Annotated in this window: 49 protein-coding genes (2 of these 49 only partly in view); 2 read left to right on the top strand and 47 right to left on the bottom strand. The window is 31.8% G+C overall.

Translation table 11 applies throughout. The features are described 5' to 3' along the window. Window positions 1–344, top strand: the 3' portion of a protein-coding gene (locus ACYQ39_RS06485) for a hypothetical protein (protein WP_459841301.1). 607 nt of this gene lie to the left of the window's left edge; only the last 344 of its 951 coding nucleotides appear in the window; its start codon lies beyond the left edge, outside the window; its stop codon occupies window positions 342–344. Window positions 345–426: 82 nt separating this feature from the next. On the opposite strand, the gene ACYQ39_RS06490 is transcribed toward ACYQ39_RS06485, so the two are convergent. The 11 genes from ACYQ39_RS06490 to ACYQ39_RS06540 form a co-directional block, all read right to left on the bottom strand. Continuing rightward, window positions 427–2,943, bottom strand: a complete 2,517-nt coding sequence (locus ACYQ39_RS06490) for a bifunctional aconitate hydratase 2/2-methylisocitrate dehydratase (protein ID WP_459841303.1) — start codon at window positions 2,941–2,943, stop codon at window positions 427–429. A gap of 102 nt (window positions 2,944–3,045) precedes the next feature. Further along, window positions 3,046–3,507 (bottom strand): chemotaxis protein CheW, encoded by a 462-nt coding sequence (locus ACYQ39_RS06495; protein WP_459841305.1) that lies wholly within the window; start codon window positions 3,505–3,507, stop codon window positions 3,046–3,048. Between the two features lie 157 nt (window positions 3,508–3,664). Next, window positions 3,665–3,817, bottom strand: a complete 153-nt coding sequence (locus ACYQ39_RS06500; protein ID WP_459841307.1) for a hypothetical protein — start codon at window positions 3,815–3,817, stop codon at window positions 3,665–3,667. Between the two features lie 348 nt (window positions 3,818–4,165). Further along, entirely contained in the window at window positions 4,166–5,827 is a 1,662-nt protein-coding gene (gene glgP / locus ACYQ39_RS06505; RefSeq protein WP_459841309.1) for an alpha-glucan family phosphorylase, read from the bottom strand. 221 nt (window positions 5,828–6,048) lie between these two features. Then, entirely contained in the window at window positions 6,049–6,285 is a 237-nt protein-coding gene (locus ACYQ39_RS06510) for a glutathione S-transferase N-terminal domain-containing protein (RefSeq protein ID WP_459841310.1), read from the bottom strand. A gap of 492 nt (window positions 6,286–6,777) precedes the next feature. Then, window positions 6,778–7,563 carry a tyrosine-protein phosphatase gene (locus tag ACYQ39_RS06515; RefSeq protein ID WP_459841312.1) on the bottom strand — a complete coding sequence of 262 codons (786 nt, stop codon included), beginning with the start codon at window positions 7,561–7,563 and terminating at the stop codon, window positions 6,778–6,780. Window positions 7,564–7,576: 13 nt separating this feature from the next. Beyond that, a complete protein-coding gene (locus ACYQ39_RS06520; protein ID WP_459841314.1) occupies window positions 7,577–8,281 on the bottom strand; it encodes a CpsD/CapB family tyrosine-protein kinase in 705 nt (234 codons plus the stop codon). After that, the gene (locus ACYQ39_RS06525) at window positions 8,281–9,735 is read right to left on the bottom strand and encodes a GumC family protein (protein WP_459841316.1); all 1,455 of its coding nucleotides are present in this window, start codon (window positions 9,733–9,735) and stop codon (window positions 8,281–8,283) included. Before ACYQ39_RS06525 ends, ACYQ39_RS06520 begins: the two co-directional genes overlap by 1 nt. A 23-nt stretch (window positions 9,736–9,758) precedes the next feature. Continuing rightward, window positions 9,759–10,643 carry an SLBB domain-containing protein gene (locus tag ACYQ39_RS06530; protein ID WP_459841318.1) on the bottom strand — a complete coding sequence of 295 codons (885 nt, stop codon included), beginning with the start codon at window positions 10,641–10,643 and terminating at the stop codon, window positions 9,759–9,761. Between the two features lie 152 nt (window positions 10,644–10,795). Further along, window positions 10,796–13,300: a CoA-disulfide reductase gene (locus ACYQ39_RS06535; RefSeq protein ID WP_459841319.1), complete on the bottom strand. Its 2,505-nt coding sequence runs from the start codon at window positions 13,298–13,300 to the stop codon at window positions 10,796–10,798. A gap of 179 nt (window positions 13,301–13,479) precedes the next feature. Next, window positions 13,480–13,764 (bottom strand): ArsR/SmtB family transcription factor, encoded by a 285-nt coding sequence (locus tag ACYQ39_RS06540; protein ID WP_459841321.1) that lies wholly within the window; start codon window positions 13,762–13,764, stop codon window positions 13,480–13,482. Window positions 13,765–14,092: 328 nt separating this feature from the next. Here ACYQ39_RS06540 and ACYQ39_RS06545 point away from each other — a divergent pair, with 328 nt between their 5' ends. Further along, the gene (locus ACYQ39_RS06545) at window positions 14,093–14,590 is read left to right on the top strand and encodes a cell wall hydrolase (RefSeq protein ID WP_459841323.1); all 498 of its coding nucleotides are present in this window, start codon (window positions 14,093–14,095) and stop codon (window positions 14,588–14,590) included. Window positions 14,591–14,628: 38 nt separating this feature from the next. Here ACYQ39_RS06545 and ACYQ39_RS06550 read toward each other — a convergent pair whose 3' ends face one another. The 36 genes from ACYQ39_RS06550 to ACYQ39_RS06725 form a co-directional block, all read right to left on the bottom strand. Continuing rightward, the gene (locus tag ACYQ39_RS06550) at window positions 14,629–15,690 is read right to left on the bottom strand and encodes a CsgG/HfaB family protein (protein ID WP_459841325.1); all 1,062 of its coding nucleotides are present in this window, start codon (window positions 15,688–15,690) and stop codon (window positions 14,629–14,631) included. An 18-nt stretch (window positions 15,691–15,708) separates the two neighbouring features. Further along, window positions 15,709–17,076: a carboxypeptidase regulatory-like domain-containing protein gene (locus ACYQ39_RS06555; protein ID WP_459841326.1), complete on the bottom strand. Its 1,368-nt coding sequence runs from the start codon at window positions 17,074–17,076 to the stop codon at window positions 15,709–15,711. A 12-nt stretch (window positions 17,077–17,088) separates the two neighbouring features. After that, a complete protein-coding gene (locus tag ACYQ39_RS06560) occupies window positions 17,089–17,967 on the bottom strand; it encodes an LPP20 family lipoprotein (RefSeq protein ID WP_459841328.1) in 879 nt (292 codons plus the stop codon). 17 nt (window positions 17,968–17,984) lie between these two features. After that, window positions 17,985–19,142, bottom strand: a complete 1,158-nt coding sequence (locus ACYQ39_RS06565; RefSeq protein WP_459841330.1) for a hypothetical protein — start codon at window positions 19,140–19,142, stop codon at window positions 17,985–17,987. Window positions 19,143–19,311: 169 nt separating this feature from the next. Next, window positions 19,312–20,529, bottom strand: a complete 1,218-nt coding sequence (locus ACYQ39_RS06570) for a PorV/PorQ family protein (protein ID WP_459841331.1) — start codon at window positions 20,527–20,529, stop codon at window positions 19,312–19,314. A gap of 48 nt (window positions 20,530–20,577) precedes the next feature. Then, on the bottom strand, window positions 20,578–21,105 hold the full coding sequence (locus tag ACYQ39_RS06575) for a hypothetical protein (protein WP_459841333.1): 528 nt from the start codon (window positions 21,103–21,105) through the stop codon (window positions 20,578–20,580). A gap of 253 nt (window positions 21,106–21,358) precedes the next feature. Continuing rightward, the gene (locus tag ACYQ39_RS06580; RefSeq protein ID WP_459841334.1) at window positions 21,359–22,249 is read right to left on the bottom strand and encodes an Rpn family recombination-promoting nuclease/putative transposase; all 891 of its coding nucleotides are present in this window, start codon (window positions 22,247–22,249) and stop codon (window positions 21,359–21,361) included. Between the two features lie 281 nt (window positions 22,250–22,530). Next, complete coding sequence (locus ACYQ39_RS06585) at window positions 22,531–24,705, bottom strand: SpoIID/LytB domain-containing protein (protein WP_459841336.1); 2,175 nt, start codon at window positions 24,703–24,705, stop codon at window positions 22,531–22,533. A 257-nt stretch (window positions 24,706–24,962) separates the two neighbouring features. Then, the gene (gene galU, locus ACYQ39_RS06590; protein WP_459841338.1) at window positions 24,963–25,877 is read right to left on the bottom strand and encodes a UTP--glucose-1-phosphate uridylyltransferase GalU; all 915 of its coding nucleotides are present in this window, start codon (window positions 25,875–25,877) and stop codon (window positions 24,963–24,965) included. A gap of 247 nt (window positions 25,878–26,124) precedes the next feature. Next, a complete protein-coding gene (locus ACYQ39_RS06595) occupies window positions 26,125–27,051 on the bottom strand; it encodes an SDR family oxidoreductase (protein WP_459841340.1) in 927 nt (308 codons plus the stop codon). A gap of 46 nt (window positions 27,052–27,097) precedes the next feature. Beyond that, a complete protein-coding gene (wecB, locus tag ACYQ39_RS06600; RefSeq protein WP_459841341.1) occupies window positions 27,098–28,267 on the bottom strand; it encodes a non-hydrolyzing UDP-N-acetylglucosamine 2-epimerase in 1,170 nt (389 codons plus the stop codon). Between the two features lie 172 nt (window positions 28,268–28,439). Further along, window positions 28,440–29,012, bottom strand: a complete 573-nt coding sequence (locus ACYQ39_RS06605) for a transposase (protein ID WP_459841343.1) — start codon at window positions 29,010–29,012, stop codon at window positions 28,440–28,442. Window positions 29,013–29,260: 248 nt separating this feature from the next. Next, window positions 29,261–30,610 carry a UDP-glucose dehydrogenase family protein gene (locus tag ACYQ39_RS06610; protein WP_459841345.1) on the bottom strand — a complete coding sequence of 450 codons (1,350 nt, stop codon included), beginning with the start codon at window positions 30,608–30,610 and terminating at the stop codon, window positions 29,261–29,263. A gap of 152 nt (window positions 30,611–30,762) precedes the next feature. Next, window positions 30,763–32,436: an AAA family ATPase gene (locus ACYQ39_RS06615; RefSeq protein WP_459841347.1), complete on the bottom strand. Its 1,674-nt coding sequence runs from the start codon at window positions 32,434–32,436 to the stop codon at window positions 30,763–30,765. A gap of 12 nt (window positions 32,437–32,448) precedes the next feature. Beyond that, entirely contained in the window at window positions 32,449–33,267 is an 819-nt protein-coding gene (locus ACYQ39_RS06620; RefSeq protein ID WP_459841349.1) for a PHP domain-containing protein, read from the bottom strand. A 108-nt stretch (window positions 33,268–33,375) separates the two neighbouring features. Next, window positions 33,376–33,870: a hypothetical protein gene (locus tag ACYQ39_RS06625; RefSeq protein WP_459841351.1), complete on the bottom strand. Its 495-nt coding sequence runs from the start codon at window positions 33,868–33,870 to the stop codon at window positions 33,376–33,378. 301 nt (window positions 33,871–34,171) lie between these two features. Next, window positions 34,172–35,563 (bottom strand): SLC13 family permease, encoded by a 1,392-nt coding sequence (locus tag ACYQ39_RS06630; RefSeq protein ID WP_459841353.1) that lies wholly within the window; start codon window positions 35,561–35,563, stop codon window positions 34,172–34,174. 242 nt (window positions 35,564–35,805) lie between these two features. Further along, the gene (gene cysC, locus ACYQ39_RS06635; RefSeq protein ID WP_459841355.1) at window positions 35,806–36,429 is read right to left on the bottom strand and encodes an adenylyl-sulfate kinase; all 624 of its coding nucleotides are present in this window, start codon (window positions 36,427–36,429) and stop codon (window positions 35,806–35,808) included. A gap of 259 nt (window positions 36,430–36,688) precedes the next feature. Further along, on the bottom strand, window positions 36,689–37,210 hold the full coding sequence (locus ACYQ39_RS06640; RefSeq protein ID WP_459841667.1) for an REP-associated tyrosine transposase: 522 nt from the start codon (window positions 37,208–37,210) through the stop codon (window positions 36,689–36,691). Window positions 37,211–37,671: 461 nt separating this feature from the next. Beyond that, a complete protein-coding gene (locus ACYQ39_RS06645) occupies window positions 37,672–39,486 on the bottom strand; it encodes a GTP-binding protein (RefSeq protein WP_459841357.1) in 1,815 nt (604 codons plus the stop codon). 329 nt (window positions 39,487–39,815) lie between these two features. After that, window positions 39,816–40,670 (bottom strand): Rpn family recombination-promoting nuclease/putative transposase, encoded by an 855-nt coding sequence (locus tag ACYQ39_RS06650; RefSeq protein WP_459841358.1) that lies wholly within the window; start codon window positions 40,668–40,670, stop codon window positions 39,816–39,818. A 129-nt stretch (window positions 40,671–40,799) separates the two neighbouring features. Further along, the gene (locus ACYQ39_RS06655; protein ID WP_459841359.1) at window positions 40,800–41,378 is read right to left on the bottom strand and encodes a transposase; all 579 of its coding nucleotides are present in this window, start codon (window positions 41,376–41,378) and stop codon (window positions 40,800–40,802) included. A gap of 642 nt (window positions 41,379–42,020) precedes the next feature. Then, window positions 42,021–42,902, bottom strand: a complete 882-nt coding sequence (gene cysD / locus ACYQ39_RS06660; RefSeq protein WP_459841361.1) for a sulfate adenylyltransferase subunit CysD — start codon at window positions 42,900–42,902, stop codon at window positions 42,021–42,023. Between the two features lie 412 nt (window positions 42,903–43,314). Then, window positions 43,315–43,794: a PssE/Cps14G family polysaccharide biosynthesis glycosyltransferase gene (gene pssE, locus ACYQ39_RS06665; protein ID WP_459841362.1), complete on the bottom strand. Its 480-nt coding sequence runs from the start codon at window positions 43,792–43,794 to the stop codon at window positions 43,315–43,317. Further along, complete coding sequence (gene pssD / locus ACYQ39_RS06670; protein ID WP_459841669.1) at window positions 43,791–44,267, bottom strand: PssD/Cps14F family polysaccharide biosynthesis glycosyltransferase; 477 nt, start codon at window positions 44,265–44,267, stop codon at window positions 43,791–43,793. Before pssD ends, pssE begins: the two co-directional genes overlap by 4 nt. A gap of 28 nt (window positions 44,268–44,295) precedes the next feature. Further along, on the bottom strand, window positions 44,296–45,402 hold the full coding sequence (locus ACYQ39_RS06675) for a glycosyltransferase family 4 protein (RefSeq protein ID WP_459841363.1): 1,107 nt from the start codon (window positions 45,400–45,402) through the stop codon (window positions 44,296–44,298). 7 nt (window positions 45,403–45,409) lie between these two features. Then, window positions 45,410–46,642 (bottom strand): O-antigen ligase family protein, encoded by a 1,233-nt coding sequence (locus ACYQ39_RS06680; RefSeq protein ID WP_459841364.1) that lies wholly within the window; start codon window positions 46,640–46,642, stop codon window positions 45,410–45,412. Window positions 46,643–46,698: 56 nt separating this feature from the next. Beyond that, window positions 46,699–47,895 (bottom strand): glycosyltransferase family 4 protein, encoded by a 1,197-nt coding sequence (locus ACYQ39_RS06685; RefSeq protein ID WP_459841366.1) that lies wholly within the window; start codon window positions 47,893–47,895, stop codon window positions 46,699–46,701. A gap of 62 nt (window positions 47,896–47,957) precedes the next feature. After that, window positions 47,958–49,391, bottom strand: a complete 1,434-nt coding sequence (locus ACYQ39_RS06690) for an oligosaccharide flippase family protein (RefSeq protein WP_459841367.1) — start codon at window positions 49,389–49,391, stop codon at window positions 47,958–47,960. A gap of 76 nt (window positions 49,392–49,467) precedes the next feature. After that, a complete protein-coding gene (locus ACYQ39_RS06695; protein WP_459841369.1) occupies window positions 49,468–50,406 on the bottom strand; it encodes an NAD-dependent epimerase/dehydratase family protein in 939 nt (312 codons plus the stop codon). A gap of 958 nt (window positions 50,407–51,364) precedes the next feature. Then, the gene (locus ACYQ39_RS06700; RefSeq protein ID WP_459841370.1) at window positions 51,365–52,414 is read right to left on the bottom strand and encodes a TDP-N-acetylfucosamine:lipid II N-acetylfucosaminyltransferase family protein; all 1,050 of its coding nucleotides are present in this window, start codon (window positions 52,412–52,414) and stop codon (window positions 51,365–51,367) included. Further along, window positions 52,407–53,537: a dTDP-glucose 4,6-dehydratase gene (rfbB, locus tag ACYQ39_RS06705; RefSeq protein ID WP_459841371.1), complete on the bottom strand. Its 1,131-nt coding sequence runs from the start codon at window positions 53,535–53,537 to the stop codon at window positions 52,407–52,409. The genes ACYQ39_RS06700 and rfbB overlap by 8 nt, the downstream gene beginning before the upstream one ends. 10 nt (window positions 53,538–53,547) lie before the next feature. Further along, entirely contained in the window at window positions 53,548–54,411 is an 864-nt protein-coding gene (gene rfbA, locus ACYQ39_RS06710; RefSeq protein ID WP_459841373.1) for a glucose-1-phosphate thymidylyltransferase RfbA, read from the bottom strand. A 136-nt stretch (window positions 54,412–54,547) separates the two neighbouring features. Beyond that, window positions 54,548–55,915, bottom strand: a complete 1,368-nt coding sequence (locus ACYQ39_RS06715) for a glycosyltransferase family 4 protein (RefSeq protein WP_459841374.1) — start codon at window positions 55,913–55,915, stop codon at window positions 54,548–54,550. A 178-nt stretch (window positions 55,916–56,093) separates the two neighbouring features. Next, entirely contained in the window at window positions 56,094–56,945 is an 852-nt protein-coding gene (locus ACYQ39_RS06720) for a YveK family protein (RefSeq protein ID WP_459841375.1), read from the bottom strand. Window positions 56,946–57,055: 110 nt separating this feature from the next. Beyond that, window positions 57,056–57,671, bottom strand: the end of a protein-coding gene (locus ACYQ39_RS06725; protein ID WP_459841377.1) for a patatin-like phospholipase family protein. It continues 1,208 nt past the right edge of the window; only the last 616 of its 1,824 coding nucleotides appear in the window; its start codon lies beyond the right edge, outside the window; it ends in the stop codon at window positions 57,056–57,058.

Consider the following 57,671-nt stretch of genomic DNA (forward strand, 5'->3'; position numbering starts at 1 on the left):
AAGCTAATAAGTTGATTACTGAATCCCATTGTGAATTACTTAATAAATTACAACAACTACTAAATGAAATCAATCATAAACGAACTGTACAGAGAATATTTAAATGGTTGATAGGTTATAGCCCTTATTATTTAATTATAGCTGAACCAGAAGTTATTATTGCCGACTTTACAGAACTAAAACTACCTACAGAAGTCCATGTTAGTTGCCAAGATCAACAATTACTAGCCAACTTCGATAATAACTGCCACTTAGTAGCCCAAGTAACTACTACAGAAGAGGAACCTAAATTGAATATTAACTTTCAAAATCTACCTAACCAACTAAACCTACTCTCCTTTTAGTTTATCTATTCCTATATAAGTCTATAAGCCCATAAGCCTATAAAAAATTCCCTCCTGCCCTAAGCAAGAGGGAACTAACAACTTAATTATATAATTTAAAGTAATCTTCAACAGTTGGGAACCTACCTAAAATAGCACCCATAGCTGCTACATGAGCACTTCCTAAATAAGTTCTAGAATCTGCTGGTCCAATTCGTGACTGATAGTTACGAGTAGTAGTAGTTAACGCCGTAGCTCCTGAACCAATTCGGCGTTTATTACCCATACATAAACCACAGCCAGGCATAATTACTGTAGCACCTGCTCTAGTCAACTTCTCTAAGCTACCATCTTGGGCCAACTGATTATAAATATCCAAAGAAGCAGGGCTAACTACAAAGTTAACATCTAAATCAACTTTATGGCCATCTACAATATCAGCTGCTGCTTGGATACTACCTAAGTTTCCTCCTACACAACTACCAATAAAGACCTCATCTAATTCAACTCCTGCTACTTCAGACAGCTCTGCCACATTATCAGGGTGATGTGGTTTAGCTACTAGAGGCTCTCCTACTTCATCTAGAGGGATCTCAATAGTAGCAGCATATTGAGCATCCTCATCAGCCTCTGGTAGAACTGGATCAGCTAAGAAGTCTTCTACAGCCTTAATAGTCCTCTTAACTGATGGACAAGTATCTGCATCTGATCTTGACTTTAAATAATCTAGATTTTCTTCTAATGCCTCTAAAGTTACCTCATCAGCTGGTACAATTCCGGCTGAGGCACTTCGTTCAGCTACTGCATTAGTTAGAATATACCGCTCTTCATGGCTTAAGAAGTCAACACCTTCCATCTCAATAATTCGCCCATTAAAGACATCCTTACCTACTGTCTTTTCAGCATAAACAACTAAAGTAGACACTAAATCACGGGCTGTAACTCCTTCTTGAGGTTCTCCAGTAAAGACAACTCTAACTGATTCATCCATTGTTAGATCTTGCTTACCATACTTCATAACTCCTGCTATAATATCAGAAGCCGCTGGGAAAGAGATACCAGTTGGTGTTCTAGTATGTGAGTCACCACCAACTATAACATCTGTTGGTAAAACAAAACGGTTACCAATAGTGTGAATAATTCCTTCACCAGGCTTTAAGCAGACTCCACCACGTTCTGTAACAAAATCACGCATAAACTGATGTCTATTTCTATCTTCACTAGATGGACACTCTCCTGTATGGCATAGTGACTGAACAACAAAGTCAGCACCAAAGTCTCCACCAGCCATAGACTGATACTCATCTAAAGTCATTGGCCCTGTTGTATCTTGAGAGTAAGCACCTCTAATCTCAACTGTTGCTGTCTCTCCAGGTAAAATAGTATCTTTACCATCAATTCGATTCATACCTACTATTTTTTGGGCCAAAGTCTGCGGTGGTCGTTCTTCCTCTTCTTCTGCCTCAGCAGGTAACTTAGACTGGTCAAAGTCAATCTCCTGCTCTTGGCAATAATTAGCAGCCCACTGCTGTAGTTCATTCCCAGCATCAAAGTAGGTCATACCGCCAGCTGCTACCTTATCTAAGTTGTACTGAATTGGTAGCGTAATATCTATCTCATCTTCACCGTTAACGATTAACTTCTCATTGACTACATCTACTTCTAAACTATCACCTTCAGCAATACTATCTGTATCACACTTAACTGGTAAGATACCAGAAGCAACTAAAGAGTTCTCGAAGATTGGAGCAATACTTTTAGCAATTACTACTCCACCTTCCTTCTTTTCAGGTTCACCATCAACTGGCTTACCTAAGACCTGTAACATAGTATAAGTAGCTGACTTACGAGAAGAACCTTCACCTAAAGCTTTGCCAGCTACAAAAAAGATATCATCATTCTCTTCTTTTAATTCTACTAGTCGCTCCATAAAGTCCTCTTCATCTTCTCGACCATCCATAATAAATTGAGCATGTAGTGGTTGATCAGTTCGACTATCAGCATTCTTAGAAGGACTTAAGTGACCAGTAGTAATATTGTCACCTACCCTAATTGATAAGCCTTGATACTTATCTTCTAACTGCCAGTCCTGAGCAAACTCACGGTTGGCCCAGCTTTTAATAACTTCTATAAGTTCTTCTTGCTCTTGAGATAATTCAACTAATTTATTAAATTCATCTTGATTAACTAGTACTGTATCCTTTAAAATGTCAACTATCTCTTCTACAAAATAACCTTTAGCTGCTAAACCAATTAATTCTTTACTAGCAGCTCCTCCTTGCATCTTATCCAATAGATCTAAAGCCTCTTTATCTGTTAAATAATTACTTTCTAAATCACTAGCTACAAATTTAGCTAAACCTTCGGCTTTAGCATAAGAAGATGGGAAAGTACCCCTTCTTATCTCCTGAGCCAAAAGTCTAAGCAATAACTGATCTACCCTCTCTTCACTAAAGATAGTAAAAGTTTCATTATCAAGTCCAGTTAGTGTTAACCCATTGATTATAACCTCTACTTGTTCTTTAGATAATGGACGTGGTGGTAAATCATAAGCATTCTGTCGTTCTAAAGCTGTTTTCTTATAGTCTTTTAACATATCCAATAATTCTGTCTGCTGCATTCTCTACTCCTCCTAATCATCTTTTGTCAGTAATTATACATTAATTATTATAAATTTACAAACTTAAAGAAAAAATCTTCCCCAAGGGAAGATTTATTTAAACTAAATATTCTCTTGGGCTATTTCTTCTAATTGAGCTTGTTGAGTATCAGAGAATAAAGCTTCAAAATCTAATAGAATAATTAGTTCTTCATCCAATTTGGCTACTCCTGATAAATATTCTGTCTTAATACCGGCCATATTACCTTGTGGGCTCTTAATCTGATCAGTATTAATCTGTACTACATCAGATGCATCATCAACAACCAATCCTGCATTAACACCATTAATATTCACTACTAAGACTCTACCTTCTGTTTCAGCAACTTCACCTATACCAAGTCGCTCTCCTAAGTTAACAATTACAATTACTTCACCTCTTAATTCAATAATACCTTTAATAAAATCAGCACTTCTAGGTAAACTTGTTACTTGCTGAGGCTTGATAATCTCCTGTACTTCTGTAATCTTAATTCCAAATTTTTCAGTCCCAACTTCAAAAACAATAAACTGATCTGTATCCATTATATCATCCCCCTACTAATTACCTTCAATAAGTTTATTATCTAGCTAAACATTTACTAATACTTACTTAAATTATTAGTTATAATTAATCTAAATACCTGCTAATTACTCCAAAAAAACAAAAAGAGCCAGCCTATTGGCTAGCTCTTGTTTTAAATTAAAATGTAAATAGACTGATAATTAATTTATGAATAGGATTAGAAAACTTCTTTCTAGTCTGCTGATTTAAATCACTGCTACAATTACCACAGTAATGGTCTACTGTATAATTTTTAGTTCCACAATCCTGACATGTAGTCTTACTACGCATCGCTACCCCTCCTTATATACTTATAAAAATTATAGTGATATGATGACTTCTATCTCTTATGTCAGTTACTATACCAAATTTTATATACTTATGCAAACCATTTCAGTGAGTAATTGTTAAAAATCACCTTATTACCTTATTTTAATTATAATATTATAAAGCTAAACTTAATATATTATGCCACTTCCAGTAACATATTCGTAAGCCGTGTGCTGTAAGCTATGAGCCAATTCAAAACCATTACATTCAAAATCTAATCCTTATTTTAAGATATATGTGCTGTTTTGTGTTTTTGACTTTGATTTAGCCCACGACTCACAACTCATAGCTCACAGCTTTATATCAATATTACTCTGCTGGGTCATACATTAATTCATAATACTCATCTAACATTCTCTTAGCAGAAAACTTCTCATAAGTATCTTCATGGCTTTCTTTCATCATCTCAACCCACTTATCTTGCTTATCATAATAAGTAGGAACTACTTCATCTAATAAGACATCATATAGATTCTGTAGGTCATATTCATCTAGCTTTTCAACTCGTTCCTCATGAGTTCCAGTAAAGTCGTTAGCAGTCTTAGGCTCAGTACCAATAGCCCATCCATTTTCACCATGACGACAGGCTTCTGGCCACCAACCATCAAGAATACTTACATTTAAAACTCCATTCATTGCAGCTTTCATACCAGAAGTTCCACTAGCTTCTTTAGGACGACGTGGGTTATTCAACCAGACATCACAACCACGAGTTAACATCTTACCAGTAGTCATATTATAATCTTCAATGAAGACAACACTATCTGGATACTTTTCGCTCATCTCTACTAAACGAGTAACAATCTCTTTTCCAGTATCATCTAATGGATGTGCCTTACCAGAGAAAATAATCTGAACCTTACCCTCTTTAAGATATTTATCAATTACCTCTGGCTTACTAAAGATTAAATTACTACGCTTATACGGAGCAGCTCTACGAGCAAATCCAATTAGTAACTTATTATCATCTAATTCAGCACCTGTTTCCTCTTTAACATAATCAACCAATTCTCCTTTTACTTCTTGATGTGTCTGCCAAACTTCATTTTCAGACCCATCTGCAAAAGCATCTACCATTCTATCATCTACCCAAGTACCATGGTGGACACCATTAGTAATTCCCTCAATCTGTGGTGAAGCCTTATCTACATGTTTCCACATTTCCCGAGCTGTCTCCTTATGTAGTTGTGCTACACCATTAGCATTACGGGCCAACTTCAGGCCAGCAACAGTCATGTTAAATGGAGCTCCACCTAACTGTACCATCTGTTCTGTTGTTAGATTCTGATAAGCACCCATGTACTGTAATCGATGGTGAGGATGTTCTTCATTACCTTGCTTAATTGGTGTATGAGTAGTAAAGACAATCTCTTCTTGAGTGTCTTCTAAAGCTTCTTCAAAGGCCATCTCTTTCTCTTCCATCTTCTCTCCAATTAATTCTGTTCCAGCAAAGACGGCATGTCCTTCATTGAAGTGGTAAACATCTGTTTCAATGCCTAATTCCTCTAGAGCTCGCACCCCACCAATTCCTAACACCATCTCTTGAGCAATTCTCTCTTCGCCAAACCATCCATATAACTGGCCTGTAATCCATCTATCAGCACCATTATTCTCAGGTACATCAGTATCAAGTAGATATAGATCAACACTACCAAAGTCACTTACTTTCCATACCTTACAGTAAACATCACGCTGTCTAATCTCAACCTTAACCTTGACTCCTGTATCTTCTAGAAAGTCATACTCATAAATTGGATAAGAATTATATGGTCTGCCATCTTCACCAATCTGCTGCTTGTGATAACCTTGTTTCCAGAGGATACCAACACCAACTATTGGATGATCTTGATCCTTAGCCGTCTTTAAATGATCGCCAGCTAAAATACCTAATCCACCAGAATAAATATTAAAATCTGTCTCTAGTCCATACTCCATGCAGAAATAACTTACTTTTGATTTCTTATCAGCCATTCTACCCCTCCTTTAGTTTGTTCAAACGATTGCACAGTTGAAAAAAAATATTATCTACTCTTTATCATGAGCAAAACACCTTAAAAATATTTCACTTATTAGCATTTTCATTATATATATTATCATATTTTTAGAAAAATTAAAGGGACAATATTAATTATTATACAATTTAATCCAATTAAAAATGAAGGTTAAGGAGATCTCCTTAACCTTCATTTTTTCTAATTACCATAATTCTCTTCTAAATAATCAACTATCTCACTTGAATCATGCACTACTGTACCATCACTATCTTGAATAACTGGTACTTTAATCTGACCAGATAGCTCTTTGATAGTTGTTCTCTTATCTTTATCCTTAGGAACCTCTACCTTTTCATAATCTAGATTTAACCCATCTAACTTACGCCTTACCTTAGCACAAAATGGGCAAGTTTCAAATTGATATAATTTAATCATTTTATCCCCTCCATATTATATTTAAACTCTTGCTATATGACAAACTATCAATCGAATCAAAACAATGATAGTTATTATTATTTTTTACTTTAATATCTATTATTCCTGCCTATAGGTCAAATTTTTGCATTTAAACATCTATGATGATATATATTCTATAAATTATCATTTATTATTAATTCTTTTTAAGTAAAAAAATAATATTAAATTTAATGATATTAATGTTAATACTATTATCCAGAGTGGACTGATCTTTATAATAAATTTTAAAACTTTATTTATCCCTTGTAATAAAAAATCAATTCCTATACTACTGCCTAAAATTAAGCTACCTATCCAAATAATAATCAAATTAGAGAATAACTGTATCTTATATTTCTTACTTAAAACTAATAATAATCCATAAAAAAGAAAAATTCCTATACAAGCTATAAAGATCATAAACCTAATATAATCTAGCCCCATATTACTCCTCCTCAACCTTTTAAATAATTAACCTAAGTCAAATAATTTAAATTTGCTTAATAAACCTTTATTTTCTTTATAATACTGGGGTTGAATAATATTTATTTTCTGATTATTAATTACTAACTGGGCGTTTTTAATAAAATATTTTTTAGCTTGATCTCCTACTAATTTTTCTAAATAAACTAAAGAGTCCTCTAAGCAGACTCCTCTTTTTTTCACAGAATGAAGATCAGATCCAATTAATTGTACCATATTATGATTTACTAAAATTTCAGCTGTCTTCTTAACTTGAAGTCCAAACATCCCTAGTAAACTTCCAGCATTTAACTGAGCTAAAACTCCTTTATTGAGCCATTTATATAGCAGATTAGGATTCTTTCTAATCTCTTTATAACGTTCTGGATGAGCAATAATAGGAGTATAACCTAATGCTTGTAAATCATAAAAAACACTATCAGTATAATCAGGAACTTTAAACATAGGTAGTTCTAATAGAATATACCGACTATTATTAAGCCCCTTTATTCTTTCTTGTTGCACATATTTAGCTAAATCAGAAGTAATATAGACCTCATTTCCTGGCAATATATCTAGATTTATTTCTTGTTTTTCTAAAAAATCTTGTAAACAATTAATTTTTCTCTTGATCTCTTGAAAGGACAAATTATCTTTATTAGGCACATAATGTGGTGTAGCTATTATCTTTTTGACTCCTTGCCTAACTGATTTCTTAGCTATCTTTAATACTTCTGCTTTATTCTTTAATCCATCATCAACACCAGGTAAAATATGAGTATGTACATCAATCATCTAACCACCTACTTTAAACTTTTTCGTCAATACCATAATATTTATAATTATAACTTGATCCCTTATCAACAGGATCTTTATTTAATATAGTTCCAATAATATTGGCATTAGCTTTTTCTAATTTTTCTTTACTTTCTACTAACATTTCTCTTTCAGTTTCATAAGAAGCAACAACTAATAAAATACCATCAATCCTTCTAGCTACAATAGTAGCATCAGTCACAGCAATTACAGGAGGTGTATCTACTATTACAAAATCAGCTTTCTCTTCGGCTGCATTAATTACTTCTTCCATTTTATAAGAACTTAATAATTCAGCTGGATTAGGCGGAACAAAACCAGTACTAATTAAACTTAATCCATCAATCTGAGTCTCTTGTAATCCTTCTATAAAAGAGAGTTCACCTGTTAAAATATTACTTAAACCCTCATAGTTAGGCAACCCATAAAACTTATGCTGACTTGGTTTTCTTAAATCAGCATCAATGATAATTACTTTTTGGTTATTATGAGCAATAGAAATAGCTAAATTAGCTACTGTTAATGATTTACCTTCACTAGGAACACTACTAGTAATAGCTATCTTGTTTAGTGGTTCATCAGGGCTTAAATAACTAATATTAGTTCGTAACTCACGATAAGACTCAGAAGCAGGTAACTTAGGATTATACTCTACTATTAATTTTTCCTTTTCTTCTCCTACATTAATTCTAGTCATTAATTATCCCCTCTTCTATATTCTTGATCAATAGTTTTTATATCTGGAATTACTCCTAACACAGGTAAATCAGTAAGTTGTTCTACTTCTTCTTTATTCTTAATAGTTGTATCTAAATATTCTACTATAAATATTATACCTAACCCAATAAAAACTGATAATATAGTAGCAAGTGCTACATTTAATTTGACCTTTGGCTTAATAGGATCTTCTTTTATCACAGCAGGATCAATTACTACAATATTAGAAGTTTTCATTGCTTTTTGAATCTCAATTTCTTCCTTTCTTTCTCTTAACATAGTATAGACACTTTCTGTTACCATTTTTTCACGTTTTAAACGAGACAACTTAAGTTCTTTCTCTGGTAAAGCAGTCAACTTGCTCTTAACTTGATCTATCTGCTGTTGATATGTATTTAATTGAGTGGTTACAGATATTATTCTAGTATGCAAAGTAACTAATTTTTGCTTTAATTCATTATACATAGGATTTATTGTTTTAGTTTTAGAACTGACTACTTCTTTTACTACTTCTTGTAATCTATTCTTAAGTTGTTTTATTTTGGTTTTAATTTGATTTATTTTAGGATGACTATTTCTATATGACTCTTTAAGACCAGCTAACTTTACTTCTAAATCAGCCAATTGAGAACGATATTGCTTAACTAAAGGATTACTAGTAATCGTTCTAGTAGAAACTATCTCTTTATCTTGACTAGCTAATTGCTTTTTTACTTCCTTTAAGCTAGCTTTACTTTGCTTTAATTCTACTGAGGCTTTAGCTTGAGCAGATTGTAATTTAGTCAACTCATCTAAAATCATCTCCCCCTGTTTTTGAGGAAGGACTACATTTTTATTCTCTTTATACTGTAGTAGTTTATCTTCTATATTTTTCAATCTATTTTCTACTTGTTTTAATTGGCTAGATATAAATTTATTAGCTCCACTTAATTCTACCTGGTTTATCTTTTGATTTTCTATTTTAAATTTTTCGAGCACTGTGTTAGCAATCTTTTTAGCCACTACAGGATCAGAATAATTAACAGTGATAGTAATTAAGTTATCTTCTGTCTCCCTATTTACATTAATTTTATTTCTTAGTGTCTTAAGCTCTATTGATTCTTCAGTATCTTGATTCTTTAAATTAAGATCATTAATTACTTTCTGTAAAATACGACGGCTTTTTAAAATTCGAGAGTAAGTTGCTACTTTATTAGTTTGACTATTCAAACCTGCAATTGACAACTCGCTACTAAATAAACTACTCATCTCCTGATCCTTTTTAACCATTACTAAAGCAGACGTCTGATAAATTTTAGTTAATTGAGAGGTAATAAATAAACTACCTAGTATAGCTATCATTACTAAAATAATCAAAAGCCATTTATAACGCAAAATAATTTTAAAATATTCTTTTAAATCAATTTCTATAAATTCTTCTTCTAAGTTCTCCATCTCTCTCCTCCTTACCAGCTAAGTTATAATAGATCTTTAATCTCATTTAAACCTCCTACAAAGAAGAATACATTTTTCCAAAAAGATAACTTCTTAAAGTTATATTTGCTCTCTAAAATATATATCGTATCTCCATCCTTTAATACAGGATTCTGTTCTTGATTGTTAAATAATCTTTCTAAATCTAAGATTTTCTTCTTTCCCTGTGACATATATTTAATCTTATTAGACGCTTTAGTAGTTACATCTCCGGCTTGAGCTAATACATCCCTTAATCTAGTTCCTTGTTCCACCTTATAACTTCCAGGTTGTCTAACTTCTCCTACTACACTAACCTTGACCAAATCTTCAGATATATATAGCGTATCTCCTGCTTGTAATTTATAATTTTCTTCTTGACTTTCTCCTGCCAAAAGAGACTTTAAATTAATAGATAATGACTTGTCTCCTCGAGTTAATTGAATATTATTTAAATTAGCTGTTTTAGTAGTCCCACCTGCCACTGAAATCAAATCTAGCACTCTCTTATCGGAAGTCAATTGATAAGCTCCTGGTTTATTTACTTCACCTAAAACCATAACTTTAACAACTTCATACTTTTTTAATACTATATTCACTTTAGACTGCTTAGTTTTTATGTATTTTTGTAATTTATGTGTAAGCCTTTCAGTTAATCTGTCAATAGTTAACCCCTTAGCTTTAGTCTGGCCTACTAAAGGAAAACTAATTTGACCATCTGGGCCAACTGTTACTTCTTGTTGTAAATCCTGATGTCCCCAAACAGAAATATAAAGTTGATCTCCAATAGCTAACTTATAATTGGCTTCTGCTGCTACTGGAAAAATTATAAAAAAAGTCAGTATTAAAATAATACTCGATACTAAATAGTTGATCTGATTCTTTTCCATCATGCACCACCTTCATTTAAATATATTATTTCATTTACAATTTTATAATAAAATTACAATTTATTCAAGTTAATAGAATAGTTATTTTTCCTATCAAAAAAATAAAAAATCCTCTTGGCAGGCTGCCAAGAGGATTAATAATAAAGTTAAGATTAAATAAATAAGCTCATATTAGATTGGTTAGCAGAGTTTAAGAAAGTAGCTACACCACCGACTTCCACTCCATCAATTAATTCTTCTTTTTGGATGCCCATAACATCCATAGACATCTGGCAAGCAACCAACCTAACACCATTGTCTTGCGCTTGTTTCATTAACTCCTCTAAAGAGTCAACTCCCTTATTTTCCATTACCTTCCGAATCATCTTAGATCCCATACCAAACATATTCATATTTGATAATGGTAACTCTTTACTGCCTTGTGGCATCATCTTACCAAACATCTGATCCATTAGTCCTTTTTCTACATCGACATCTCGATTCTTCCGTAGGACATTTAGCCCCCAGAAAGTAAAGAACAGAGTTACATCTTTACCCATTGATGCAGCACCATTGGCAATGATAAAGGATGCTATTGCCTTATCTAAATTACCTTCAAAGACAACCATTGTGGCACCATTTTTAGCTGGAGCTGTCTGATTTGTATTAGCAAGTGGCTGACCAGCTTGACCTTTCTGAATTACAGCTGTAAATTTACTTCCTTGATCACCTGTATCTAGTAATGTATTACCAGTACTCTGACACCATGCTTTAATATCAGATGTAAAACCAGGATCAGTTGCTACTACCTCTAAAACATCACCGTCTTCAAGTTCATTTATCTTCTGTGAAACCTGCATAATTGGCCCTGGACACTGCAAACCACAGGCATCAAGCTTTACTCTTTCTCCTTCAGCCTTAGTTGCCATATTAATCTCCTCCTCTACTTCATGGCCTTCTTCTGGATTAGAAACACTAGCTAATTTATCTCTTTCAGGTGTTGTTGAATTATCTACTGTATGATTTTTATCTTTCTGAACTGCATCATATAACTTGTATCCACCAGCTAAGTTCCTAACCTCTTTAAATCCATTCTGCATTAAGATTCTAGCTCCAATATAACCTCGTAGACCAACTGCACAATAGACAACAATCTCTTTATCCTGATCTAATTCATCTAATCTATCTCGTAAGCTATTTAATGGGATATTAACTGCTCCCTCTATCTTACCTAACTGAACTTCTACTTCTTCTCTGACATCTAACAGAATAGTATCATCATCTAAAGCATCAATTTCATGCCACTGAATAACATCCATTTGATCATTTAAAATATTACCAGCAGTAAAACCAGCCATATTAACTGGATCTTTGGCTGAACCAAATGGTGGAGCATAAGCTAAATCAATATCTTGTAGATCAAAGACTGTCTTCTCAAATCTAATTGCTGTTGCTAAGACATCAATTCGCTTATCTACACCATCATAACCTATAGCTTGAGCACCTAATAATCTTCCTTCTTCTGGCATAAAGATAATCTTTAATGTCATTGGTACCGCACCAGGATAATAACCTGCATGATTCTTCTTATTGATATAAGATACCTGATAATCAATTCCAGCCTCTTGTAGTTGTTTTTCGTTATTACCTGTAGCACCTACTTCTAAATCAAAGACCTTAGCAATAGCAGTTCCCTGGCTACCTTTAAATTTCTCTTTCTTACCAGCTAAGTTATTAGCAACAATCCGACCTTGTTTATTAGCTGGACCAGCTAATGGAATATGGGCTGGCTGACCTGTTATAGCATCAGTAACTTCAATAGCATCACCAATAGCATAGATATTTTCATCAGAAGTCTGTAGATAATCATTGACCTTGATTGCTCCTGTCTTACCAATCTCTAAATCAGCCTCTTGGGCCAATTCAATATTAGGACTGACTCCAGCAGACATAATAACTAAATCTGTTGTTAGTTTACTACCATCTTGTAACTCAACTTCTTTTCTATCATCTTTATCAGCAAAACCAGCTACTCCATTTTCTAGATGAAGGTCGATTCCTTTCATACGTAAGTGATTATGAACTTGAGCAGCCATCTCTCGATCAATTGGCCCTAGCACCTGAGGAGCCATCTCTACAATAGAAACCTCTAAACCACGTTCATGTAAGTTCTCAGCCATTTCTACACCAATATACCCTGCTCCAACTACTACTGCATGCCTTGGATTCTCACTATCAACATATCCTTTAATCCGATCAGTATCAGGAATATTCCGTAATGTAAAGATATTGTCACCATCAATTCCTGGTACTGGTGGTCGAATAGGATCTGCACCTGGCGATAATACGACATAATCGTAGCTTTCACGATATGTCTTACCTATTTCTAAATCTTCAACCTCTAATTCTTGACTATCACGATCAATCTCAACTACTTCATTATTAACACGAACATCAATATTAAACCTTTCTTCCATTGCTTCAGGAGTCTGAACCAGTAATTTCTCTCGTTCCTCAATCACCTCTCCAATGTGATATGGCAGACCACAATTAGCAAAAGAAATATGCTCTCCCTTTTCAAAAATGACTATTTCAGATTCTTCATCCATCCGACGTAATCTAGCTGCAGTACTAGCTCCACCAGCTACACCACCGATAATTAAAATTCTATTACTCATTAAAATACCTCCTTGATTATTGAGTTTAAGTTTGAATAGTTTATAATATTTATATATCAAAATTTTAGAATATTTAAGGCTAAGATCGAGGTTGAGATTAAGAAAAATTATGATAAATTTCTAACATTAGTTCTTTCAGTTTCCTTAACCTTAACCTTGATCTCAATCTAATAATGATTTTAAAATAAAGTACTAACAATCTGTTTCGCATCTTCATTAATCACATAATAATTTACCTCCACACCATTCCGTTGGCCCTCTAAAATATTTAAGTTTCTTAACTTAGCTAAGTGCTGGGATAAAGTAGACTGAGGAATTTCAATACATTGTTGCATCTTGGACACATTACAACCCTCTTCTTCCATTAGACCTTTTACAATACATAACCTAACAGGATGCGAAAGTGCTTTTAGAATCTCTGCTTTATCTTTTAACTCTTTCATCTCTTTTGTGATATCTTCCACTTGATTACCCTCCATTATCATTGTATTTATATATTACGATATTATTGGGCAAATGTCAAGCATAAGTATTAGTATTATTCCGGCTTACTGAAAAATTATTGATATAAAGTGGCACTTTCGTGCCACAGCTATCTATCGTCTGCTGTGTGTAGATGGTCTTTACTCACTAAGAGTTTATATGAGTCCTACAGACTCTCCGTGAAAATCTGCTGATAGCACATAGCATACTACTCATGACTCATAACTAATAACCTGTAACTAAAAATACGAATATAATTTCATTTAAAAGAACAAGCTAATAACAAATAGCTATAAAGAGGGGATTAAAATGAAAAAGAAGGTAGTCTTTATATTAGTTTTAGCTCTAATTGGTACCAGTACATTTATCTACTATAAACAATCTAATGATAAAATAGAAACTAATAATACAATAGAAGAGGCTGAAGCTTATGCCCCAGACTTCTGGAGCTTATCTCCTAAAGTAAGGTTAATGATTCGAACTGTATCTGCTGAGGCTAGAGGTGAACCCTTTCTAGGCCAAGTAGCAGTTGGTGCTGTAATTATGAATCGTGTTCATAATCCTAAATTTCCTAACACCATACCAGGAGTTATCTATCAGCCTTGGGCCTTTACTGCTGTAGCCTATGGTCATGTCTGGACTCATACCCCTAATCCAAAAACCATCCGTGCAACTCTAGCTGCTATTCGTGGTTGGGATCCTACTTATGGCTGTAACTACTACTATAATCCCGCTGGAGTAACTAGTCATTGGATCTATTCTAGACGAGTAGTCCGTAGAATTGGTAAACATATCTTTGCTAACTAAAAAAAGGGCCAACCCTAGGGTAGGGTTGGCCTCTTTTTTTATAATTCATATTTATTATAAATTTGTCTAGCAAAACTATCAACAGTATTGGTTAAAGCTTCATCCATCAACTCATTATCAGAAGGAACAACAACTGAATCTCCTTCATAATAAGAATCTTCATACTTTACCTTCTTCTTAACTCGTTTACTTAACACTACTGATCCATCAGATACTTTCAATAGCTTAAAGAAGATCTGAGTATAGGCTACCTTCTGTACAGTGTATCTTCTCTTCTCCTCATCTGAATAATAAACATCTACCCATTCACTATCTTTATTTTCTGATACATCACCACTAATCACTTCACCTACTACTAAATAGTCAACTCCCATAATATTTCCAATATCCTTAGCTGTTGAAGAATCAATTAGACCACTAGCTCCTAACTTCTGTTCTTCTAACACTTCATTTAACTGCTCTCGCTCAATAACTTCAATAAATTTCGGATTCTTATCTAGTAATTGTGCTGTAAATAAACTAGTAGCTCGTTGACCTAGATTACCATAGCCATAAGAACTGTCTTCAAACTCTACAACTGCTATTCTTTTTAACTTTAGCTCTCGTAAGTGGCGATAAGCCTGATTATACTTTTGTTGAGTATCTAAATAACTTCCATATCTTTTGACTTTCTCAAACTCATGATAAGCTAACTCCCAATTTCCTTCTTCTAGGTATTGATTACCTAATTGATAATGTTTCTTTTGATACTTACTTCTAGCTTTATGAAGTAGACGTTCTACTTCTATAGTATCTTTGACGTCCTGTGCTTGACTTAAATTATTAATGGCCTCATCATAATCTTCTTGCTCTAAGTACATTTTACCACGTTTTAAATGCCCTTGATACTCTTCTTCTTTATGTTTACGAACTAAATTAACAATTCCCATGATTCCCAAAACTATTATACCACCAATACCTACCTTCTTAAGTGTCTCATTATCAGAACCAAAGTCAAACTTAGCTCCAGCCTGTGCTTGAGCATAATCAGCTCCTATAAAAGTAACAGATATAAATACTAATAATACTACTGCAATAAATTGATTATAATCTCTTAACATGATCTTATTCCTCCTCTTTTATTCTTTCCAAATTACTTCTAAATAGTTAATTCCTGGTTTAGTTAAAATGCTTCTAATTTCACCCTCATCAGCTTGTAACTTCATTCTACCATTAATCAGATATAAGATTAATTCTTCTTTAGATTCTATAGTATCATAATCAGTTAATCTAGCTTGTGATTTAAATTTAGCTTTTAATCCACTACCATTAGGATTGATCTGATATAACTTAGATTGATTAGCACTAAAACTGGTAAATAAGAGTTGATTACCACCTTGCGTCCAGCTAGGAGAACTATCAGTTCCTAGGTTTGTATTTAAAACTAATTTTTGATCACCATTTTGTTTCATTATATGTAACTTTCTCTCTCCTGTAGTTTCTGAAATATAAGCAATTTCACCTCTAGCAGCTGAATAAGCAGCTTGCCCATCATAATAACTATTATCTGTTAGTCGACGTAAATAACTATCTGCTAGATCCATAACATATAGTTCATAATCACCATCTCTATTAGAAGTAAATAAAATATTATCTTGGCCAATCCAAATTGGACTCTCTTTATCACTAGTAGTATACGTCAGTTGCTTTAAATTAGAGCCATCAGATTTCATAGCATAAATATTTGTATTACCTTCTCGATTAGATAAGAATAATAACTCTTTTCTTCTAGCAGACCAATCAATTGCCCAATTATCTGCCTGATGATTAGTTAATTGAGTTATTTGATTACCATAAATATCAGTCAAATAAATATCCTTAGAACCACTATGATTACTAACAAAAAATAGTTTATTTTCTCTTCTATTCTCTAACTTAATTTTAAGTGACTTTGTTCCTTGGCTAAAACTAATTGGTTGGGCATAAGTTCTATAACCAGGGGCACTTACTTTGACCATTCTATTCTTCATTGCAGTATTACTGATAGCATGTATTTTTTTAACTTTAAAGTAGCCATTAGCATTTGTCTCTACTACTCTATTACCTACTTCAACCTTAATTCCAGCTAAAGATCTACCAGTAAATTGATCTATTACTCTTCCTGTTAAATTCATATACTTCCGATGTAGTTTAATGTCAACTGATTTATCACCTGGTTGTAGCCTAATAGGCTGTTGATAAGACTTGTAACCTGGACTAGTCACTTTTAACATTCTATCTTGTTTAGATAGATTATCAACTACAGGTAATTTCTTAATCATAAAGTAACCTTGAGCATTAGTTGTTACTGTCTTAGTCCCAGCATTAACCTCTACATTAGCTAGGGGCTGACTATTAACATTATCTATAACTCTACCTCTTAGATTCATATACTGCGGATCATTACACCCTACTATACTTATAGTTAACACCATTAGAATAATACTAAAGAATATTCGGTTTTTCACTTAGCTCCCTCCTTAATTTAAAACAATAATCAGCTTAGAATTTTTAAAGATATTATTGATCTTACCTATCTGTTTAACTTTTCTAGCATCAGCTTTAGAAAGTACTAAATCAGTCTTATATCTACCTTTAATCCCTAGGGCATTAATAATTAAGGGCTTATCTCCTACTCTAGGATTCACTTTAGCATCTGCTAAACTTCTAGTATAGCCTACAATACCATTCTTAACTACACTACTACGTCTTACTTTAGACCTACCATAGATCAACTGATCTTGGTTATTATATATCTTAGGTGCCATAGCAGCTTTTACATTCAAGTTAAGAGTATTAATAATAATACCAGTATAACTACTTCCTTGCTCTATATTCACTTGAGTATCATTAACTTGAGACTGGTTCATCGTCGCTTGAGATTGATTATTACCACCTTTTTGCTCTTCTAATTCAGGAAAAATAGCTTTTATAACTCCATTTTTTCCATAAAATTTAAGTTCCATAACTACCATATAGGCATTATCAGGTAACTTCTTTTCCTTAACAATATAAGCTCCTTGAATAGCTCCTTTAACACGCTTAATAATTGTATCAGATTGAATTTGATTATTCTCTACTGTCTGTTGGGCATCAATCTTTACTTTTTTAATCCGTTCTAAAAGATGCCTTTGGGCTATAGTAATGGCTGCTTCTCGAGCCATAATCTTAGCATGACCATCATTCTTGATATAACTAGGAGCTACACCATATCCTTTAGCCTTAATAACTGATTTCTGCCAATCAGTCTTAGAATCTTGGGGACTATTAAATAAGCTATCTTCAGCCTCTAGTGGCAGGTTTAAACTAACTAAAGATAGTAATACTACCAATGAATAGATTCCAATCTTTCTCTCCACTAACATCCCTCCTTAAGTTATTTAACTTTTAAGATCAACTTAGCATTAGACATATTCTGTATTTCAAATTTAAAGTTAACCTTTTCTTGTAACTCTAACGCAATATTTAAAACTTCAGTAGTTGGCTCTAAATCAAGATCAAAGGTAACTAAATTCGAGCTATACTCTCTAAAATAAGAGTTTTTAACTCCTGTAATAGTAGATAATTTATTTTTTAGTCGACTCAATTGTTGCAGTGAATCAACTCCTAAGACCTTTAATTGAATAGTCTGCTCTTGATTAATTAAGCTTTGACTAACTTTTTCAATCAACCTTTCTCCAGCACTATTAGCAGCTTCAGTTAATGCTTTCTGGGCCGCATCTTCTCGATTTACTCCTGCTCCTTTACCTTCACCTATTACTGTTGCTATTACCTGAGCAGTTTCTGTATTGATTGCCTTAGCATCAAATTGAGCCTGATAAGCTTTTAAATCACCTGCTATATCACCACTAACTACATCATCTAAGTCGACATGGTTGGCCTGAGCAGATCCAATAATCACTACATCAGCCTTCAACTCTGAACCTATCTTAGCTGCTAATTGATAGTTACCACCTAAAATTGTACGACGCTGATCTCGACTAGTTACTTTCTTAATCTGATAACGATCTATAACTTGATAACCTGATTCTATAAATTTACTCATCAATGCAGTCTCTGTCACTTGTGAAGATAAATTAATATAATAATTATCATCTTCTTGAGAAACTAAAATCATTAAACGTGGATTGCCATGGCGCTTAATATTTAACTTTAAAACCTCTAAATCATTAGTTAAATCTTCGCTACTTACTGTAGCTCTTAATTTGATTTTATAGCTATTTTCAGCTATGGATTTATCCAATATCTGATACTTCTTAACATAACCTTGACTACTCTTTAAAATCTCATCTTCAATTAACTGAGCATTAGCAGTCTTGGTCTGAGAACTAATGAAAGTACCTACCACCTGCTCTACAGCACGACGTAGACCATCATTAATAGCCTGTTCTCTAGCTTTGACTAAGTTATCATTACTAATATAAGCCATACCTGTTACAGAAACTTCTTTATCTGGCGCAGCAGTTGCTATCTGCGGGCCAACTATCAATCCTACAAGTAATAAACAAATGATACTTGCTACTTTATATTTCATTATTCTGCCTCCAATAACTCTTTTATTATAGTTTCTCCATAATAAATAAAATCCCTTGTTAGTTTTTACTAGATTACAATTATTTAGTTGATTATCATCTACTGATTATAATATGAAAAAACAGACTTAAATAACAAAAAAGACAGGAAACTTACTTCCTGCCTTAAGATCAAAACTCTATTTTAGTAGTAATTCCAACTTTTAAATCTTTAGTTTGATTGAATAAGCCAGTTACATCAGAGACTCCTAAATCTGTCTTCCAAGGGCCAAAATACAGTCCTAATCCTGCTGACCAATCAAGATCATCCTCTAAAGTAGAATAATTGACTCCAGTCCGTACAGGCAGGAAACTAAGCCACATCAACTCAGTAGCAATAGCTACCTTATGATCTGTATAATTTATATCCTCTGTAGTATAGTATTTAGTTAGCGAGTAATTAGCTAACAAGTTAACATTCTCACTATACTTCATCTTTCCACCGAAACGGTAAGTAGTAGGTAACTGCCAAGTTAATTTTTGATTTAGACTTCCTTCTTCAATTTCGTTAAGATCTTCTGTAGTACTGTCATATTGATACTTACTATATTCTGTACTCTCTTCAGTAGCAGTTAAGGAACCTATATTCATAATACTAAAACCGAAACTATATCTATCATTTAATCTACTATAGACTCCTAAATCAAAGGCTGAACCAGTAGCTAAACTCTGATTAGGATCATTATACTTAGCCATTAGATAAGCCTGTTTTGTAGTTGTCTCTTCTCCATCTGTACTATCTCCAACTGCTGTAACTTTGAATACAGAACCAGCCAGCTGATGATAAGTAAAACCTACATAAAGATTTTCCACATCCCAGTCTCGACTAACCTCTTTAGGCGCTTCAACTGAAAAATTAATTCTTCCATCAGCATATACCCCACCAGCTCCTGAAGTAGTATCTAAATTATAAGTATGACTAATTTGATTTCCTTTTAATAATAATTTAGCTACATTAGGTGATAAACTGACTAAGCCTTTAGTATTAACATCTAAACTACTAGCTACTGGTCCAATTATCAACTTACTACCTAATTTCCCAGTAGGACTGACTAAGAATCCATTATCTTTTATCTTATTCAATAATTTATCATTCTCTTTTGGCGTTATGTAGTCATTACTTAATAAGTTATTCCATAGACCAGCATCTACCCCTAACTCAAATGTAAAGATACTAGAATCAACATTAACTGCTCCAGGATTACTATATAAGGCATCTGTTCCAGTTACCGTTGCAAAATCAGAACCTAAACCTAAATTCTTAGCTGATGAACTAGCAAAAGTAGTAGCTGTCAAAGTCAAGAGCAGCAGAATTACTAAATTTAAATACTTCCAGCTTTCATTAAACATTAATCCTTCACCTCATTAATAATTAGAGTAACTAAAGCAGTATAAGATTTAATGTAGATTACCTTCTCTATGGACTACATCATAAGCAAATAAAGCATAACCAATATCAGCTACCTTCATCTTCTCCTCTTGAGCCATTCTTCTTACTATCTCAATAATCTTAATATAATCTTCAGGATTAAAACGTTCCTTTTCTTTAGCAAAATAGCCTAATCGATATAGAGTTGCCCAGACTCGAGTATCAATCACACAATGGTTTTTATCATCTAAGCTGGTCAGAATAGCTGATGCAGTAGGAGTTGCTACTCCTTTTAGACTATTAAGTAAGGCCAGCTGGCAGAACTCATCATCTAATTGGTAAGCCACTTTAGTTACCTTTTTTACACGTTGTTTAGGATTTTTCTTTACATGATAAGAACTACGAGTAGAATTAAGATGGGCCAACTGATAAAGCTCTTCTCTAGTTAAATAACCTTTATCATGATACTTGTTACCTATCTGTTGTAGTTTTTCTGGATATAGACCTGATGTCTTAGGATATTCCTCTAAATACTTATTAAAATCTATTAATTTCATTATTTACCTCCTATGTTGGTCAGTTTACAGTTAAAACCATAAAATCAACCCCTATAAACTATTGAGTTTAAGTAAACAACTAAAATTATTGCGGTTATGGGCTACTCGATCTCAACCTTAATCTTTGATTTTTATCTCAATAACACTTAATAAGTTAATTTTAAACACTAGAACTATCAATAATTATATCCCACTATAGCTAATTTGTCTATCTTAATCAAAAAATTAGAAAAGGACGAATAAACTTCGTCCCTTAATCAATTAATTCTTCAACCTCTATTCTCTGTAAACCAGTTAATTGGACTACTTTTTCTAACTTCATTCCTTCAGCTAACAGTTCTTTAGCTATTTCTTTCTTACCTTCTTTTCTTCCTTCTCTCCTACCTTCCCGTCTACCTTCTTCTCTACCTTCCTCTCTGCCTTCCTCTCTGCCCTTACGTTCAGCAGTTTTAATAATTGATTCTTCATCTCTAAGTTGTTTTAATTTAGCTTCATAAAGCTCTCTCTCTTCTTCATTTAGATACATAGTATCTAAGACCTTAATTGCTCGCTCTACACTCTTATCTTGACTGAGCTCTTGAGGTATATTCTCTTTACTATAAAGATGGGCCTTCTTTAGAAATTCTACCCATCTATCCAAAACTGTCTGTAAATTAGATAAATCTTTATTATATTTTTCTAATTCAATAAAATGAATCTCTAGTAGATCATTTAATTGCTCTTTAGTATCCTTATTATAAATTTTAAAGACATTATGATAACTATCTTCTTCTAAGCAATTAAAATTAAGGACATTAATAACAACTGTCCGTTCTAACTCACTATAGGATTTACCCTCTTCTAGTTGATCAGTATAGACTTTACCCCAATAATAAAGAGCACGCTTAGCATAGAAATCTTGGTCAGCAATCTGCATTTCAATATTATACCACTGACCTTGTTCATCAACTGCTTTAACATCAAGAATTGATAGTTTATCCTCTCTAAATCTTTTAGAATTATAAGGATTCTTCAAAGTTATATCTTCTACTTTATCCTCTGGATCTAAAACAGCATTAATAAAAGAAATTAGAATATCTTTATTCTCTTCACTACCAAAAAGTTTCTTAAAAGCAAAGTCTACTCGTGGATTTAATCGACACATATTTAGTCCCCCTCTATTGGTCAGTGTACAGTTTACAATTAAAAACGTAAAATCAACCTCTATAAACTATTGAGTTTAAGTAAACAACTAAAATTATTGCGGTTATGGGCTGCTCAATCTCAACCTTAATCTTTATTTTCTATCTCAATAACACCTAATAAGTTACTTTTTAATAAGACGAACTATTAATAATTATATCCTATTAGTATTAATTTGTCTATCTTGACCAAAAAATATAAAAATCGGAGGTACTTAATATATTAAGTACCTCCGATTTAATCTTAATACCAATCTTCTATTTTAACTCCTGTATAGAAATGCTGTAAAATATTCTGGTATTGCTTACCACTATCAGCCATACCAGCTACAGCTACCTGATCCATACCAACACTATGGCCCCAGCCACTACCATAGAATAGAAAACTGACTAACTTTCCATTCTGATACTGAGGCTGAATCCAGAACCGATTACTTCTTAAACCACCAAATTTCCAACGTAATCCACTTGTTATCTTCTTCTCTTGATCTGCACCTGTTACTAAGACTGCCTGCACACTACCTGCCTCTCCACGTGAGGTAGGTAGAATCTGCTTAATATCTGTAATCCCTAATTTATCTTCTAAATAATCGACTGAAAGATTCCGTTGCCAACGATAATGGCTTAACTTAGTATATTCTTGAGCAGCTGAATAAGATGCTGGAACTTCCTTCAACCATTCTTTTAACTCTACTGGAGACAGAGGAAATTTACTCTCTTCAACCTCTGTAGAAACTCCTCGTAGATAAGGCACCTTACCACTCCAGATATCTTCACTGTCTTCAGTATGTCCACCAGAATTGGCACTATAGACAGCATTAATTGGATCGCCATTATAAGTCATAACTTCTCCAGCAGTTGCCTGAACTGCCTGATTAGAAGACTTATGCTCACGTCCTAAACCACGATAAGCTGCACAATGAACAGTAGAACAGAGATCAAAACCTTGGCTACCATGTTTCCCTAGATTAGCTAAAGTATAACTACGTGCTGCTACTGCTTGTACCTTTAGTGCTTCGGCTGGCCAAGAAGCTGACATCTCAGAAGGAATAACTGCCTGTAGATACTCTTCTAGACGAACTAGATTAACTGCTGTAATGCCTTCACCTCTTGGTTTTAGCTCTAATAGACCACGATACTGTCTATCTTCTCTCCCTCCCCAATAATATCCTGTTCCATACTCAACATTATGAACCAAAATTGATGCATAAGCTTCAGGTACTATCTTGACTGCTGTAGTAAAATCAATTATTTTATCTTCAAATTCTAATTGATACTTACCATCATTAAATACTGCTTTAACAATTTCACCTTTCTGACCACGAGCTATTATCTCTTCATTCTGTTTTACTAAGAAGTCACTTCCTACTCTAAAGAATAACTGTGGTTTTTCAACTATAATTCCAACTCGGATAGTTGGCCCAGGGTCAGATAAAGGTTTAATAAATTTAAAATCTACTTTCTGAGGTAAATCTTCTCTGGTTAATGGTTCTTTATCTGGCTTATTACCTGGAGTAGTTTTAGATTCAAAGTACTCTGGGTAATCTTGTTTCAATTGATCTAATTTATCCTGTGCTAACTGATTATTACTATTTTCATTGAGAGCTGTCTTAAAGTAGTTAATTGCTTGCTGAATCTTATCTAACTTGAGATAGGATAAAGCTAACTTATAGCTGACTCCTTTCAAACTTCCGTCAGTTTGTAAAGCCTGCTGATAAAACTGTTTAGCTGTACTATAATCCTGCTTAGCAAATTCAACTTCTCCTAACTGATAATAGGCCAAAGCAGAAGTTTCTAGCTTAACTGCTTGTTGAAAATACTTTTTAGCCAAATCATACCTTTTCATTTCTTTATAGATTAATCCTAGATAATAATTGGTTTCTCTTAATTTATAATCTATCTGAGACTGCTTAATTACTTTCATTAATTGCTCTTTAGCAGTTTCTAATTGACCTAGATTATAATAAGCAACTCCTAAGCCTAATCTAACTTCTGGACTAGCATCTAACTGTAATAGCTTTTGATATTCTTCAACTACCTGTTGATAATTACCTAGTTCTTCATAAATGGTAGCTAGATTACTGAGAGCTTGTTTAGAGTTAGTGCTTTCTGCTAGTTGCTGATACTTAGCAATACTAGCCTGATAATCTCCTTGGTAATATAATTCTCTAGCCTGAACCAATAACTTGTCTGCATCTACTGCTTTCTTGTTTTGCTTTGCTTTCTCTAGAGGATCTTGTCTCTTGTTCTTTTGCTTATCCTCTTTATTCTCCTCTACCTTATCTTCTTTTACATCATCCTCTACAACTGGACTGTCTTGACTATTCTGATTAAAATAAAAACTACCAGCTACTGAACTGATTGCCACTACCACAAGAACTACTAGTACTAATGTTATCTTATTTCCTATTTGGTTCATAATTATCCCAACCCTTATTCAAGTCTAGTATTAACTTTATTATAGCGTAGTCTGGTCTAGTAGACAATTATTAATTATTGGCAATTAGATATAAAATAGTTTTTAACATTTTTATACAAAATTTTGATAAAGATTTAATTCAAAAGCTACCAAAAGTTTGATTTTGGGGTTTCAACTGTAAACTGTACACTTATATAATGTGTCATTGACACCTTATATCAATAAAGAAACGCCGGATTTCTCCGACGTTTAAGTTACTATTTCTCTTGGGCTGCTGCTATCTTTTCTAGAGCCTCTGGATCTTGGCTTAATAGATCAGCTAAATAATTACTAAATTCTTCTCTTGTATCCTCTCTAGATAGAGCAAATTCAACTGTAGCTTCTAAAAATCCTAACTTATTACCTATATCATATCTTTTGCCTGCAAAGACGCGAGCAAAGATATTATCTTGTGATAGTAGACTTTCTAAAGCATCAGTCAACTGAATCTCATTTCCTTTACCTGGAGGAGTATTTTCTAAGATATCAAAGATACGTGGTGATAGAATATATCGTCCTAGAATAGCTATATTAGATGGTGCCTCCTCTAAAGCAGGTTTTTCTACCATATTAGCTACCTTATATAGATCATCAGCTACTTGCTGTGAATAATCGACGATACCATACTTATGGACTACTTCATCAGCTACTTCTTGAACACCAATGATACTAGACTCTTCTTCTTCATAAGCCTCAATTAGCTGTTTTGTAACAGGCTTTTTAGCTTTAACAATATCATCACCTAATAGAACAGCAAATGGTTCATCACCAATAAAGGTCTTGGCCCGTAAGATAGCATGGCCTAAACCTTTCGGTTCTTTTTGGCGCACATAATGAACATTGATTAAGCTAGAGATATCTTGAACTGTCTCTAACATATCATCTTTTCCTTTTCTCTCTAGAGCCATCTCTAACTCTAAATTTTTATCAAAATGATCTTCAATTGCCCGCTTATGGCGTCCTGTAATAATGATCAACTCTTCAATCCCTGACTCGACTGCTTCTTCTACAATGTATTGGATTGTTGGTTTATCGACAATTGGTAACATCTCTTTAGGTTGAGCTTTAGTTGCTGGTAAGAACCTAGTTCCTAATCCTGCGGCTGGAATCACTGCTTTTTTAACCTTAGACATGATTTCAATCCTCCTATTTTTATGATTAATAAAGTAATATAGTCATGTGCTATAGAGCTATGAGCTAAATCAAAATCATTACATTCAAAATCTAAACCTAACAAGACTTCTGCTTTAAAAGATTTAAATCAAATTCATTGTTTTGATATTGACTAGGCTCACGACTCACAATTCATCAATGGTGACACTCAATATTGTAACATGGCATAACATATTTTACAATTAACAGACTTCTTTTTACAGAATATTATTTGTAATACTTAAATGTCTCCTTTAATCCATCCTGTAATGTATACTCTGGTTCCCAATCTAATACTTCTTTGGCCTTATCATTAACTAAATAGCTATGTTTAATATCTCCTTCTCTAGCCTCTTGATAGACTGGGTCTAAATTGGTATCTGCTACTTGATTCATAGTTTCTACTAACTGATTAACTGAAGTCTGTCTATTACAACTGATATTAATAATTTCTTCACTACCTGCTTCTAAGGCAGCTAAGTTGGCCCGAGCAATGTCGGCTACATAAATAAAATCTCGTGTTTGCTTTCCATCGCCAAAAATAATTGGTTTCTCACTATTAAGTAATTTATCAACAAAGATAGAAATAACGCCGCCTTCTCCTTTAGGATCTTGGCGTATTCCATAAGCATTAGCATAGCGTAAGATAGTATAATCTAAATCATATAACTGACTAAAGACCTTTAAGTAATGTTCAGGAGTATGTTTAGAGATACCATAATAGGAGATTGGATCGACTGGATGTTTTTCATCTATTCCTAGATATTCTGGTTGACCATAAACTGCTGCTGAAGAAGCATAAACAACCTTTTGAATATCATACTGTTGGCAGTACTCTAATAAATTAACTGTTCCTGTTATATTAATATCACTATCAAAAGCTGGTTCCTTAAGAGAACGTTGAATATCTATTTGAGCTGCCTGATGTATTACATAATCAATATTATACTGTTCGAATACTTCTGTTAAATCATCTCTAATATCTAACTTATGAAATTCAGCTTTTTTATTTAAATTCTCCTTCTTTCCTGTAGATAGATTATCTAGAACAATAACTTTGTCGCCTCTATCTATTAACTGGTCTACAATATGAGAGCCAATGAAACCTGCTCCCCCAGTAACTAGTACTTTCCTTGCTACTGACAATCCTATCATCCCTCTCTATTTAATTTATAGTTCTTCTACTTAATTAATTAAATATTTAACTTAAAATTCCTTTCTTAACCATGAATTCTTGAGGTAAGCTAGCCCGATAATCGAAAGAATACAAAATGGATTCTAAGATTCTTCTACTGGCCTGTCCATCACCATAAGGATTGTTAGTATTAACTATTGTTTGATACTCTTCTTGGTCAGTGACCAACTTGATAAGTGCCTTTCTGATATTTCTTCTTTCAGTGCCTACTAGTTTAATAGTTCCTGCTTTTAATGCCTCTCTACGTTCAGTAGTCTCTCTCAACACTAGAACAGGCTTATCTAAACTAGGTGCTTCTTCTTGTAGACCACCCGAATCAGTAACTACTAAATAACATCTCGCTATTAAATTAATGAATTCTTTGTAAGCTAGAGGATCAATTAAATGTATTCTAGGTTGATTATCTAAGATAGTGTATACCTTATCTTTTACTTTAGGATTGGGATGAACAGGCCAGACTATTTCTACCTCTGAAGATAGAGAGACAATATCTTCGACTGCTCTACAGATATTCTCTAGTGGTTGACCCAAGTTTTCTCTCCGATGTGCTGTTAACAAAATAACTTTATGATTATTTAAATCTATCTGTTGTAAACTAGGATTTTGAAAAGAATAATTAGGCTCTATCATCATCTCTAAAGCATCAATTACTGTATTACCAGTCACAAAAATATTTGAGTCTGAAATTCCTTCAGCTGATAAATTAGAATAATTAGTTTCAGTAGGAGCAAAGTGGAGATCAGCTAAAACACCTGTTAGTCGACGGTTGACCTCTTCAGGGTAAGGAGAGTACTTATTACCACTACGTAGACCTGCTTCTATATGACCTAGCTGTAGTTGGTGATAAAAGGAAGTTAGAGCACTAACAAAGGTAGTAGAAGTATCACCATGGACTAGAACTAGATCTGGCTCTTCTTGATTAAATACTCGATCTAAAGGCTCTAGAATATTAGCAGTTATCTGGGCCAATGACTGGCCTGGTTTCATAATTTCTAGGTCATAATCTGGCGTGATAGAAAATAGCTCTAAGACCTGGTCTAGCATGGAGCGATGTTGACCAGTAACTGTAACTACTGATTTGATTCTATTATCTTCTGCTAAGGTCTTGATGACTGGTGCCATCTTGATTGCTTCTGGCCGGGTACCAAATACAGACATAATTTTGAGTTGCTTCATTTGTTATCCTCCAGATTAATTTTTTCGTAACAATAGGGTGAACACAAGTTATCACTCCTATTGTTATAAAGGTAATATAAGGTAAGGAAGAACCTTGTGTTCTTCCTTACCTTATATCTGTTTCTTTACAATCTGTCTACATCTCTATTATACGGAGGTAGCTATGATTTTATTATCTGGTTTGTGAATTGTTGGCCCATTTACGAGGATTATTTGATATGTATTGACGAACATTATTTAATTCTTGTTGATTACGAATGATACGATCATAATAATTACGTTGCCATAATTTTTTATCAAATCGTTTCCAATTATTATTATAAACACCATCAATATATTTATTGGTTGAAATTGATTTAAAGGCCTGAATCATACGTCCAATTGATCCACCTTTTGTACCACGAGGATAATTTTTGTCATGACCTTTGTCTTGTTTATCAGGTTTAGAGTCAATACGAGTCTCAGGATGAACACAAGGTTCATCCTTATTGTCATTTATTATAATTACTCCATGCATATGATCAGGCATTATTATATATTTATCTAAAACAATATTAGAGAATCGATTCGATAATTCATTCCATTGTCGATCAACCATTTTACCTGCAGAATTCAATTTCATCTTCTGATTAATAATCTTACCGAACATACATTTACGATTATTTGTGCAAATAGTTATAAAATAGGCACCTGGTTGAGAATAATCATAGTCCTGTAATCTAATCGATTGGCGATTTCTTTCCAAGTTAATCCCCTTAGATTACTATTTACCAATCTAATAGAAATATGTATGGGGCGAATCCTGAACCTGTTATGGGGCGAACACAAGGTTCGCCCCATACAGGTAACACGAGCACAGGCGCATAGGTAAGAATAAGTACAGGGGAACACGAGGTTCGCCTGTACTCTGTTGGTATATAGATTCGCCTGTAACTCCTCACTGGACCATATTCTGTTTGGTGTATATTCGCTTATACCCTTTATACCCTATATCTATTCTGTTGTTGCTGCAACCTCTTTTGTAGTAGCCAATTCTTTATTATTCACTGCTGGGCGACCAACACTATAATAGGCAAATCCTCTCTCTTTCATCTCATCTACATCATAACAGTTGCGACCATCAATAAAGATCGAATTATTTAATAATTCTTCTACTTGATCAAGATCAAGATCTTGGAATTCATCCCATTCAGTTACTAAAATAAGAGCATCTGTATCTTCTATAGCATCATAAACCTCTTCACAATACTGAATATCAGCACCAAAGATACCTTCTGCTTCTTCCATAGCAATTGGGTCATAAGCTTTAACTTCTGCACCAGCTTCTAATAACTGCTTGACTACTGTTCTAGATGGTGCTTCTCGCATATCATCAGTATTCGGCTTAAAAGCCAGTCCTAATACTGAAACTGTTTTACCATCTAACTCAGGCAACTCTCTCTTTAACTTATTAACTAACGTTTGTTTCTGTAATTTATTAGTCTCTACAACTGAATTAACTACTTTAAAGTCATAGCCATGTTCTTCTGCTGTCTTGACAATAGCTTTTGTATCCTTCGGGAAACAAGCTCCACCAAAGCCAACTCCAGCTCGTAAGAACTTGTCACTGATTCTGTGATCAAGTCCAATTCCTTTGGCTACTTCTGCTACGTCACCACCTGTTCGTTCACAGATATTAGCAATTTCATTAATAAAGCTGATCTTAGTAGCTAAGAAAGCATTAGCAGCATACTTGATCATCTCTGCACTATAACGATCAGTATGTAAGATAGGTGCATCAAATGACTGATGCAACTCATCTAAAATATCAGCAGCTTTATCACTTTCAGTTCCTATTACTATCCGATCGGGGTGCATAGTATCATCAACTGCAGAACCTTCACGTAAGAACTCTGGACAAGAGACCACATCAAATCCATAATCAGCCTCTTTTTGCTCTGCAATCAATTCTTCTACCCAATCACCTGTTCCTACTGGAACAGTACTCTTATCAATTACAATCTTATAGCCATTAATATGTTGGGCTATCTCTTGGGCTACAGCCTTGACTGCTGATAGATCTGCCCCTCCATCCTCTTGAGAAGGAGTACCTACAGCAATAAAGATAATATCACTTTCTTTAATTCCTTCTTCTAAAGAAGTAGTAAACTTGAGATTACCGTTATCATAATTGCGGTCAACAATCTCTTTTAATCCTGGTTCATAAATAGGCATAACCCCATTCTTCAATCCTTCTATCTTTTCTTCATCTATATCTACACAGATCACTTCATTTCCTAGCTCAGCAAAACAGGCTCCTGATACTAATCCTACATACCCAGTTCCTACGACTGTTAATTTCATCCAATATTCCTCCCATAATTGTTAATTTATAATTGACAATTAAAATCTGCAAAAAAATAAACAATTATTATCTTGTGAAATATATAACACTAAATTTAGTATAGGATAAATTTGAAATTATTTCAATTGATATATCCTTACAATTCTCTACTTTACTTATTTCTAACCATTACATCCTTTCCTGAAAAAGCTATACCTAACTCTAAAACATCATCTATTCCTTGCCCTACTAGCTCTTGTTGATACTCTTTTTCTTCAATCTGATTTAAGGCTGATTCAACTGCTTCTTCTAGAGTTTCATTGGTATACTGATTAACCTTTTTAAACTCTATGACTATGCCTAATTTAGTAATATCTTCTGGGATAAGCATTACATCATAGCGACCATAGCCACTTTCTCGATTAGATTTAACTTGATAATTATCTCTTAAGTTTAAGAGTAGTCCTAACACAAAGGCATGATATACCTTTTCTGGAGCATCTCCACCTACATCAAAATTACTCATGCTATTTAGAACAAATTCTTTAAAAATACCAGTAAAGGTTGCCACATCTCCAGTAGTTAATGACTCTAACATTAATTTAAGTTTCTGGCTAGTAATATTTTCTTCAAACCACTCGATAATTATCTTTTCATAGATATACTTAACTTCTTGGTTGGGGATTGCTAAATCACAATAAAGTCTAGCATCTTCTCGCTTACTACTATTGGCCCGTAAATAACCACTTAATAATAAAAAACTCCATAAAGAACTACTATTTTTATAAATATCTCCAAAGACAATATTTTCATCTATCTTTCTAGTAACTGACTCTCCTTTAATCAGTAATTCTAGGTCGCTTTTTAATTGGCTATCACTATTTATAATTAAATCTTTGATGATTTGGTTACCACTAGTATTGACCCAATAGGGCTTAAGTTGACCATTATAGTAGATACAATTAATTATTGACCAAGGATTATATAATGTTTGATCTCCAAAATAATATCCATTATACCAGTCTTTAATATCTGTTAATTTATATTCTAAATTATAATCTATAAAGATCTTCTCTACTTCTTCTTCCAACAGACCAAAATAACTATCATAGTTAACATTGAGTAAACTACTGACTAATAAATTATTCAATCCAGAAAAGATACTTTCTTTGGCCACTCTTAAGATCCCTGTTAGAACACCTTTAGCTAAACTACTATTATCTTTTAATCCAGTTTCTAAAAATCCTCTCATAAAATTAATTACTTCTTCATAATATCCTTCTGCATACCCACTTTGGATTGGTTGGTCATATTCATCAATTAGAACAATAGTCTTAGTACCATAATATCTTTCTAAATAAATACTTAATTTTCCTAAAGATTTTTGGTAATGAACTCTACTAGCCGTTAAATCAATTATTTGCTGATAGATTTTCTTCTCTTTAGCAGTTAATATATCATCTTCTAATAAATAATTATGGCGTTCATATTCTTCGGAAATAATATCCTTTAAATCTTCAAAACAATTAGCCCAAGTTAAGTCTTTAACACCTTTAAAGGTCAAAAAAATCACTGGATATTGACCTTGTTTATTTAAATATTCTTCAGCTTGCTTATTTATCTTTAAATCTGCAAAGAGATGTCTATTATCTTCAGCAGAGTTTTCAAAAAAATAGCGTAACATTGAAATGTTAAGGGTTTTACCAAATCTTCTAGGACGAGGCAAAAGAATTACTTTAGCTCCATCATCTATAATATCTTTAATCAAAAAGCTCTTATCTACATAATAATAGTCATCTTCAATTATTTCTTTAAAATCACTGATACCTATTGGTAGTTTCTTCATGATCCCCCACCTTTAAGAGATTTCTTTAAGTCCTTCTAATAATTCATAAGAGACATCTACTGTTCCTAACAGAAATTTATCTTCATTTGCTGGGCCATGGCAGTCAGAACCACCTGTTACCAATAGACCATGGTCTGTGGCTAGCTGAAGATAATAATCGGTCTCTTCATCAGTATGTTGGGAATAATAAGCTTCAACTCCGGCAAAGTCCTCCTGGTCTAATAGTTCTATTACTAGCTCTTGATTATCTATGACTCCTGGATGGGCCAAGACTGGGATCCCTGTAGCTTGTCTAATCAACTCAACTGCATCACTAGGCTCTAACTGATACTTAGGAACATAAGCAGGACCACCATCCTCTAAGTAATCATCAAAGGCTGTCTGCATCTCTTCAACATATCCTTCTGCCACCATTAATCGAGCAATATGAGGACGTCCAATTCCTTTCTCTCCAGCTATTTCTTTTAATTTCTCGAATTCAAGCTCTACATCTAAGTCAGCTAATTTATCTAGAATCTGTTGGGCTCTGACTTCTCTAGCTCGCTGCAGTTTATCTAATACATCTGTTAACTCTGGTGCATCTAGATCAATATAGTAACCTAAGATATCTACTCTCTCTCCTTGATAATAAGTTGTTAACTCAATACCTGGTACTACTTCTATATCTAGTTCCTCTGCTAGATCTAAAGCTGGTTTAACACCATCTACACTGTCATGGTCTGTGATAGCAACTGCAGTTAAATCTCTCTCTTGGGCTTCTTTGACTAACTCCTGTGGCGTAAATGATCCATCAGAAGCTGTAGTATGTGTATGTAAATCTATTTGTGACATTTAAGTATCTCCCTTCAAATTTATATAATTTATAATTGAGTTTGTGTCTAAGTTTAAGTCAACCATTAAAATCATTGGTCTTATAATTTGCTCAAGCTTAATCTATTCCTACTCCTCTATCTTCTCTTCTTGATCTAACTCTCCATCATAGTATAACTCATAAGGAATATCAATTTCTTGCAAAATCTGATCTAAAGGATAAACTAGTACCTCTTCTGAAATAAATTGATCATTAGTATAATTAATAATTAGATGATCAACTTCTTCAGCTCTTAATTGTTGCTTGATATCAGATAGCTCATCTTTAGCAAGTAATTCTACATTGACTTTTGATTTAGTTTCTTCACCTTGTTGAGCAATAGAGTCTAAATTCTTGTTGGCCCGATCTTGATACTGTTCAACAATTGTTGACTCTACATCATTGGTTACTTTCTTTCCTAAAAAGCCAATATCAGAGATTAAATTAGATAGGGAATCAGGTAGCTCTTCTTCTATAAATCCTGCTACATATAATTCATCTTCAGGCTCTACTAACTTAAAGGTACGATTAATTACCTGGTCTAAATTTTCAAAACTAAATAATACAAGCATTACTTTCTTCATATATCTCCCCCTCCTCTCCTTACTTATTATAAATTGTCAATGGGTAATTTACAATTTACAATTAAATAAATCTTAAATTCAAAGGCGATTTCGGAAAGGCTTATCAGCCTTCTTCCGAGTGACTTTTGTAAGAAAACAAAAGTCGCCTTGTTTTTCTTATTAAAATCAAAACCCCCTTAAAAAACAATTTCAAAAAATAAATATTATCTATTAGTGATCTAGTATATTAAGTCTAATGAGTTAATGTGTCTAAAAAGAAATTATTTCCTTGCAGTTCATAACTCACAGTTCACAACTATAATTATGCCACAATCTCTAAACCAATTAGTGGCCAATAAAATTTAGCTACTAAAATATAACTGACCCAAGCTACTAACATTAGAATAACCCCTAATCTAACTGCTTCGTCGACACGATAGTAACCAGAAGAGAAAGCAATTGCATTAGGAGGAGAGCCCATTGGCAGACTAAAGGCTAATCCACCTGGTAAAGCAACAGATAGAGTAATAATTACAGGATTTATATTATAGATATCACCAATACTATAGGCTAAAGGTAGAATAATAGCTACTGCAGCTACATTACTGACTCCTTCTGTAATCATCATCGTGAAGATAGCCAAAAAGATTAAGAAGGTAAATGGTGATAATTCTAAATTAGAAAATACAGCTTTTGATAACCAGTTGGTAGCTCCTGTTTCAACTAAAGAGGTAGCTACTACTATTGCTCCACCATACATTAAAATAACTCCCCAGTTAATATATTGTTCAATATCTTCCCATTCTACTACATTGATAACAAAAGTCAGCACTCCACCTAGAATAGAGATTACAGCAATATCTATCCATTGAGATAAGAATAACCAACTGAAGACGACTAAAGATAAAACTACACTTAACTTCTTCTCTTTAACAGTTAGTTCTCCTGCTTCGGCCATTTTCTTTCTTAATTTATCTCGAGCTGGTTTAATACTGTCTAGATCTATTTCTAATACTTTAGTTAAGAAAATTGAAACAACAACTAAGATTAAAGTAGGAATCGGCCAAGAATACTTGATCCATTCAAAAAAGCCAATTGTAATTCCATAATTCTTCTCTAATAATCCTACAGCTAATAAGTTTCTAGCTCCACCTAAGAAAGTAGTAATTCCTCCGGCAATTGCACCCCAAGCCATAGACAGGAAGAGATACTTAGCATAACTACTCTGTAAAGGTTCTAACTCCAAGCTGGTAGCAATCTCTACAATAATAGGAAATAATAAAGCAGCTACTGCATGCTCAGGCATAATACAGGATAGAAAAGCAGAAGATAATAAAATACCTAACAATAATTTTCTAGGACTCTGACCAAAGGTACGCATAATCTTAAAAGCTATTCGAGATCCTAAACCAGTCTGATAGATTCCAGCTGCCAAAATTAGAGCTCCTAAAATAAAAAAGATTGCCTTATTACCAAATAAAGCAAAGGTATGCTCTAACTCTAAGATATTTAATAAAGGCATTAGGGCTATACCTAATAAACCTGTAACTGATAAGGGAATAGCTTGACTGACCCATAGACTTAAACAGAGAATAAAGACAGCAAATGAATTCTTTCCAGCAATACTCAAACCTTCAGGGGAAGGCGATAATAAGATAACAGTAAATAGAGTAATTCCAAGAGTAACAATTATTCGTTTTATATTTTCGAACATATTCTGACCCCTCTACTTTCTTTTATAGTTTTATTTTAGCGTACTGTTTCTTATTATATCATTTTTTCAAGCTCTTGTAAACGAGGTAAACCAATAGGAATGGTAGGTTTATCAGAAACTATAAACAGAAAAGGTGAACAAAAGGTTCACCTTTTCTGCAAAATCACCTGTCCTAGAAAATAGTAAGGGATGAACACAAGGTTCATCCCTTACTATTTATAACTATAGATCTCACATAACTATTATAGTTTCTGGTCAATTGCTGATAATACCTTATCAACTGATTCCTCTAGAGATAGATCTCTGGTATCGACTACTACTTCTGGATTAACTGGCTCTTCATAAGGAGCAGAAATACCAGTGAAGTTATCTATTTCACCTTTTTTAGCCTGTTCATATAAACCTTTTGGATCACGTTGGGCACAAGTTTCTACATCAGCTTTAACATAAACTTCAATAAAGTTATCTGCTCCTGCCTTCTCTCTAGCAAAATCTCTAGAATCTTGATAAGGAGAGATAAAGGAAGCTAATGTAATTAAGCCGGCATCTTGAAATAAGGCAGCTGTCTCAGCAATACGACGGATGTTTTCATTACGATCTTCAGGGGTAAAACCTAAATCTGAGTTTAGACCATGACGTATATTATCACCATCTAGTCTATAGACAGCCTTTTGCTGGGCTACTAGTTGTTTTTCTACTTCGACGGCAATTGTTGATTTACCTGAACCTGATAGTCCTGTAAACCAGATGACAAGACCAGGTTGGTCTAGCACGTTGCATCTATCTTGGTGAGTTACTTCGCCTTCGTGCCAGACGATGTTGTCTGAGGTTGCATTTGAAGATGACACTTTTTCACCTCCTAACATAATGAATTGACAATGGACAATTAAAATTCAAGAACAAGAAAATAAATCAAAGCAGAGCTTTTGACACAATAGCGTTCCCAAGCAGGAGCTTGGGAACGAGATAAATAAAAAAACCAGGAGCTTGGGAACGAGATAAATAAAAAAACCGAGAGCTTGGGAACGAGAACAACGAGAACAAGAAAAATAAGAGTTTCTTTTAAAACTAGTTACTAAGCTCCTGCTTAGTAACTCTAATATTTTACAAAGCTCTGCTTGAAGGTTATATCTCTAATTTATCAATATCTATATGTTGACAATCATTAGCACTAGAGTAACTCCAGTTCGCTGGTTCATTTACAAGACCTTTTCGCACTGGATTATAATAAATATATTGTATTTTCTGTTTTAACATTTTCTCAGTTACTATAGCTTGTGGATGAAACCCCTCTTGCCATACTTGATGAGCACTTTTTCGTTTATAATCTTGCTTATAAAATTTCAATTGATTTAAAAGCCATTGTTTATTATCTTCTTGAACTTCTCTAATTATATTTCTTGCTGTGTAACTTTTAAAATCTTTTATTACTTGAGAAAGATTGTTAGCTGATACTATGCAATGAATATGATTAGGCATAATTACATAAGCAAATAGTTTTAACTCTTTATTTTTTATGCAATATTTTAAAGAGTTAATAATAATATCAAAGTATTTCTGATCTGTAAAAATAGGAATCCAGTTTACAATAGTTGAAGTTATAAAATAAAGGTTATGATTTTCTAATATGTTATATCGAGATCTAATTTTCTTGTTCCCTCCTCAGTAAGTTTTGGTTATTATTCCCGAAACTTATTTACATAATAACCAAAATTGAGAAACAAGAAAACAAATCAAAGCAGAAGTTAAACTAGTTCCTAAGCTTTTGCTTAGGAACTCAAATATTTAAAAAATTCCATAAACAAAGCAGAGCTTTTAGTATAATAGCGTTCCCAAGCAGGAGCTTGGGAACGAGGAACAAGAAAACAGGAGCTTGGGAATGAGAAATCTAAACAAACAAGAACTCGAAAACAAAGGATACACACTGCAACTAACTTCAAAACTAGTTACTAAGCTCCTGCTTAGTAACTCTAACATCTTAGAAAAACTAAATTCCCGACCTAATACTTTGCTTTTTTATTAACATAATGAATTGATAATACATTCCTTCAGGTTTTGACAAGCAAAACCCTTCGTGAGAAAAAGTTGGCTATGCACCGACTTTTTCTCTACCACGGCCTAAAGATAATACCTCTATCTTGTAATAGACCTTCTATTTCTCTAGCAGCCTCTTGCTCAGATTCAAAGTCTGCAATCTGTAGGTCATAGTCAATATCTGTCGTTACATTATCACCTAACCAGACTGTTTCTATCTGATCTGGAGCAACTGTTGTCTTAATTAATTCTAGATCTTCTTGACTTAATTCTACAGCAGTTACAAGTAGGATAGCTCCAGCATCAAGCATAATATGAGAGACTTCAGATAGTCTACGTAAGTGTTCTTCTTTATGATTATTCTGACCTTTAATATCAGCATCTACTCCATAAAGCAGATTACCAATACCTAAGAAGTAAGACATTTGACCTTCATTAAATAACTTCTTCTCTAATTCTTTGGCTGTTGGTTTCTTACCTACATTTTCTTCTCCTGTAAGTAAGACTAGAGTAGGCTGTTGACTATACTTCTTGGCTCTCTCTTCACGCGTGATCTTACTCTTTTCCCACTTGTAATTTCTAAGCATTACTTTTTCTCGAACCCAGCTCTGTTTATCTTCTATTGCTTCTTCAACTAAGCCACCCCCAGCAATCTCATAGTCATCTACAACTACAAAACGACTTGTCTTTTCAAATTCAGTAGCTAAATCAAAGGCAATAGCTTCATTTAACTTGAAGACACACTGGGCTACATCATGGCGCTCTACTTGATCTTTCTCTTGACTCTGGCTTAAGTTAGAGGCATCTATAACTCGTTCTATTCTTTCTAGTCTAGCACTTACTTTAGTAGTACCTAATTTAAGCTTATATTCTTTATTCTTGCTCAGTGGTTCTTTACCTAGCCAGAATAGATTAGCTTTGATTCTTGAAGTTACTTCTGGCTCTGTCTCGTCTGCTATAGTAGCTAATTCACCACGTTTAATAAAGATCTGTTCATCTAAAGTAAATCCTGTAGCATAACCAGGCCCAATAGTATCGGTCTCAGCCCGATTAAATCCTTCAATGGATTTAACAGTGCTTCGCTTGCCTGAAGGATAGAAGACGACTTCATCTCCCACACTTACCTGTCCTGCTTCAATAGTTCCAGAAACAATTCGTCGGTCATCTCCACCACGTGTAAATTTATAGACATCTTGGACAGGCATTCTAAATGGCTTATTCTTAGATAGCTTTTTATTCTCAAAACTATCTAAAACATCTAGTACAGTCTGACCTTGATACCAAGGAGTCTCATCAGATAAAGTAGCTATGTTATCTCCTTCTAGACCACTGACAGGAACAAAGCATTCTGCTTCCATATCTATCTCTTCTAAAAATTCAGTATAATCATTAACTATGTTATTAAATGTGTCTTGGTCATAGTCTACTAGATCCATCTTATTGACTAAGACAGATACTTGATCAATTCCTAGCATAGATAACATATAACAGTGACGTTTAGAGTTTTCTTGGATTCCTTCATCAGCATCAATTACTAATAATGCTGCTTCTGCTCTAGCTGCTCCTGTTACCATATTCTTTAGAAATTCAATATGGCCTGGTGCATCTAGGATAATATACTTTCGTAAGTCAGTTTCAAAGAAGACTCGAGCCGAATCAATAGTAATCCCTTGGTCTTGTTCATCTTTTAGAGCATCTAATAGAAAAGCATATTCAAATGGTTTAGAGTTACGGCGACAAGTTTCTTTAACTTCTTCTAGTTTTCCTTGTGGTAGTGAGTCTGTATCAGCTAGTAAACGGCCGATGATAGTACTTTTCCCGTGGTCAACATGGCCGGCGATTACTAGATTCATGTTTTGATCTATGTTTTCATTTATGTTGTTAGTCATAATTTCGCTCCCTTCAGCTACGTTATTAGTTTACAGTTTACGGTTGATAATTGATAGTTAAAATCAAACCCAAAATCATTAAAATTAATTAATAATAGGTAATTAAATTCGAAAAATCTAAAACGTCTAAAATGCTAGACATGGCAGTGCCATGTCTCTACAAATCTATAAAAACAATAACCATGGATTTGGTAGTACCAAATCTCTACATATAATAACCATTAAATAAATAATAATCATTGATTTGGCGGTGCCAACCCTCTAATAATTACACAACATTAATCGTGGACTTGGCAATGCCAAGTCCCTACATTTACATAAATGGCAGGTTAGATCATTTTGTTAGCTTTTTGGACTATTCTTTTATCTATTTCTAATAAATCAATTATTTCTTTCTGGCTATATCCTTTTTTCAACAGTTTAATAGCTGAATTTACCTGTTCTTGCTCTCTTCCTTTTTCTAATCCTCTCTCTTCAGCTGTTCTAATCTCTTCCTTTTTATCCATGATTCTCTTTCTTTCTGCCTGATAAATTTCTTGTTCTTGTTCATCAAAATACATTTTCTCTAATCTTTCTATAGCTTTTTGGATTCCTTCTTCTTGCCTTAATTCTTCTGGCAGATTTCCTTTATCATACTCATAAGCTTTGTTTAAGAAGTTTATCCATCTATCTAATACTGTCTTTAAATCTGCTACATCTTTTTTAAATTTACTCATTTCTATAAAATGCAATTCTTGATAATCAAGTTCTGGATAAGATTGATTAGTGACAGCATCTTTCAAAACTACTTGTCTATGATATCTATCATCTGTAAAATAATCAAAATCCAATAAATGAATTCCAATTGTCTTTCTCAATTCTCGATAATCTTCTGCTTTTTTTATCTGATCAGTATATACTTTACCCCAGTAATACAAAGATCTTTTCCCATAAGCCCCTTGTTCAGCTAGTTGCATTTCTATATCATACCACTTGCCTGCTTCATCAACTGCTTTAATATCTAAAATACTCATTTTACCTTGCAGATAGTCTGCTAAGTTATAAGGATTTTTAATTTCTAAATCCTTAATTTTAGGTTCTCTATTTAATACTGCATTGATGAATGATAGTAAGATGTCTTTATTTTCTTGGCTACCAAATAATTTTCTAAAGACTAAATCTATTTTGGGATTATATCTACACAATTTGATTCACCCCCATTTTGGGTTATACATATTGGTTAATATTATAATATCAACATGGTAGACATGGCATACCCTAATGATAGACATGGCAGTGCCATGTCTCTACATTGTCTCAACAACATAACGACATTATAGGTTGACAGGGCTGTTATTGTCTAATTCCCATTTTAATGGGTTTTGTCTAATATAGGTACCAATTCTATTTAATTCATCTTCACTGCGAATTATTCTATCGTAATAATTTCTTTGCCAGATAGAATTACCAGGGGTATTTCTGATTTGGTTTGTTTTCTTTGTTACGGCTGATTTATAGGAACCTATGATTGTTGATAAGGTTCCTGATTTTCGATTACCAAATTTTCTGGTTTTGGTTGTTTTCGTTGTTGTTGTAGGGACATGGCATGCCATGTCCCTACAATCATTGTTTTTTATATTTCTACAATTGTTATTTTTAATGATGATTATGCCGTGAATATGGTTGGGCATGATTATATGTTGGTCTAATTTAACGTTATCAAAATGTTGAGGTATTTCTGACCAGTAATCATCTGCTATCTGACCATATTTATTTAATTTTATTTTGTTGTCATTAATTTTGCCAAATATACAATTGCGATTTGAACTACAGATGGTGACAAAATAATGTCCTGATTTTGAATAATCGTAATTTTTTAATCGCATTGATTTGCCATTATATTTTTGTTTCAATTCAATCCCCTTATGTTATCTTTCCAAACAATTCTGTTGATAAACGTGAGGATTGTAATTTATATGACGTTGGCCTGTTAAAAATGGCAGACATGCCTATAATGGTAGACAGGGCAGCCATATCGATGAGACAGGGCATGCCCTGTCTCTACATGTATGTGGTCTGGGTATGTTGGCCCGTAATATAAATATTGTTGTGGATTTGGCAATGCCAGATTTCTATGTGCATTGGCCTTAACATGAACATCGTAGACTTGGCAATGCCAAGTCTCTACATGAATTAACAATTGCAGAAATTAATCATAAACAATTTGATTAATCCATATCAATGGATACATTTGTTGGCCCGTAACACATCATATATGGTAGACATAACAATGTCATTATTGTAGACATGGCAGTGCCATGTCTCTACATTTAATTTGTTTTAAAAATAAATTTGATTAACCTACATGTATCCGTCTTTACGTAATTTAGGAGACAGGGCGTTTCTATGAGACAGGGCGTGCCCTGTCTCTACATTATATTTTATTCTTCCTAGAAAAACGCCTAGGGTAATCTATATATAGCTGTCTTTTCGTAATTCATGGCATGCCATGATTCTACATTTTGGGTTTCTTTTGAAAAGAAACCTAGATTAACCTACATGTATCCGTCTTTACGTAGTTCTTCTAATCCTGCGCCTTCGTCTGAATCTTGGGCTCGGCCGTCTCGTTCGGCTATATCAGAGAATTTACCGCTTTTTAATTCTTGAACTACTTCGTCTACATTACTAGCAGTAGATTGAACAGGATCAGTACAAGTATAGCATCCTAGAGAACGATATCTCTCTCCTTCACCTCTATCATAATAAAGATCTACTATTGGAATCTGTTCTCGTTTGATATACTCCCAGATATCGAGTTCAGTCCAGTCTAGTAATGGGTGAATCCGGACGTGAGTACCAGGAGCAAAGTCTGTCTTATACTGGCTCCAAAACTCAGGTGGTTGGTCTCCAATATCCCAATCATTATTTGTATCTCGAGGAGAGAAGTAACGTTCCTTAGAACGGGAACCTTCCTCATCTGCTCTAACTCCTACAATAACACCTGTATATGGCTTTTGATTGTCATCTGCTTCATACTCGCCTGTTTCATGATTCATCCTGTATCGTTTCCAAGTTCCATTTAGTGTCTTCTTTAGTGCCTCTGCTTTCATGTTCTTACAACACTGTGTATGATCTACATTGCCATCAGGAAGAGTCTGTTTTTCTTCTAAAGCTCTTTCGTTTTGGCCATAGATCATATCTAATTTCCACTCTCGCGCTAACTTATCACGATGTTCAATCATCTCTGGAATTTGATAGCCTGTATCGATATGTACTAAAGGAAGTGGCACATGTCCAAAGAAAGCCTTCCGAGCTAACCATAAAAGAACTGTACTATCCTTTCCAATTGACCATAACATACTTAAGTTATTGAATTCGCTATATGCTTCTCTAATGATATGAATACTCTTATTCTCTAATTTGTCTAAATGATCCACGACTTGATCAACCTCCTTGAGTGATAATTTATAGTTATAGTATAATATTACACTTGATTGATATAAAGTGGCACTTTCTGCCACAACTACCAGTTATCCGTAATCTGTAGATGATCTTTATCACGAAGAGTTTTTATGAAACTCGTAGGGTCAGCTATATCACTATTATTTCAATATAAAATTAGATATTCACAAATAACAATTCAGACCTAGGTAGCATCAAACCCGTTAATCCCTACTAAATCACTATGTTTAATTGACTTTCCCTGAGTTAAGTAACATTATAACAATTATATGCTAGTTTGCAAGGAAGAAATCAACTTAAATGAAATTTTAATAATAAAAAAGGATGAACCTAAAGTTCATCCCAAAATCAAAAAATCACATTAAATGAATCTAAACTTATCATAGATTAATTTTTCCCTATAAAGTTTTCAATAGTTTCTATTATCTTTTCTTTACCACTTTTATATTTATTAGGAGTAAACCTCCTAGCCTTTTCTATTATATTTCCCAAATTTTCATCTTCTTCCCATTCCAAAATATATCCAGCATCTTTAAACTTGTTTATAATTTCTTTTTGATGATTATCATTATGTTCATTATATTTTTTTAACCTTGCCACAGCAATGATCTTTTTTTCTTTCTCTACCCCATGAATAATTGAACCCGTTCCACCATGCGTAATTATAAGATCAGCCTCTTCATACATTGTATTCATTTCTTCATATGTGTAAAAGGATTTAGTCTCAATAAAATCACTTTCAAAGTTTGTATTTCCGATTTGTGCTATAAGTTTATCTTCAATAATTCCAAATTCTTTTAGTTTTTCCACTTCATTTAGAAGACGTTCAAAAGATAATTCATGTGTCCCTAATACTATAAATATCAATATATTCCCCCTCCTGGATAAATAGCTTCAGGATAATGCTTCTTCATTTCTTCCCACTGAACAATAAATAAATCAGCAATTGGATATACTATTCGTCCTGATAAAGTTGGACTTTTTATCTTTGCAAAACTTTCTATGAAAATAACCTTTTTACCAAATAATTTAGCAATATAACACATTGGAACCCCTGTATGCGCTCCTGTAGTGATAACATAATCTGGCTTTTCAAGTGCAAATATTATAAAAGACTTTATTAAGTTATATATAAATTTAAAAAAATATCTGATTGGATAATTTCTACCACCATGAATCAAAAAAGATACTGGATACTTTTCTCTTAAGTTCAGTGTGAAATCTAATTTCTCTGTAACAATATGGAAATCATACTTTTTAAACATTTCCTCTAATTTTAGTAATTGAGTCAAATGACCTCCACAAGATGAAATTAATAATAATTTTTTGTTCTTCACAATTAATTCCTCCAGGTTTATGAAGTTTATATTATTTTTTTATTATTTCTTCATTTATTCTTTTAAATAAATCTAAAGAAATAACTTCAGAATCATAATTTTGAGCTGTCTCTAAAGCCTTTTCTCTCATTACCTCTTTTTCTTCTTTATTATAAAAATATATTATTTTATCATATAAATCATTCTTATTTCCCATTTCAAAAAATAATCCATTTTTTTCATCTTTAATATAGCTTTTTAATCCACCAATATTTGAACCAATAACTGGCACCCTACAAGCCATTGCTTCTAATCCAACTAAGCCTAGGCTTTCTTTTAATTTTGTAGGGAATACAAAAATATCCATTACCGAGTATAAGGGTGGTAATTGATTTTGCGGTTTAGACCCTAAATAAATTATATTATCTTCCAACTTTAATTTCTTTATAGTTTTTAAAAACTCATTTTTGTCTGGCCCATCTCCAATTACTAATCCTTTAAACTTAATATCATTATTATTTTCTTTAAACAGCTTTAAAGCCTCTAAATAAATATCCCATCCTTTACCATCATATAACCTTGATACATAGCCTATCACATACTCATTATCTAAATTTAAATTTTCTTTATCTTTTAGCTCATTAACTGATTTAAATAAATCAAAGTTTATTCCTGAAGAAGGAGAAATAAAAATTTTATCTTCCACTATTGGAAATTTATTAACTACCACTTCCTTAAAATACTGAGATGGAACCACAAACATATCAGCTTTTTTAGCTAAAATCTTAGTAAACCATCTTAATATTTTAGAAAAAAAACTATCTATCATAATATCACTACCATGAGCATTCATTATTAACGGTTTATCAACAAAAAATTTCAAAAATAATAATGGAATAGATGCATGAGTTACATAATGAAGGTAAATTACATCATAATCTTTTTTAGAACCTTTTTTTAATATATTATAATAAAATTTTATATAAATAAATATCTTTTCTAATTTATTAGAAGTTTTATTTTTAATTACTGCTTTTTTACTAACTAAAGCACCTCTACTTTCAATATTATCCACGAAGTTCTTAACAAAAATTCCATAGCTTGGATTTTTCTTAGATGGATACATATTAGAAACTAAAAAAATATTAATCTTTTCCATTCTAATACTAATCTCCTTCTCTGATTATATCTTTTTTATAATAAACTAAAGCATTGGACATACCAATAAAAGTACCAGCCATACCTGAACTTAAAATATGTCCTGCAAAAAATGAAACAGGTATTAATAAAAAATTTATTGTAAAAATAGCTGGAGCATAATAATATTCTTTAAATTTTAACTTCTTAAAAGAATTAAACAAAAAATATAACCACAAGAATAATACAAGACTTGCTCCAATTATACCATAATTAAATAAATTATTAAAAAAGTCCATTTCAACAGTAGTTGAAGTACCTGTCCCAAATATCTTTTGTAAAAAGCTATATTCATTTATAAAAATATACATCTTCCTTTCCACAAAAGTATTTCTATTAGATAAAATAGTAGTTAATAGACTACCATTATAATTCATATATAAATACTCCCATCTATTTAATAAACCTATACTCTTTATAAAGAAGTAGATATATCTAGATATAATAATAAATCCGAAACTACCTATAACAAGGAATTTTAATTTCAACTTAGTGAGTTTAAAAAGCTTGTTTCTCTCACATACTATAGGTATCATAAATATTGATATTACAGCTCCAATAATAGATACTTTTGTAGCTATTTCTATAGATATAGCAATTGTAAATACTGAACATATTACATACAATAGCTTGTTTCCATTATCCCAAATAAGAAAAATCAATAATCCAGTAAAAATAATAAAAAGACCTGATACTTCATTACCTGCAAAGAAAAAACCTCTTGTTCCAATCCCCTCAGAGGAGTATTGTTCATATCCATATCCCATCATCCCTAAAAGTATATTTACAATAAACACTAAATAGTTAAATGTAAAAACTCTAATAACCTTTTTTTTATATTTTCTTTTATTTAAACTAAGTATCTTTTTAAAATAAAAAAAGGTTAAAGGAATCATAGCAAGCTTACTAAACCAAATGATACTATTAAATAGCTGATTTATAGAATTATGTACATAAAAATTAATTGATATTACTGTTACATAATATAAAAAGAATAAATACATAACTATATAATACTTTTTAGATAAAAACATAAGCCTCAAAAACATAAAGGAAAGTAAAATGATTTTATAAAATTGAGAAACACTAAGAAGTAAATTATAGTCACTTCTTAATATTATACCATTTATAGAGTCTACTACTAAATATATGAACATTAAATGAAATAATATCTTATCTAAATCTAACCTTCCTTGACTCAAACATAACCCTCCTTTCTAAGTTCAAAATAATAATATATTAAATTAACTTTATAAAATTAAATAAATTCTTTTAATATATTTTTAACAAATTTTTTCCAAGAAAAATCTTTAGCTCTCTTCTTACAATTATCTTTCATCGCCAAATATTCTTCTTTTCTTTCTAAAAAAGAAATTGCAAGATCTAACTTTTGTTCTAATTTATCTTGAGTTGGTTCATCTACTACAAACCCTTCTTGACCATCTGTAACAATTTCATCAAAAGCTACTTGAACTGTATCATTATTGTTTTTAAACCCTATTACAGGTGTACCACATGATAATGATTCTGTTATAACTTGTCCAAAAGGTTCATAAAATGAAGGTACTATAGTAAAATCAGCAATACTATAAAAATCCTCTTGATTTAGTCTCTTACCTAAGAACATAACTTCTGATTTAAGACCTTTCTTTTTGACTAGTTCTTTACAGTATTCATAATCATCTCCATCGCCAACAATAATAAGAACTGTATCTGTTTCTTTTATCTTATCATAAGCATTAATGAGTAATCTTACATTTTTTACTTTTGAAACTCTACCTAAATATAACAACTTCTTTTTATTAAATGGGATATCATATTCTTCACAGATAGCCTTTTTATCGTTCTTTTCTTGAAATTTATCTTTTTTTATTCCTGGTCTATTTATTTTAATTGATGATTTTACTTTATAATTCTCTTCAACTTGCCTTTTCATTGTTTGGCTAAATACATTTATTTTTTCAATATTTTCAAACACAATCTTTTCAAAAATATATCTTTGATAATATTTTGTTAAAGCACCTAATAGGAATATATTTTCCTTAATAGTGAACTCAATACTTGGTTTAACCATTTGTAAAATAGCCAAAGCAGGTGGTACAAATATATTATTTTTAGATATTTTAGAAATTATACTTGATAAAGCCAAGGTTACATTTCTAGATATTACAATATCTATTTTTTTCCTTTTGAAAATATTTCTTTTAACTAAATAAGTAGTAAAAAAATGTTTTAATGGATAAAAAGGATTATATCTATTATGAGAACAATCATACCTTATAACTATTATATTCTTACCATACCTTTCAACTTCTTTCTGTTCTTCAAACAATCGTTTTGTAAATATATATACTGTATGACCCTTTTTTTCTAATTCCCTTGAGATACTATCTAAAGATGTTTCTATTCCACCTATTTTAGGTAAAAAACCTGGATTTTCTATTAGTATCCTCATGTATAAAACCTCACTTTATCTGATGTTTTCTTAACTATTAAATACCTTATCATATATAATACTTATTTTTGCATAGTACAATTAAATTCATCTAATAAATTAATTTTAATAAAATTATAATTTAAACCTAATACTATACTTAATATGATTAACCCTATAAATAAATTGATAATATTCCACTGATAAAAACTTGCATAAGTTGCATATGATATCAACAATAACAACATTAAATAAAACTTCTTTAATTCATAATTCACTTTATAATATTTTAATGATATAATTGTTCTCATTGTAAAAAATACAACATATGATAAACCAGTAGATATTGCTGCTCCTTTAGCTCCAATTCGTGGAACTAAAATAGAATTCCCCAATACGTTAACTATACAAGATACTCCTGCTATCAAAATATTCCACTTAGGTTTCTTAGCAAAACTAATTCCTATTACTGTCGTTTCAGAAATAGTGTACATCATTGGCATTAACACTAAAAAAGGCATGATCATAGCAGATTGTCTATATTGTGAACCTAAAATATATATTACTAAATCTTTAGTCATTATCAATCCTAATGCTACTATAAACATTCCTATAGATACAAACTTATACATTCGCTTAAAGAATGATTTATCATTTGGATTATTTTCATACCTTTCCAAACGAACAGGAACCCAAAAATTTGAAAATGATGTTTTAATCACATTTAATAATGCTACTATTTTAAAAGCTGCTGTATATAATCCTAATTCAGAAAATGTTGCCCAATGCTTTATGGCAATTCTGTCAAAAGATTGGAATAACCAAGTAATCAAAGTAGTTATTACTAATGGGTAGCTATATTCTAATATATCTCTTAAATTATTATTTAATTTTTTATCATTTAAATCTCTAAAATCCCAAAACTTGCGACCAATCCAAATTGCACCAAACAAAGTAATAGCAATTGCTATTACTTGAGCATAAGGTATAACTTGATATTTTTTACCTATCATATAAGTAAATAATATAATCCCAAATAATTTAATTAGTTTCAACAAAAACTGCAACATAGAATACCAAAAACCTTTTTGCTCCATCCGAATTACTAATAAAGCAAATCTATTTAACATTTGCAATAAAATAGCAACTATTAAAAGATAAATAATATTTTGACTTACTTCGTCAAACAAAAGCAATGAAATTTCATCTTTGAATCCTAGCATAATAATAAAAGTTATAACAAATAAACCAAATGGAACTTTTAATGATTTAAACAATAATTTCTTCCTATTTTGAGGATCTTCTTCATAAAAAAATCTCACAAAAGTTTGGTCTGTTCCAAACACTACAAAAATCATCACGACATTTAATGCCAACCTAAACATGGATGCTTTCCCAAATAATTTTGGAGAAAGAAACCTTGTTACAATTGGAGTACTTATTACTCCTACTATTATTCCTAGCCAATTTCCTATCGAAAAAGATAGAAACTTTTTTATTAAACTATTCTGTCTCATTATCATCCCTCATAGAATTATTTTTTAATTGTAAAAATTAATTTCTTTCTGTTAAATTAATAATATACTTTATTTTTTACCAAACTGATTCTTTTATATGTGTTTTTAAATTTTTAATATAATCCCTAAATTTAGCATTTGGGCTAAATTTAACTTCATTATATAATTTAGTGGAATCAAGAATCATATCTCCTGTTTCAACTCTACTTAATTTTTGTTTCCATTCTACTTCTTCAACTTCTCCACCAAATATTTTTGAAATTATATTAGCAATATCTTTTATTGAAAATACTTCTTTACCACCTAAGTTAAATACTGAATTAATTAATTTTTCTTTATGCACTGCTTTATATATGATTTGACTTAAATCTTTCACATGAATAAAATCTCTTCTTTGTTCCCCTTTACCATAAATTTTAATTACGTCATTTTCTAAAATTTGCTTTATAAAAATATTTATTAAACCATGATTTTCTAATTCTAAATTTCTTTCATAATAACCATACGGTATTGAAATTCTAAATATTAAATAAGGTATACCAAAAAGATTATTATAAGCTTTAAGATAATTTTCAACAGCTAATTTATGAATACCATAAATAGTATTTGGGTTCTTAGGACTATTTTCTTCAACCGTTATATTCTTATTTTGACCATAAATCAATCTAGAACTTGGAAATATTACCATAGGTTTTTTTGAAAAATCTTTTATAATATCTAGTATATTCAACATACCTTTGCAATTAATTTCGAGATTATCTTCATAATTATAAAAGCTATCCAATGAACCTGCATGCCCTACAAAGTTGTATATTAAATCCACATCTAGTAATACCTGCTTTAATTTATTTTTATTTAAAATATTCAACTTAGTAAATTCAAAATCAATATTATTAACAAAATCGCTTTCTTGTATATCACTTATAATAACATTATGATATCCCTGTCTTAAATAGTGTAGTGCTAAATTTCTCCCCAAAAAACCATTAACCCCTAGTATCAGTATTTTCTTCATATAATAAAAACACTCCCTTGCCAGCATATTTAATTTAATAAACTTTTATAGATTAAAATATATAATAACAAATAAGTATTAGAGGTAGGGGGTAGAAAATTATATAAAATCTATATACGCCCATCCCATATTAATTTTTTACAAAAATATTAAAATAAACTAAATAATTTTTTAACATTTACAAACTATCATATTAATAATATTTTATCTTTTGTCCAAAAATTTTAATATCTTTAAAATATAATTTCCATTATTAATAAATTTTGCTATAGATATACATTATAATATAGATAAATAACTCTAAAATGAAATTTATTATCATGTGTAAAAATTACGCTTCCATACTCGTTTTTAACATCATTGGTTAATTTGAAATACAAAATTGAAATTGCTTAACTTTAGCTATCAAATCATAAATATTAGAATATGCTAAAGTATTTGCTGAAAAACTTTCATCCGTTCCACATATTTTCTTGTATATTTAGTTTTAGTGAATAAAACGGTTTGAAAAGTAAAAATAATTGACTTTTATGTTTTTAACAAATTGTTTTACATCTACTGATCTGTATCACGAACATTATCCAATATTATAAAGTGATTTTTAATACCTCTTTTATCATTATAAGATAATATTATTAGGGAATTCATACAATTTATTAATAGATCTTGTAATAGTAAAGTCACATTTTCCTAGAGTAGCCATAATAACTTTTGTATTTAGTCTATTAAAACGCATAATAATAGCTAAAAACAGATTACAAGTATCTTTACTGTCAGCTTTCTTCTGTAATTTTTTACATTGTGACTATGAAGTGTTTTGATTTCTAAACATTTTTGCCATAATATTCCCCTTTTAACTTTAATTATACTATTTTAAAGGAGAAATATATACCGTTAAAATTTTACTTTAAACTTGAAGACCTATATCTCCATTTAATGTTCTTAAATAATCTACATATTATAATATTTTATTCCAGTCATTTTTACATTGATCAAAAGTAAAACTTTGTTTTATAATTTTTTTATTTTTATTTTTATTTTCTATTGATAATTTTTCTAAATTTATATGGTCAAAATCATAAAAAATAAAGTTATGTTGCATAAGATAATTCCAAGTTGTTGAATTATCTTTTTTATTGATATATATTTTTTTTCCGAAATATAATAAAGATAAAATATTTCCAGTTGCCTGCTGTCTATCATGATTAAAAATAGCAATATCAACATTAGACAGAAATTTATAGTATTCTTCTTCAGGTAAGAATCTATCCATTGTTACAAATTTATCTTCAAATATTTTTTCTCCAACTCTCTTAACTTTTCTTATATAATCTTCTGTTCCCCCATAAGATAAAGGACAAACAATTTTTATATTTTCATTTCTGAATTTCTCTAAATTTTGTAATGCTTCAATATGTCTATTTCTTGGATCAGCTGAATTTCCAAGTTGTATAACAGTTTCCATTGAATTTTCAGATGGTAATTTTATATTTTTTAAATAATCATTAACAGCAAAATAAGGATAATATAAACATTCTTGATATTCACCTTTGACTTTATACCACTTTTTAGCAAATTCAAAATCTCCTCTGGCATATGCAATTATACTATCAAATCTTTTTATAACCTTACTTCTGATCCACTCATAAATATTAGATTTCCAATTATTATCCCTATATTTATAATAATATAAATCTCCACCCCATATTATCCAACTGCACTTTTTTAACAACCAAGGTTGTACAAATAATAATCTTACTATATTTTTATTAAATAAACCATGAAGAAATATTCTTGAGGATTTATTCATTAATTTTATTAATTTAAAAACTTCTTTTTTACTACTGATTTTCCAAATATTATTTCTATCTAATATTGGAATCTTATTTTCACTTACACCAGAGATAAAAATAAAATAATGTTCTTTCATATTAAAATTATTCTCTATGAACTTTATATATGAAGTATTAAATTTGTCATTAGACATTATATGTAAATATTTAATCATTCCGTACCACCTTCTTATAATAATTCTGACAATTATCAGAAGTTACTTCTTGAATCCAAGATTGATTATTTAAATACCATTTAATAGTCTTTACTATACCTTTATCAAACATAATCTCTGGTTTCCATCCTATTTCCTCTTTTATCTTACATGGTTTAATAGCATAACGCCTATCATGTCCTAATCGATCTTTTACAAACTTAATCAAATCATAATTTATATTTTCTATGTTTGTTTTTAATATATGATTATACTCCTCTTTTACAATTGTTTCTTTGCCAATTTTAGTTAATTCTTCTCTCATTAAATCAATTATTTCTTTCACTATTTTAATATTTTCTTTTTCATTATGGCCACCTATATTATATACTTCTCCTAATTTTCCTTTATTTAAAACCATATTTATAGCTCGACAATGATCCTCTACATAAAGCCAATCTCTTACATTTTTTCCATCCCCATATATAGGTAAACTTTCACCTCTTAAAATATTCCCTATCATAAGAGGTATTAATTTTTCAGGAAATTGATAAGGACCATAATTATTAGAACACCTAGTTATATTAACTGGCATTTTATAAGTATCATGATATGCCTTTACTAACATATCAGAACTCGCTTTTGAAGCAGAATACGGACTTCTTGGATTAAGAGGTGTTTCTTCAGTAAAATATCCTTCTTCATTTAAACTTCCATATACTTCATCAGTAGACACTTGAAGATACTTTACTCCTTTTTTATATTTAGGATATCCATCTTCTTTAATCTCTATTGTCCAGTGTTTTTTAGCTATATCTAAAAGAGTCTGAGTTCCTAACACATTTGTTTCCAAAAAAACCTGAGGTTTTTCTATACTCCTATCAACATGAGATTCTGCTGCAAAATTCACCACATAATTTATATTAAATCTTGTAAATATATTTTCTACTAACTCTTTGTTGCAGATATCACCTTTTATAAACTCAATTCTATCTAATTCTTCTTTTAATGTTCCTAAATTTGCTGCATAAGTTAATTTATCTAAAACTACTAGCTTTATATCTTGCTTATATTTCTCTAACATATATTTAACAAAATTAGCCCCTATAAATCCTGCTCCCCCTGTTACTAAATAAGTTTTCATTTTAATTCACCTACTTTACTAAGTTCTTTATGTATTTACCATAATTTGTTTTTAATAATGGTTTAGCTAATTCTAAAACTTTTTCCTCACTTATCCAACCATTCTTATAAGCAATCTCTTCTAAACAAGCTATATATAAACCTTGTCTTTTTTGAACTGCTTCAACGAAATTAGCAGCATTTAATAAACCATCATGTGTTCCTGTATCTAACCATGCTAAACCTCGACCTAGTAATTGTACCTTCAAATTATTTTCTTTCATATATAATCTATTTAAATCCGTTATTTCTAATTCTCCTCTATTTGAAGGTTCTAATTTTTTAGCCTTTTCTACAACTGTGTTATCATAAAAATATAATCCAGGTACTGCATAATGAGATTTAGGATTATTAGGTTTTTCTTCTAGAGATATAACATTATAATCCTCATCAAAATCAACCACACCAAAACTAGCAGGATCTTTAACATAATATCCAAAAATTTTAGCTCCTTTTTCTAACTGAGCACATTCTTTCAAAACTGGAGTAAACCCTTGACCAAAGAACACATTGTCGCCTAGAATAAGAGAAACATTATTATCTCCTATAAAATCTTCACCTACAATAAACGCTTCAGCTAATCCATTTGGCTCTTCCTGCACTTGATATTCTAAATTAATTCCAAAATCACTCCCATTACCTAAAAGTTTCTGAAACAAAGGCAGATCCCTTTTAGTTGATATAATTAAAATATCCTTTATTCCTGCTAGCATTAAAACAGATAAAGGATAATATATCATTGGTTTATCATAGATTGGAGTAATTTGCTTTGAAATTGATTTCGTTATTGGATAAAGTCTAGTACCCCTACCACCTGCTAAGATTATTCCCTTCATATTATTTACACTCCTTGATAATCATTATTTTAATAATTTATAAGTAATCATTTATCTCTTTAGCAGATAATAAACTTATGAATTTCTAATTTTTAAGACACTCTCTATCATAAGTTTTTGGACTTACAATATACAATTAAAGATTACTATTTAAATTATCATGAATAGTTAATAAATTACTTTTCTCCTCCTGAAAGATATAATTTAAATTATCATCATTATGCTGATAATTATCAATTACATGATCTATAATTTCAACCAACCAATAGACTCTATCTCGCAAACTTCTATAAGTCTCCTCTTCTTTAACTACTGTTACTTCACTACTAGTTGTATCATAGACAAAACTAGGCACTTTCTCCATCAGTTCTTCTAACTGTCCTATCTCTTGGTGAAAACCAGCCAGTTCTAATTCATCTTCTACAACCTCTTCTAACTCAACTAGATTATGTCTGATTTCTCCCAACACTTCTATTGGTTCTGCTTTTGCTGTAGATCCTAGTCTGATGATTCCAAACTCCTTTAACCAAAAGAATAGAACTGTTAAGATTAAAGAGCTTAATAACAGTACTAATAAACTATTATAATTAACTAGTAAAATAGCAGTCATCCCAAAAATCAAAGCTACTAAATAAATGGTCAATACAGTCTGTTTTTGATTTAAACCAAATCTTAAAAATCTATGGTGTAGATGTTCTTTATCTGCCTGAAAAGGATGCTTATCAATTAGCATTCTCCGGATGAAAGCAAAACTAGTATCAAAGATAGGCACTCCTAAAACAAGTATAGGAGCAAAAATAGTGATAGCTGTTGCACTCTTGACCATTCCTGTAAGGGAAATTACTGCTAGAGCATAACCTAAAAACATACTCCCACTATCTCCCATAAAGATTTCAGCTGGATTAAAGTTATACTTTAGAAAGCCTAATGTACTACCTGCTAAAATAAGGGCCAACCCCAAACTAACTAAATTCCCCTTAGCTAAACAGATAACAGCAATTGATAGAGCAGAAATAGTAGCTACTCCACCTGCTAAACCATCTAACCCATCTATTAAGTTAACGGCATTAATCAGACCAACAACCCAGAGTATAGTAATTGGAATGGCTAAATATCCAGTTAAGATTAAACCTGAGAGCGGATGACTGATATAATCAATCTGTAAGTTATGAAGTAAAATAGGTAGAGTTGCTAACACTTGACCTGTTAACTTTTTCTCTGCATCTAACCCTCTAATGTCATCTATAATTCCGACAGTTACAATAATAACTGAACCTAATAGTATAGCTTCAAAGGTAGGGCCAACTTCAATAAATAATAAACTATTGACTAGAAAAGCTAGATAAATTGCTACTCCACCTAACCTAGGCATAGACCCCTCATGGACTTTACGATGATTAGGGTGATCTACAGCCCCTACATAATAAGCTAACTTTTCTGCTAGTGGCGTAAACAATAAAGACATAACTAAACTAGATAAAAACATTAATATGTATTTCCCCATAGTTGGCCCTCCACTCCTTTTTTCTTTCCATTTATTAATCAATTATTAAATATATTTCAATAATTGATTCTTGATTCCTACCTTATTTATTATATTTAAACATTTATCTCTACTGGTAAATAAATCAAGTTATTAAGCTGTTATAATTATAACATAGATATTTAAATATGCAAAGATACTAACTATTAACTACTACTTCTTCCTCTTCTTCTAAAAACTCCATAAAGAAAGCAACAAAAACTCCTATCATTAATCCTAACACAGCTGCAATAACTATATTTAATTTTTTGTTAGGCTTAATTGGCTCTTCTGGTTTTATTGGTTCATTGATCACTTGTATTCTTTCCATATCATTTAATTCATTCATAAGCTGATACTTTTGATCTCTCAATGATATCTTTAATTTATTCATTGCTTGTAGCTTACCAGTTAAATCATTATTTAATACTACCTTATCTGCTGTAGATAAAGCAGTTCCTGTTAAGTCATTAAGTTTACTTTCGATTTCTTTGGTCCTAGTTTCTAAATTCTTAATCTCAGCTTTAACAGTTGCTAGTTTTTCTTCTTTCAGCTTTTGGTTTTGTTCAAACTCTATCAGACCATCGCTTTGATATTGCTTAATCAATCTATTTATAACTGCTTTTGACTCTCTAGCACTCTTACTATTATAAGTGATCTTGATTAAATCTTTTGTTTCATCTATCATTTTAACCTGTAGCTGCTCTTCTTTTAATTTGGTAAGCTCACTCAAAGTGAATTCCAGATCTAATTCTTGATTAACCTGTTTTAGATAACCTAAGCTAGTTAGTATGCTTGGTGCAATCTGAGAATTAGAATAATCCCCACTAGAACTTCCTAATTTAATCAAAGCTTCTGATTGATAAACTGGATCTAAGACAAAATAGCTTACAACCCCACTGATTAAAATAGAAATTAAAAAGATACCCACAATCATATTTTTATGTTTTAATAATACATTAATATACTCTCTTAAATCAATTTCTACAAATTCTTCTTCAACTCTTTCCATTTTACTAGCCCCTCTCCTTATATACTCATTCTATATTATTCTCTTAATTCCTACTAATTAATTTATAAAAATCAATAGTGATTCTAAGATTATATCTTTTTAGCTAATAATTAAAATTTATAATCAACTTTGATTCCTAGTTTAGGATCTTCACTCTCTTCTTCATAGGCTAAATAGGTTTCTAGAACAAAAGGCTTTAAGCCAAATAAATAAAAGTTACCTTGGGTTCCAATTCCATAAGTCCAAAAAGATTGACCTTCTCTTTTGTAATCAGTAAATAGATAGAAACCTATATCTGACATCTGTAACCCCTGCAATAAATCAATATTATGAAGAAACTGATGAGTATATAAATAATCTATACTTGACTGCAACTTAGTAGATGAATCAGGTCTACTACCACGATAAATAATAGGCGATTCTAAGACTTCTGTATTATTAAAGACTAATTTTGATTCTATAGCCCAGATACTACTAATCTCCTTAAAAAATTCTTTAGAAAATAGTACTGTAGGCTTGTGATCTGGTCTAAAGATTAAATCAGTCTCTCCTTTTAAAGTCAAACCATCAAATAATTTGCTCTGATACATATTATCTAAATAACTATATTCTAGATTATTGATTACACCTACTCCAGCTCCTAGTGTATAATCTTCAGCATAATACTTAATTCCTGTTTCAAAATCAAAATCATCTACTGCTCTAAATCTAGTTTTAGCTATTAGG

It is taken from the genome of Halanaerocella petrolearia (assembly GCF_054657875.1).

Bases quoted from the DNA above. Each gene is read 5' to 3' on its own strand.
- ACYQ39_RS06490 (WP_459841303.1), bottom strand. From the start codon at position 2,943: ATGCAGCAGACAGAATTATTGGATATGTTAAAAGACTATAAGAAAACA.
- ACYQ39_RS06495 (WP_459841305.1), bottom strand. From the start codon at position 3,507: ATGGATACAGATCAGTTTATTGTTTTTGAAGTTGGGACTGAAAAATTT.
- ACYQ39_RS06500 (WP_459841307.1), bottom strand. From the start codon at position 3,817: ATGCGTAGTAAGACTACATGTCAGGATTGTGGAACTAAAAATTATACA.
- glgP (WP_459841309.1), bottom strand. From the start codon at position 5,827: ATGGCTGATAAGAAATCAAAAGTAAGTTATTTCTGCATGGAGTATGGA.
- ACYQ39_RS06510 (WP_459841310.1), bottom strand. From the start codon at position 6,285: ATGATTAAATTATATCAATTTGAAACTTGCCCATTTTGTGCTAAGGTA.
- ACYQ39_RS06515 (WP_459841312.1), bottom strand. From the start codon at position 7,563: ATGATTGATGTACATACTCATATTTTACCTGGTGTTGATGATGGATTA.
- ACYQ39_RS06520 (WP_459841314.1), bottom strand. From the start codon at position 8,281: ATGACTAGAATTAATGTAGGAGAAGAAAAGGAAAAATTAATAGTAGAG.
- ACYQ39_RS06525 (WP_459841316.1), bottom strand. From the start codon at position 9,735: ATGGAGAACTTAGAAGAAGAATTTATAGAAATTGATTTAAAAGAATAT.
- ACYQ39_RS06530 (WP_459841318.1), bottom strand. From the start codon at position 10,643: ATGGAAAAGAATCAGATCAACTATTTAGTATCGAGTATTATTTTAATA.
- ACYQ39_RS06535 (WP_459841319.1), bottom strand. From the start codon at position 13,300: ATGAGTAATAGAATTTTAATTATCGGTGGTGTAGCTGGTGGAGCTAGT.
- ACYQ39_RS06545 (WP_459841323.1), top strand. From the start codon at position 14,093: ATGAAAAAGAAGGTAGTCTTTATATTAGTTTTAGCTCTAATTGGTACC.
- ACYQ39_RS06550 (WP_459841325.1), bottom strand. From the start codon at position 15,690: ATGTTAAGAGATTATAATCAATTTATTGCAGTAGTATTATTAGTATTT.
- ACYQ39_RS06565 (WP_459841330.1), bottom strand. From the start codon at position 19,142: ATGAAATATAAAGTAGCAAGTATCATTTGTTTATTACTTGTAGGATTG.
- ACYQ39_RS06570 (WP_459841331.1), bottom strand. From the start codon at position 20,529: ATGTTTAATGAAAGCTGGAAGTATTTAAATTTAGTAATTCTGCTGCTC.
- ACYQ39_RS06575 (WP_459841333.1), bottom strand. From the start codon at position 21,105: ATGAAATTAATAGATTTTAATAAGTATTTAGAGGAATATCCTAAGACA.
- ACYQ39_RS06580 (WP_459841334.1), bottom strand. From the start codon at position 22,249: ATGTGTCGATTAAATCCACGAGTAGACTTTGCTTTTAAGAAACTTTTT.
- ACYQ39_RS06585 (WP_459841336.1), bottom strand. From the start codon at position 24,705: ATGAACCAAATAGGAAATAAGATAACATTAGTACTAGTAGTTCTTGTG.
- galU (WP_459841338.1), bottom strand. From the start codon at position 25,877: ATGTCTAAGGTTAAAAAAGCAGTGATTCCAGCCGCAGGATTAGGAACT.
- ACYQ39_RS06595 (WP_459841340.1), bottom strand. From the start codon at position 27,051: ATGATAGGATTGTCAGTAGCAAGGAAAGTACTAGTTACTGGGGGAGCA.
- wecB (WP_459841341.1), bottom strand. From the start codon at position 28,267: ATGAAGCAACTCAAAATTATGTCTGTATTTGGTACCCGGCCAGAAGCA.
- ACYQ39_RS06610 (WP_459841345.1), bottom strand. From the start codon at position 30,610: ATGAAATTAACAGTCGTAGGAACTGGGTATGTAGGATTAGTATCAGGA.
- ACYQ39_RS06615 (WP_459841347.1), bottom strand. From the start codon at position 32,436: ATGAAGAAACTACCAATAGGTATCAGTGATTTTAAAGAAATAATTGAA.
- ACYQ39_RS06620 (WP_459841349.1), bottom strand. From the start codon at position 33,267: ATGTCACAAATAGATTTACATACACATACTACAGCTTCTGATGGATCA.
- ACYQ39_RS06625 (WP_459841351.1), bottom strand. From the start codon at position 33,870: ATGAAGAAAGTAATGCTTGTATTATTTAGTTTTGAAAATTTAGACCAG.
- ACYQ39_RS06630 (WP_459841353.1), bottom strand. From the start codon at position 35,563: ATGTTCGAAAATATAAAACGAATAATTGTTACTCTTGGAATTACTCTA.
- cysC (WP_459841355.1), bottom strand. From the start codon at position 36,429: ATGTTAGGAGGTGAAAAAGTGTCATCTTCAAATGCAACCTCAGACAAC.
- ACYQ39_RS06645 (WP_459841357.1), bottom strand. From the start codon at position 39,486: ATGACTAACAACATAAATGAAAACATAGATCAAAACATGAATCTAGTA.
- ACYQ39_RS06675 (WP_459841363.1), bottom strand. From the start codon at position 45,402: ATGGAAAAGATTAATATTTTTTTAGTTTCTAATATGTATCCATCTAAG.
- ACYQ39_RS06685 (WP_459841366.1), bottom strand. From the start codon at position 47,895: ATGAGGATACTAATAGAAAATCCAGGTTTTTTACCTAAAATAGGTGGA.
- ACYQ39_RS06690 (WP_459841367.1), bottom strand. From the start codon at position 49,391: ATGAGACAGAATAGTTTAATAAAAAAGTTTCTATCTTTTTCGATAGGA.
- ACYQ39_RS06695 (WP_459841369.1), bottom strand. From the start codon at position 50,406: ATGAAGAAAATACTGATACTAGGGGTTAATGGTTTTTTGGGGAGAAAT.
- ACYQ39_RS06700 (WP_459841370.1), bottom strand. From the start codon at position 52,414: ATGATTAAATATTTACATATAATGTCTAATGACAAATTTAATACTTCA.
- rfbB (WP_459841371.1), bottom strand. From the start codon at position 53,537: ATGAAAACTTATTTAGTAACAGGGGGAGCAGGATTTATAGGGGCTAAT.
- rfbA (WP_459841373.1), bottom strand. From the start codon at position 54,411: ATGAAGGGAATAATCTTAGCAGGTGGTAGGGGTACTAGACTTTATCCA.
- ACYQ39_RS06715 (WP_459841374.1), bottom strand. From the start codon at position 55,915: ATGGGGAAATACATATTAATGTTTTTATCTAGTTTAGTTATGTCTTTA.
- ACYQ39_RS06720 (WP_459841375.1), bottom strand. From the start codon at position 56,945: ATGGAAAGAGTTGAAGAAGAATTTGTAGAAATTGATTTAAGAGAGTAT.